This is a genomic window from Streptomyces sp. NPDC026672 (assembly GCF_040638185.1).
GTDB lineage: Bacteria > Actinomycetota > Actinomycetes > Streptomycetales > Streptomycetaceae > Streptomyces.
In genome coordinates this window covers 1-55946 of sequence record NZ_JBEZXS010000032.1, presented here as the reverse complement: position 1 = coordinate 55946, position 55946 = coordinate 1, and the positions used below count along the sequence as shown (strand labels likewise).

55 protein-coding genes and 2 pseudogenes (1 of these 57 running past the window's edge) are annotated in these 55946 nt (G+C 72.9%); 31 read left to right on the top strand and 26 right to left on the bottom strand.

What is annotated here, in order from left to right:
- From AB0F77_RS30770 to AB0F77_RS30745, 6 genes and pseudogenes are all read left to right on the top strand, one after another.
- Positions 1–559: the 3' portion of an ABC transporter permease gene (locus tag AB0F77_RS30770; protein ID WP_361954968.1), read on the top strand. Its footprint begins 470 nt before the window's first position; only the last 559 of its 1029 coding nucleotides appear in the window; its start codon lies beyond the left edge, outside the window; its stop codon occupies positions 557–559.
- Between the two features lie 3 nt (positions 560–562).
- Complete coding sequence (locus AB0F77_RS30765; RefSeq protein ID WP_361954967.1) at positions 563–1453, top strand: ABC transporter permease; 891 nt, start codon at positions 563–565, stop codon at positions 1451–1453.
- Entirely contained in the window at positions 1450–2316 is an 867-nt protein-coding gene (locus AB0F77_RS30760; RefSeq protein ID WP_361954966.1) for an ABC transporter ATP-binding protein, read from the top strand. Before AB0F77_RS30765 ends, AB0F77_RS30760 begins: the two co-directional genes overlap by 4 nt.
- Positions 2313–3146 (top strand): ABC transporter ATP-binding protein, encoded by an 834-nt coding sequence (locus AB0F77_RS30755; protein ID WP_361954965.1) that lies wholly within the window; start codon positions 2313–2315, stop codon positions 3144–3146. Before AB0F77_RS30760 ends, AB0F77_RS30755 begins: the two co-directional genes overlap by 4 nt.
- A gap of 17 nt (positions 3147–3163) precedes the next feature.
- Positions 3164–3490 (top strand): annotated as a pseudogene (locus AB0F77_RS30750) (LLM class flavin-dependent oxidoreductase); the annotation flags it as partial.
- 99 nt (positions 3491–3589) lie between these two features.
- Positions 3590–4000 (top strand): annotated as a pseudogene (locus tag AB0F77_RS30745) (alpha/beta hydrolase); the annotation flags it as partial.
- Positions 4001–4025: 25 nt separating this feature from the next.
- Here AB0F77_RS30745 and AB0F77_RS30740 read toward each other — a convergent pair.
- The 11 genes from AB0F77_RS30740 to AB0F77_RS30690 form a co-directional block, all read right to left on the bottom strand.
- Positions 4026–5222: an MFS transporter gene (locus tag AB0F77_RS30740; protein ID WP_361954964.1), complete on the bottom strand. Its 1197-nt coding sequence runs from the start codon at positions 5220–5222 to the stop codon at positions 4026–4028.
- Positions 5223–5448: 226 nt separating this feature from the next.
- On the bottom strand, positions 5449–6522 hold the full coding sequence (locus AB0F77_RS30735) for an MSMEG_0565 family glycosyltransferase (protein WP_361954963.1): 1074 nt from the start codon (positions 6520–6522) through the stop codon (positions 5449–5451).
- Positions 6519–7355 carry a carbon-nitrogen hydrolase family protein gene (locus AB0F77_RS30730; RefSeq protein WP_361954962.1) on the bottom strand — a complete coding sequence of 279 codons (837 nt, stop codon included), beginning with the start codon at positions 7353–7355 and terminating at the stop codon, positions 6519–6521. The genes AB0F77_RS30735 and AB0F77_RS30730 overlap by 4 nt, the downstream gene beginning before the upstream one ends.
- Entirely contained in the window at positions 7352–8203 is an 852-nt protein-coding gene (locus AB0F77_RS30725; RefSeq protein WP_361954961.1) for a carbon-nitrogen hydrolase family protein, read from the bottom strand. Before AB0F77_RS30725 ends, AB0F77_RS30730 begins: the two co-directional genes overlap by 4 nt.
- Positions 8200–9669: an MSMEG_0567/sll0787 family protein gene (locus AB0F77_RS30720; protein ID WP_361954960.1), complete on the bottom strand. Its 1470-nt coding sequence runs from the start codon at positions 9667–9669 to the stop codon at positions 8200–8202. Before AB0F77_RS30720 ends, AB0F77_RS30725 begins: the two co-directional genes overlap by 4 nt.
- Positions 9639–10724 (bottom strand): MSMEG_0568 family radical SAM protein, encoded by a 1086-nt coding sequence (locus AB0F77_RS30715; protein ID WP_361954959.1) that lies wholly within the window; start codon positions 10722–10724, stop codon positions 9639–9641. The genes AB0F77_RS30720 and AB0F77_RS30715 overlap by 31 nt, the downstream gene beginning before the upstream one ends.
- 10 nt (positions 10725–10734) lie before the next feature.
- Positions 10735–11256 (bottom strand): MSMEG_0572/Sll0783 family nitrogen starvation response protein, encoded by a 522-nt coding sequence (locus tag AB0F77_RS30710; RefSeq protein ID WP_361954958.1) that lies wholly within the window; start codon positions 11254–11256, stop codon positions 10735–10737.
- A 38-nt stretch (positions 11257–11294) separates the two neighbouring features.
- Entirely contained in the window at positions 11295–12110 is an 816-nt protein-coding gene (locus AB0F77_RS30705) for an amidohydrolase family protein (RefSeq protein ID WP_361954957.1), read from the bottom strand.
- Positions 12111–12118: 8 nt separating this feature from the next.
- Positions 12119–13423 carry an MSMEG_0569 family flavin-dependent oxidoreductase gene (locus tag AB0F77_RS30700; RefSeq protein WP_361954956.1) on the bottom strand — a complete coding sequence of 435 codons (1305 nt, stop codon included), beginning with the start codon at positions 13421–13423 and terminating at the stop codon, positions 12119–12121.
- Complete coding sequence (locus tag AB0F77_RS30695; protein ID WP_361954955.1) at positions 13420–13725, bottom strand: MSMEG_0570 family nitrogen starvation response protein; 306 nt, start codon at positions 13723–13725, stop codon at positions 13420–13422. The genes AB0F77_RS30700 and AB0F77_RS30695 overlap by 4 nt, the downstream gene beginning before the upstream one ends.
- Positions 13726–13916: 191 nt before the next feature.
- Positions 13917–14675 carry a class II aldolase/adducin family protein gene (locus AB0F77_RS30690; RefSeq protein WP_361954954.1) on the bottom strand — a complete coding sequence of 253 codons (759 nt, stop codon included), beginning with the start codon at positions 14673–14675 and terminating at the stop codon, positions 13917–13919.
- A 112-nt stretch (positions 14676–14787) separates the two neighbouring features.
- Here AB0F77_RS30690 and AB0F77_RS30685 point away from each other — a divergent pair, with 112 nt between their 5' ends.
- Entirely contained in the window at positions 14788–15576 is a 789-nt protein-coding gene (locus AB0F77_RS30685) for a FadR/GntR family transcriptional regulator (RefSeq protein ID WP_361954953.1), read from the top strand.
- A 131-nt stretch (positions 15577–15707) separates the two neighbouring features.
- Entirely contained in the window at positions 15708–16715 is a 1008-nt protein-coding gene (locus AB0F77_RS30680) for a cupin domain-containing protein (RefSeq protein WP_361954952.1), read from the top strand.
- A 104-nt stretch (positions 16716–16819) separates the two neighbouring features.
- Here AB0F77_RS30680 and AB0F77_RS30675 read toward each other — a convergent pair whose 3' ends face one another.
- The 10 genes from AB0F77_RS30675 to AB0F77_RS30630 form a co-directional block, all read right to left on the bottom strand.
- On the bottom strand, positions 16820–17719 hold the full coding sequence (locus AB0F77_RS30675; protein ID WP_361954951.1) for an AAA family ATPase: 900 nt from the start codon (positions 17717–17719) through the stop codon (positions 16820–16822).
- 16 nt (positions 17720–17735) lie between these two features.
- Positions 17736–18806 (bottom strand): cupin domain-containing protein, encoded by a 1071-nt coding sequence (locus AB0F77_RS30670; protein ID WP_361954950.1) that lies wholly within the window; start codon positions 18804–18806, stop codon positions 17736–17738.
- 49 nt (positions 18807–18855) lie between these two features.
- A complete protein-coding gene (locus AB0F77_RS30665) occupies positions 18856–20088 on the bottom strand; it encodes an MFS transporter (protein WP_361954949.1) in 1233 nt (410 codons plus the stop codon).
- Between the two features lie 3 nt (positions 20089–20091).
- A complete protein-coding gene (locus AB0F77_RS30660; RefSeq protein WP_361954948.1) occupies positions 20092–21225 on the bottom strand; it encodes an ABC transporter ATP-binding protein in 1134 nt (377 codons plus the stop codon).
- An 18-nt stretch (positions 21226–21243) separates the two neighbouring features.
- Complete coding sequence (locus AB0F77_RS30655; RefSeq protein ID WP_361954947.1) at positions 21244–23040, bottom strand: iron ABC transporter permease; 1797 nt, start codon at positions 23038–23040, stop codon at positions 21244–21246.
- Between the two features lie 15 nt (positions 23041–23055).
- Complete coding sequence (locus AB0F77_RS30650; protein WP_361954946.1) at positions 23056–24171, bottom strand: extracellular solute-binding protein; 1116 nt, start codon at positions 24169–24171, stop codon at positions 23056–23058.
- Between the two features lie 41 nt (positions 24172–24212).
- Positions 24213–25319, bottom strand: coding sequence for an extracellular solute-binding protein (locus AB0F77_RS30645; RefSeq protein ID WP_361954945.1), 1107 nt, complete (start codon positions 25317–25319; stop codon positions 24213–24215).
- 232 nt (positions 25320–25551) lie between these two features.
- Complete coding sequence (locus AB0F77_RS30640; protein WP_361954944.1) at positions 25552–27171, bottom strand: ethanolamine ammonia-lyase reactivating factor EutA; 1620 nt, start codon at positions 27169–27171, stop codon at positions 25552–25554.
- A 30-nt stretch (positions 27172–27201) separates the two neighbouring features.
- Positions 27202–28335, bottom strand: coding sequence for an ethanolamine ammonia lyase-activating protein (locus tag AB0F77_RS30635; protein WP_361954943.1), 1134 nt, complete (start codon positions 28333–28335; stop codon positions 27202–27204).
- Between the two features lie 97 nt (positions 28336–28432).
- Positions 28433–29206 carry a 2,3-bisphosphoglycerate-dependent phosphoglycerate mutase gene (locus AB0F77_RS30630; protein WP_361954942.1) on the bottom strand — a complete coding sequence of 258 codons (774 nt, stop codon included), beginning with the start codon at positions 29204–29206 and terminating at the stop codon, positions 28433–28435.
- A 149-nt stretch (positions 29207–29355) separates the two neighbouring features.
- Between AB0F77_RS30630 and AB0F77_RS30625 the strand changes: the two genes are divergently transcribed.
- The 5 genes from AB0F77_RS30625 (at position 29356) to AB0F77_RS30605 (ending at position 33713) form a co-directional block, all read left to right on the top strand.
- The gene (locus AB0F77_RS30625) at positions 29356–29670 is read left to right on the top strand and encodes a 2Fe-2S iron-sulfur cluster-binding protein (RefSeq protein WP_361954997.1); all 315 of its coding nucleotides are present in this window, start codon (positions 29356–29358) and stop codon (positions 29668–29670) included.
- Between the two features lie 77 nt (positions 29671–29747).
- Entirely contained in the window at positions 29748–31034 is a 1287-nt protein-coding gene (locus AB0F77_RS30620; protein WP_361954941.1) for a Rieske 2Fe-2S domain-containing protein, read from the top strand.
- A gap of 1 nt (position 31035) precedes the next feature.
- Positions 31036–31929: a hypothetical protein gene (locus AB0F77_RS30615; protein ID WP_361954940.1), complete on the top strand. Its 894-nt coding sequence runs from the start codon at positions 31036–31038 to the stop codon at positions 31927–31929.
- 16 nt (positions 31930–31945) lie between these two features.
- Positions 31946–32779 (top strand): 3-methyl-2-oxobutanoate hydroxymethyltransferase, encoded by an 834-nt coding sequence (locus tag AB0F77_RS30610; protein ID WP_361954939.1) that lies wholly within the window; start codon positions 31946–31948, stop codon positions 32777–32779.
- Between the two features lie 82 nt (positions 32780–32861).
- Complete coding sequence (locus AB0F77_RS30605) at positions 32862–33713, top strand: alpha/beta hydrolase (protein WP_361954938.1); 852 nt, start codon at positions 32862–32864, stop codon at positions 33711–33713.
- 96 nt (positions 33714–33809) lie between these two features.
- Here the strand turns inward: AB0F77_RS30605 and AB0F77_RS30600 are convergent, their stop codons facing one another.
- Positions 33810–34262: an RpiB/LacA/LacB family sugar-phosphate isomerase gene (locus AB0F77_RS30600; RefSeq protein ID WP_361954937.1), complete on the bottom strand. Its 453-nt coding sequence runs from the start codon at positions 34260–34262 to the stop codon at positions 33810–33812.
- 29 nt (positions 34263–34291) lie between these two features.
- On the bottom strand, positions 34292–35215 hold the full coding sequence (locus AB0F77_RS30595) for an ABC transporter substrate-binding protein (protein ID WP_361954936.1): 924 nt from the start codon (positions 35213–35215) through the stop codon (positions 34292–34294).
- 104 nt (positions 35216–35319) lie between these two features.
- Between AB0F77_RS30595 and AB0F77_RS30590 the strand changes: the two genes are divergently transcribed.
- The 4 genes from AB0F77_RS30590 to AB0F77_RS30575 are packed head-to-tail and all read left to right on the top strand — an operon-like array spanning position 35320 to position 39132.
- Positions 35320–36435: a zinc-binding dehydrogenase gene (locus AB0F77_RS30590; protein WP_361954935.1), complete on the top strand. Its 1116-nt coding sequence runs from the start codon at positions 35320–35322 to the stop codon at positions 36433–36435.
- Entirely contained in the window at positions 36432–37127 is a 696-nt protein-coding gene (locus tag AB0F77_RS30585) for a 4-carboxy-4-hydroxy-2-oxoadipate aldolase/oxaloacetate decarboxylase (protein ID WP_361954934.1), read from the top strand. Before AB0F77_RS30590 ends, AB0F77_RS30585 begins: the two co-directional genes overlap by 4 nt.
- On the top strand, positions 37117–38139 hold the full coding sequence (locus AB0F77_RS30580) for an amidohydrolase family protein (protein ID WP_361954933.1): 1023 nt from the start codon (positions 37117–37119) through the stop codon (positions 38137–38139). Before AB0F77_RS30585 ends, AB0F77_RS30580 begins: the two co-directional genes overlap by 11 nt.
- A gap of 3 nt (positions 38140–38142) precedes the next feature.
- On the top strand, positions 38143–39132 hold the full coding sequence (locus tag AB0F77_RS30575) for an ABC transporter substrate-binding protein (RefSeq protein ID WP_361954932.1): 990 nt from the start codon (positions 38143–38145) through the stop codon (positions 39130–39132).
- Between the two features lie 73 nt (positions 39133–39205).
- Here AB0F77_RS30575 and AB0F77_RS30570 read toward each other — a convergent pair whose 3' ends face one another.
- The gene (locus AB0F77_RS30570) at positions 39206–40468 is read right to left on the bottom strand and encodes an FAD-dependent oxidoreductase (protein WP_361954931.1); all 1263 of its coding nucleotides are present in this window, start codon (positions 40466–40468) and stop codon (positions 39206–39208) included.
- A 246-nt stretch (positions 40469–40714) separates the two neighbouring features.
- On the opposite strand from AB0F77_RS30570, the gene AB0F77_RS30565 reads away from it, so the two are divergent.
- The 10 genes from AB0F77_RS30565 to AB0F77_RS30520 are packed head-to-tail and all read left to right on the top strand — an operon-like array spanning position 40715 to position 51367.
- Complete coding sequence (locus tag AB0F77_RS30565) at positions 40715–41554, top strand: ABC transporter ATP-binding protein (protein WP_361954930.1); 840 nt, start codon at positions 40715–40717, stop codon at positions 41552–41554.
- A complete protein-coding gene (locus AB0F77_RS30560; RefSeq protein WP_361954929.1) occupies positions 41526–42359 on the top strand; it encodes an ABC transporter permease in 834 nt (277 codons plus the stop codon). Before AB0F77_RS30565 ends, AB0F77_RS30560 begins: the two co-directional genes overlap by 29 nt.
- Before the next feature lie 25 nt (positions 42360–42384).
- Positions 42385–43395: an ABC transporter substrate-binding protein gene (locus tag AB0F77_RS30555; protein WP_361954928.1), complete on the top strand. Its 1011-nt coding sequence runs from the start codon at positions 42385–42387 to the stop codon at positions 43393–43395.
- 49 nt (positions 43396–43444) lie between these two features.
- On the top strand, positions 43445–44902 hold the full coding sequence (locus tag AB0F77_RS30550) for a UbiD family decarboxylase (protein WP_361954927.1): 1458 nt from the start codon (positions 43445–43447) through the stop codon (positions 44900–44902).
- Entirely contained in the window at positions 44896–45669 is a 774-nt protein-coding gene (locus tag AB0F77_RS30545; protein ID WP_361954926.1) for a GntR family transcriptional regulator, read from the top strand. The genes AB0F77_RS30550 and AB0F77_RS30545 overlap by 7 nt, the downstream gene beginning before the upstream one ends.
- On the top strand, positions 45666–46232 hold the full coding sequence (locus AB0F77_RS30540) for a (2Fe-2S)-binding protein (protein WP_361954925.1): 567 nt from the start codon (positions 45666–45668) through the stop codon (positions 46230–46232). The genes AB0F77_RS30545 and AB0F77_RS30540 overlap by 4 nt, the downstream gene beginning before the upstream one ends.
- On the top strand, positions 46232–48559 hold the full coding sequence (locus AB0F77_RS30535) for a molybdopterin cofactor-binding domain-containing protein (protein ID WP_361954924.1): 2328 nt from the start codon (positions 46232–46234) through the stop codon (positions 48557–48559). The genes AB0F77_RS30540 and AB0F77_RS30535 overlap by 1 nt, the downstream gene beginning before the upstream one ends.
- Complete coding sequence (locus AB0F77_RS30530; RefSeq protein ID WP_361954923.1) at positions 48556–49452, top strand: FAD binding domain-containing protein; 897 nt, start codon at positions 48556–48558, stop codon at positions 49450–49452. The genes AB0F77_RS30535 and AB0F77_RS30530 overlap by 4 nt, the downstream gene beginning before the upstream one ends.
- On the top strand, positions 49449–50291 hold the full coding sequence (locus AB0F77_RS30525) for an alpha/beta fold hydrolase (RefSeq protein WP_361954922.1): 843 nt from the start codon (positions 49449–49451) through the stop codon (positions 50289–50291). Before AB0F77_RS30530 ends, AB0F77_RS30525 begins: the two co-directional genes overlap by 4 nt.
- Entirely contained in the window at positions 50288–51367 is a 1080-nt protein-coding gene (locus AB0F77_RS30520; RefSeq protein ID WP_361954921.1) for an amidohydrolase family protein, read from the top strand. The genes AB0F77_RS30525 and AB0F77_RS30520 overlap by 4 nt, the downstream gene beginning before the upstream one ends.
- On the opposite strand, the gene AB0F77_RS30515 is transcribed toward AB0F77_RS30520, so the two are convergent.
- Positions 51297–52043 (bottom strand): GntR family transcriptional regulator, encoded by a 747-nt coding sequence (locus AB0F77_RS30515; RefSeq protein ID WP_361954920.1) that lies wholly within the window; start codon positions 52041–52043, stop codon positions 51297–51299. The genes AB0F77_RS30520 and AB0F77_RS30515 overlap by 71 nt on opposite strands.
- Positions 52044–52100: 57 nt before the next feature.
- Here AB0F77_RS30515 and AB0F77_RS30510 point away from each other — a divergent pair, with 57 nt between their 5' ends.
- Both AB0F77_RS30510 and AB0F77_RS30505 read left to right on the top strand, forming a co-directional pair.
- Positions 52101–52757: a UbiX family flavin prenyltransferase gene (locus AB0F77_RS30510; protein WP_361954919.1), complete on the top strand. Its 657-nt coding sequence runs from the start codon at positions 52101–52103 to the stop codon at positions 52755–52757.
- Positions 52750–53892 (top strand): XdhC/CoxI family protein, encoded by a 1143-nt coding sequence (locus AB0F77_RS30505; RefSeq protein WP_361954918.1) that lies wholly within the window; start codon positions 52750–52752, stop codon positions 53890–53892. Before AB0F77_RS30510 ends, AB0F77_RS30505 begins: the two co-directional genes overlap by 8 nt.
- Here the strand turns inward: AB0F77_RS30505 and AB0F77_RS30500 are convergent.
- The gene (locus AB0F77_RS30500) at positions 53856–54542 is read right to left on the bottom strand and encodes a DUF2848 domain-containing protein (protein ID WP_361954917.1); all 687 of its coding nucleotides are present in this window, start codon (positions 54540–54542) and stop codon (positions 53856–53858) included. The genes AB0F77_RS30505 and AB0F77_RS30500 overlap by 37 nt on opposite strands.
- A 186-nt stretch (positions 54543–54728) precedes the next feature.
- Here AB0F77_RS30500 and AB0F77_RS30495 point away from each other — a divergent pair, with 186 nt between their 5' ends.
- Together AB0F77_RS30495 and AB0F77_RS30490 are read left to right on the top strand one after the other, a co-directional pair.
- Positions 54729–55520 carry a carbon-nitrogen hydrolase family protein gene (locus tag AB0F77_RS30495; protein ID WP_361954916.1) on the top strand — a complete coding sequence of 264 codons (792 nt, stop codon included), beginning with the start codon at positions 54729–54731 and terminating at the stop codon, positions 55518–55520.
- The gene (locus tag AB0F77_RS30490) at positions 55517–55855 is read left to right on the top strand and encodes a cupin domain-containing protein (RefSeq protein WP_361954915.1); all 339 of its coding nucleotides are present in this window, start codon (positions 55517–55519) and stop codon (positions 55853–55855) included. Before AB0F77_RS30495 ends, AB0F77_RS30490 begins: the two co-directional genes overlap by 4 nt.
- Positions 55856–55946: the final 91 nt, after the last annotated feature.

Genomic DNA, 55946 nt, shown 5'->3' with positions numbered 1-55946 from the left:
CGCGATCACCGGATTCGTCACCGTGATCTCGGTGATGCCCGCCTTCGTCGTCGGCATCGTCCTCGTCGCCGTCCTCGCCGTCGGACTGCGCCTCTTCCCCTCCGCCGGATACGTCCCGCCGGAGCAGGGCCTCGGCCCCTGGCTCGCGCACATCACCCTGCCCGCGCTCGCGCTCAGCTTCGACGTCGTCGCCGACGTCGCCCGCCAGCTCCGTACCAGCCTGGTCGCCGCCTACCGAGAGAACTACGTGACCGGGGCCGTGGTCAGGGGACTCGGACCCCGCCGGATCTTCTTCGGGCACGTCCTGCGCAACGGCATCGGACCCGCCCTCGCCACCCTCGGCCTCAAGTTCCCCTCGCTCGTGGGCGCCTCCGTCGTCACCGAGTGGATCTTCGGGCTCCAGGGCTTCGGACGGTTCGCCAACGACTCCGCGCAGGCCGGCGACGTACCCGCCGTCCAGGGTGTGCTCGTCGTGTCCATCGTCCTCGTCGTCGCCTTCAACCTGGTCGTCAACCTCGTGCTGGCCCGTGTGACGCCGGCCGCCCGGCGGGGGGTGTGAACCGTGCTGCGCCGTGTCCTCTCCCTGACCGGCGGGCGGATCGCCGTCGGCATCCTCGCCGCGATCGCCCTGCTCGCCGTCCTCGGCCCGCTGCTCGCCCCGCACGACCCCCTCGCCACCGGCGACGACACCCTCGCCGCCGCCTCCGGCGCACACTGGCTGGGCACCGACCACCTCGGCCGTGACGTGCTCAGCCGCCTCCTCGACGGCTCCCGCGTCAGCGTCCTCGGCTCCCTGGAGGTCGCCCTCACGGCCCTCGTCGTCGGCACGGTCCCCGGCATCCTGTCCGTGTACCTCGGCCGGACCTTCGAATGGATCACCCTGCGCCTGGCCGACACCCTCGTCGCCCTGCCGTTCCTGCTGTTCGCCGTCGCCGTCGTCGCCCTGCTCGGCAACGGCATCACCCAGGCCATGCTGGTCACCGGCGCCCTCGTCTCCCCGCTCTTCTACCGGGTCTCCCGCGCCGCGACCCTCGCCGTCGCCCGCTCCCCGTACGTCGAGGCGGCGCTCGTCGCGGGCGCCTCCGTCGGCTGGATCGTCCGCCGGCACGTCTGGGTCAAGGTGCTCCCACCCGTCGCCGTCGCCCTCGCCCAGACCGTCGGCACCGGCTTCGTCATCGTCTCCAGCCTCACCTTCCTCGGCATCGGCGTACAGCCCCCCGCACCCACCTGGGGCGGACTGCTCGCCTCCGACCTCGGCTACCTCGGCCAACGGCCGTGGGCGCCACTGGCCCCCGCCCTGCTGATCATGGTGACCGTCTGGGCCTGCAACCTGCTCGCCGACGCGATCCGCGACGTCTCCGGCGAGGCGGGCCGCGCACTCGTCAACTCCCGCAGGGCACGCGCCCGCCGCCCCGACCCGACCGACCCCGTCGCCGCCGGAGGTGCGCGATGACCACCGTCTCCCCGGACACCGCCCCCGCCCCCACGGCCCCCACGGACGGCGAGCCCGTGCTCGCCCTGCGCGACGTGCGGATCACCGACCGCGCCACCGGCCGCGAGATCGTCCACGGCGTCACCTTCGCGCTCACCCCCGGCCGGGTCGTCGGCGTCGTCGGCGAGTCCGGCAGCGGCAAGACCCTCACCTGCCGGGCCGCGCTCGGCATCCTGCCCCCGCACTTCGAGGTGTCCGCGGGCACCGTCGAGATCGCCGGCACCGACATCGCCACGCTCACCCCCGCACAGTGGACCGCCCTGCGCGGCACCACCGTCGCCGCCGTCTTCCAGGACCCGGCGTCCTACCTCAACCCCTCCGTCCGCGTCGGCCCCCAGATCGCCGAGGTCGTCCGCGTCAAGAAGGGACTGAAACGCCGCGAGGCCCGCCACCGCGCCCTCGAACTCCTCGACGCCGTCCGGCTGCGCGAGCCCGCGCTCGTCTACGGGCAGTACCCCCACGAACTCTCCGGCGGCATGCTCCAGCGCGTCCTGATCGCCGCAGCCGTCGCCGCCGACCCACGGGTCCTCATCGCCGACGAGGCCACCACCGCACTCGACGTCACCGTGCAGGCCGAGATCCTCGACCTCCTCGCCGACCTGCGGGAACGCACCGGACTCGCGCTGGTCGTCGTCTCCCACGACCTCGCCGTCGTCGCCCAGCTGTGCGACGAGGTCCTGGTCATGCGGCAGGGCGAGGTCGTCGAACAGGGCCCCACCCGGGCGGTCCTGCACGACCCGCGCCACGCGTACACCCGGCTCCTCGTCGCCGAGCACGAACAGTACGGCCTGGAGAAGTACCTGACGTCCCAGGAGACACCATGACCAGCACACCCCCGGTCCTGGAGGTCGACGGCCTCGACGTGCACTACGGCCCCCGCCGTCGGCGCCGCCGCGCCCTGCACGGTGTCGGCCTCACGGTCGCGCCCGGCGAGACCGTCGGCCTCATCGGCGAGACCGGCTCCGGCAAGTCCACCTTCGCCCGCGCCGTCCTCGGCCTGGTCCCCGTCTCGGCCGGCACCGTCCGCGTCGCCGGCGAGGACGTGCACGGCCACGGCCGCAGGCAGTGGCGGGACCTGCGCCGGCGCGGTGTCGTCCAGTACGTCTTCCAGGACCCGCTGCGCAGCCTCGACCCCGATCTGACCGTCGCCGACTCCCTCGCCGAACCGCTGCTCGTCCAGGGCGTCCCGCGCGCCGAGGCCACCGCCCGCGCCCGCGCCTTCCTCGACCGCGTCCGGCTCACCGAGGACCTGCTCGACCGGCTCCCCGGCGAACTCTCCGGCGGCCAGCGCCAGCGTGTCGCCGTCGCCCGCGCCCTGGTCACCGAACCCCGCCTGGTCCTCCTGGACGAGCCGGTCAGCGCCCTGGACGCCGCCAACCGCGTCCACGTCCTCGACATCCTCAAGGAGCTGCGCGCCTCCGGCGTCGCCCTCGTCCTCATCTCCCACGACCTCGGCTCCGTCGCCGGCACCGCCGACCGCATCGCCGTGCTGCACCGCGGCGAACTCGTCGAGACCGGCACCGCGGCCGACGTCGTCCGGCGCCCCCGGCACCCCTACACCCGACTGCTCGTCGGCTCCGCGCCCACCCTGCGCGCGGCACCCGCCGCCGACCGGGCCGAACGCGAGGCCCTGCGCGCCCTGCTGAACGCCTGAGCCCACCCCGGAGAGGCGCCGCGAGGATCGTCGAGCGGGCCCGGGAGCAGAACCTGACCCTCCGTCAGGTCGCCGAGTCCGTCGGCGAGTTCCGCCGCTCGCCGTTCGTGGGGGCGCCCGGGACCGTCGCGGACACCATCGAGCGGTGGTTCGACGCGGGCACCTTCGACGGCATCAACCTGGCCTTCCGCACCGACGACGACCTCGACCTGTTCGTCGACGGGGTCGTGCCGATCCTCCAGAAGCGCGGGCTGTTCCGGACGGAGTACCGGGCCGACACCCTGCGCGGCAATCTCGGCCTGCCGGTCCCGGAGAACCGCCACGTCCGCGCTGCGCTCCGCTGAGGCCGTGGCATTGTCGTCCGCCGTCTTCGTCTCACCGGCGCCGTCGAGGGGGAGGCGTCGCCCGTCGTGCTCGTGGGTGCCGACAGCGGGGCCACCGCCCTCGCGGGGCTTCCGGGCCGTACGGCCGCCACGGCGACCTGGGACGACGAACTCGACGTCCGCACCCGCTGCCCCGTGCACCGCGGCACCCTCACCGACGACCCCCGGGTCGGGCGCGGCGGCCTCGGCACCCCCGTCCCCGAGGCCCTGACGGAGGCGGCGCGCACCGCCGTGTCGGACCTGCCGGCGCTGTTCCTGGTCGGGGACGCCGATCCGCTCGCGGACCGCGACGCCCTCGCCCGCACCGCCACGTCCTGGCCGCGCGCCCGGCTCTCGGTGGTGCGGGGCGCCCACCACGACGTCGTCGACGACCTCCAGCACCGCTCGGTCGCCGCCGAGACCGTCGCCTTCCTGGAGACGCTCCGCGAGGACCTGGTGCCGGTGATCGCCGTGGAGTCCAGCGCCTGGTGAGCCCGCCCGGCGACCGGAGGACCGGTCAGTGTCTGCGGGCGAGGGTCGCCACGGCCCCGAGGAGGACGAGGACCACACCCGTGAACCAGGTCAGCGCGCCCGCCGTGCCCGTGAACCGGGTGGCCACGCCGAGGCCGACGGGCAGCAGGGCCAGGCCCAGGTAGGAGATCAGGAACAGACCCGCCAGGGCCTCGCCGCGCCGGGCCGGCGCGGCCGCCGCGGCCACCGCGGCGACGGCGGACTTGAACAGCACGCCCGCACCGGCCCCGGCCACGACCCCCGCCACCAGGAACACCGGCAGGCTCGCCGTGTGCACGCCCACCGCCAGGACGAGCACCCCGGCGGCCTGCGCGGCCAGTCCCGTCGTCCGGCGGGCCCGGTCGGACAGCCGGTCCGACAGCGTCTGGGCGACGGCCGCCGCGGCGAACACCGCGAACACGATCAGCCCGGCCAGGGCACGCGACGGATGGTGCAGGGTGTCGCCGACGAAACCCGGGACCAGGGAGCTGAACAGCCCGAACACGGCCAGCGAGGCGAATCCGGCCGCCGCCGCGGCCACGTACCCGGCGCGGTCGCCGTGGTCGGCGCTCACCCGCTGCGGCCGGTACGCCGGCCGGACCTCGGGCCGGCGCACCGTCTCCGGCGTCAGCGCGACCGCAGCGATCCCGAGGACCAGCAGGGCGCCGACCACGGCGTACGGCAGCCGCAGCGGGGCGCCGAGGTACTGGGCGAGCAGCCCCGCCACCAGCGGGCCCACGCCCAGACCGCCGATGTTGGCGGCCGTCGAGACGATCTCGAACCGCTGTGCCGGGCCGCCCGGCCGCTCGGCCGTGTGCAGGTCGTGCAGATACGCGGTCGCCGTCGCCGTGAGCATGCCGACGCCCAGGCCGGTCACCAGCCGCGCCACGATCAGTCCGGGCAGCGACGGCGTGGCCAGGAACAGGCCGGCCGCGACGACCTCCAGGAACAGCGCCGCGCCCAGCACCCTCTTGCGGCCCACCCAGTCCGAGACGTGCCCCGCGAGCACCAGGCTGACCAGCACGCCCACGGCGTACACCGCGAACACGACCGTCACCGTGAACGTGGAGAACCCGTCGTGGGCCTGGTACAGCGGGTACAGCGGCGTCGGCACGGTGGAGAACGCCATGGCGGTGACGAACACCGCCGCGATGGTCCAGAACCCGGTGGCGGCGGCGTCGCGTGCGATCGGGGAACTGGACATGAGGGGCACTCCGCATCCCGGTGGGGGCTCGGACGCTGCGGCCTCTTCGCCGCACACGAACGTCAACACCGCGCCGCCCGCCCCGCTTCCCCGCCCCGCTTCCCCGTCCCGCTTCCCCTCCCCGATGAGCGGGAGGGGCACCGCGGACCGGGGAAACCGGTGTGAACCGACTTCACAGGGCGATGGCGCGGACCGGCCATGGCACGGGATCGTCTGTGAACCCGGTTCACAGGGAGCGGTAGAACTCCAGGTGTGCACGCGCCGCCGACTCCCAGGTGTGCCCGGCCGCGAGGGAACGGCCCGCCGCCCGCCGCACCGGATCGTCCGCGCCGATCGCCGCCGCCAGCTCCTCGGCCAGGCCCTCCGGCGTGGACGCGAAGCGGGCCGCCGGGCCGAACACCTCGCGCAGCACCGGCAGGTCCCGCACGACCAGCGGCACACCCGCCGCCAGCGCCTCCATCGCCGCGAGCCCGAACCCCTCCTTCAGCGACGGGAACGCGAACACCGAGGCCCCCGCCACCAGCGCCGGCAGCACGTCGTCCGCCACCGCGCCCAGCACCACCGGCTCCACCCCCAGCTCCACCGCCCGCGCCTCCCACCGCGCCCGGTAGTCGCGGTAGTCGAACAGCGTCTCCCCGCCCGCGACCACCAGCCGCACCCCGGGCCGCGCCGCCCGCAGCGGCGCGAACGCCTCCAGCAGGTCGAGCGACCCCTTCCGCGGCTCGATCCCGCCGACCGTGAGGACGTAACGGCCCAGCCGCGCACGCCACTCGGCGGCCCCGGCCGGATCGGCGCCGGCGAACCGGTCGTAAGCCACCCCGTTGGGGATCACCCGCGCCTCCAGCCCCCAGCCCGCGCGGAGTTCGTCCGCCACCGACCGCGAGACACAGACGTGCGCGTACGGCTCGACGATCGCCCGCTCGTGGCAGGCGGCGAGTTCGGGCGTCGTGAAGCGGTCGAGGTGGTGCACCGTGCGCACGCAGCGGCCCACCGCGTTGGCACTGATGCAGTCCTGCGCGTGGACGACGTCGTACGGCGCCGGGTCGAAGGCCGCGCGCAGGGTCTCGATCGAGCGCAGCACCCGCTCGCCCACCGTCTCCCGCTCCGGACCGTCGGGAAAGGGCACGATCCGCAGCCGTACCGCGGGATCGACCGGGCGGTGGAAGCCCGTGTCGCCGCCCCGGCCGAGCGTCCACACCGTGACGTCCTCGCCGAGCGCCGCGAGCGCCTCGGCCAGCGCGAGGGTGTGGACGACCCCGCCGCGCGGCTTGGTGGAGTAGCTGAGCAGGGCGATCTTCATGCGAGGGTCTCCCGGTAGGCGGCGGGCCGGCGCTCGTCCAGATGGCGCAGGACCCGGCGGGCGCGGTCCAGTTCGGCGGCGACGTCGACCTCGGCGACGGCGAGCCCGGCCTTGGACCAGGTGCGGGCGAGCACGTCACCGCCCGGCCCGACCACCTTCGCCTGGCCGAGGAAGCGCATGCCGCCCATCGCGCCGGTCTGGTTGGAGGAGGCCAGCACGACCTGGTTCTCGGCGGCGCGCGCCTGGTCGTACAGGTCGAACAGCCGGGCCTGCCGGTCCTGCGCCATGCGCGGGGCGCGGTTGGTGATGCTGGTCGGCCACGCGGACAGACAGGCCAGGATCTCCGCGCCGTCCAGGGCGAGCGAACGCGCCGACTCGGGAAAGGTCTTGTCGTAGTCGATGAGCATGCCGAGCCGCCCGACCGGGGTGTCGAAGGCGTCGAAGCGGTCGCCCGGCGCGTACGCGGCGACCTCCCCGGCCGGCAGGTGCACCTTGCGGTGCCTGCCGAGGACCCCGTCGCCGCTGACGCAGACGGCCGCGTTGTAGCGGTCGGTGCCGCCGTCCTCGCAGTAGCCGACGCACACCACCATCTCGGCGGCCAGCCGGGCGACCCGGAGGATCACCGGGTCGTCGGGCTTGAGCGCCGGGGGCAGCGCCTCGGGGTCGGGGCGGCGCAGGTCGGCGAGGTAGCCGCCGAGCGCCGCGTCGGGCAGGACCAGCAGGCCGGCGCCCGCCGCGCGGGCGTCGTCGACGAGTTTGGCGATCCTCGCCAGGTCGAATTCCAGGTCGCGGCCGAAGTGGGCGGCCGCGGCCGCGATCCTGACGGTGGTCATGCGGTGAGTGCTCCTGCGAACGTGTAGGTGTCGGGGCGCCGGTCGCGCAGGTGCCCCATGGACCGGCGGGCGGTCTCCAGGGCCTCGGCGACGTCGAGTTCGGCGACGGCGAGGCCGGCCGTCACCCCGGTGTCGGCGAGCACGTCGCCGCCCGGGTCGACGACCTTGGCGCTGCCGACGAAGCGTAGCGACCCGAACGAACCGGCCTGGTTGGCCGACAGCCACACGATCTGGTTCTCCAGCGCCCGCGCCCGGTCGAACAGGTCGAACCGGCGCTTCCAGCGGTCCTCCGCCAAGTCCGCGGCGGCGTTGGTGCGGGACCCCGGCCACGCGGACACGCACACCCCGATCTCGGCGCCGTCCAGGGCCAGGGCCCGCGCCGACTCCGGGAACGCCTTGTCGTAGCAGATCATCATGCCGAGCCGCCCGACCGGGGTGTCGAAGGCGCGGAAGCGGTCCCCGGAGGAGTAACTGGCGTCCTCGCTCAGCGGCTGGTGCACCTTGCGGTGGTTGCCGAGGACCCCGTCCCCGGTGACGCACACGACGCTGTTGAACCGGCGCCCGTCACCGGCGGCCTCGCAGTAGCCGGCCACGACCGTCAACTCCCCGGCGAGCGCCGCCAGCCGGCGTATCTCCGGGCCGTCCACGGACAGCGCGGGCGGGCCCGCGTCGAGCGCGCCGGGGTCGTCCAGGCTCAGCAGGTAGCCGCCGAGGCACGCCTCCGGCAGCGCCAGCAGCCGTACGCCCCCGGCCCGGGCCTCCTCGATCAGCCGCTCGGCGATCGCGAAGTCCTCCTCCAGGTCGCGGCCGAACCCGGCGGCCGCGGCCGCCATGCGCAGGGTGGTCATGCGGTCCCCATTCCGGTCACGGTGGCGGTGACCGCCTCGGTGATGTCTCCGTCGGGCCAGCGCAGCCCGACGCCTTCTCCTGTGGTGAGTTCGCCGCACACGGCGCCCGTGGCCGGTCCGGCGGGCAGCGGCGGCGCGTCGGGGACGTCGGCGGTGAGCATCGCGAACCCCGGGAAGCACGTCAGCCAGTCGCCCATCGCCGCTCCCGCCGGGCGCGGTACGGCGGCCATGTCCAGCAGGGCGCGGCAGCCGCTCGCCTCGGCGAGCATGCCGAGGGTGCCGACCGTCCCGGCCATGGACACGTCCTTGGCGGCGGCGGGCCGCCCGGCGGCCACCGCGCCCGTCATCGCCCGCAGTTCGTCCGTACGGCGGCCGCTGGTCGAGTCCCACTGACGGCCCCCGTACCCGGGGCGCCAGCCGCCGCCGAGGTCCGCCGTGAGCCGCACCCGGTGCCCGGGACGGCCGCCGCCGCCCGGCACCGGACGGCCGGCGCGGCCGAGGGCGGTCACCGACAGGGCGGCGGGGACACCGAGTTGGGTGTGCCCGCCGAGCACCGGCACCCCGTACGCGCGGGCCGCGCGCCCCAGTCCGGCGAGGACCCGGGAGGCGTGCGCCGCGTCCCTGGCACCCACCGCGTCCAGCAGGCCGAGCGGCGAAGCGCCCATCGCGGCCAGGTCGTTGACGTTGACCAGGACCGAGCACCAGCCCGCCCACTCGGGGTCGCGCTCCACCATCGACGGCACGATCGCGTCGCACGCGGCGATCAGGTCGGAGTCCGGGACGGGCGCCCCGTCGTCCCCGACGAAACCGGCGCCGCCCGGCGCGAGCGCCGAAAGCAGCGGTCCCAGCGCGGACTTGGCGGCCGCGGCATGGGCGGCGAGCCGGCCGATCGGCCAGCGCATCAGCACGTGCGGTGCGCCCGCCACCGTGGTAGCGCGCACCGGACGCCAGCCGAGCCGCCGGAACAGGACCTCGTTGCGGGCCTGCACGGTCGCGTCGAAGCGGAGAGCGCCCTCGGCCTCCGCCCGCGCGCAGGCCGCCCGGACCAGGGCCGCGCCGACGCCCTGCACCCCGCGGGCGCCCGGCGCGACGACCAGGCGCCCGCCCTGCCACCAGCCGATGTCGGGCCCGTCGGACACCGGGCCGAGCCGCACGCCCCCGATCACCGTGCCGTCCGGGGCGAGCGCGACCAGCACGACCGTGCGCGGATCGAGGTCCCGGTCGTCGGCGTCGTCGTGGGCGAACAGCCGCTGCTCGTCCACGAACGTCTCCCGGCGCAGCCGGCGGTAGGCAGTCGACTCCCGCCCGCCGTCGGCCTGTTCGACGCGGAAGGCGGGCCTGCGGGCCAGGGTGCTGCGGTCGCCCAGCAGGGCCAGCACGTCGAACGGCTCGTCCCGCACCCGGGCCGGCGCGTCCCCGTCGAGGAACACGCCGCTCACCCGCCGGCCGCGGGCAGCACGCTGCACGCCCCGCACGCCGCGCATCCGGCCCGCTGGTCCGCGCCGCGCATCCCGGCGGCGCGCAGCCTGCGCGCGACCCCCTCGGTGACGTACCGCAGCAGCGCGGCGTCCGGGGCCGGGACCCCGTCGCGGGCGGCGAGCGTGCCGCCCATCGGGCGGAAGGGCACCACGAACGGGTAGACGCCCCGCTCGATCAACCCGCCCGCGCCCTCGATGAGTTCGTCGGGGTCCTCGCCGAGCCCGACGAGCAGGTACGTGGAGACGCGGTTGGCGCCGAAGACCCGCACCGCCTCGTCCCACGCGGCCCGGTACTCGCTCAGCGGGACCGTGGACTTGCCGGGCATCCAGCGCCGCCGCACCTCCTCGTCGAGGGACTCGACGTGGATGCCGACGGCGGTGGCGCCCGCGTCGTGCAGGGCGCGGAGCCAGGACAGGTCGCCGGGCGGCTCGCACTGCACCTGGACCGGCAGACCGGGCACGGCCCGCCGCACGGCGCGCACGCACCGCACGAGATGGCGGGCGCCCCGGTCGGGGCCCGTGGTGGTGCCCGTGGTCATCACCATCTGCCGCACCCCGTCGAGCCGTACGGCCGCCTCGGCGACCTCGGCGAGCTGCTCCGGGGTCTTCGCGGCGACCGTGGCGCCGGCGCGCAGGGACTCCTCGATGGTGCAGAAGCGGCAGCGGTCGGCCTCGGCGTAGCGGACACAGGTCTGGACGACGGTGGTGGCGAGGACGTCGGCGCCGTGCAGCCGGGCGATGTGCTCGTAGGGGGTGCCGTCGGCGGTGGTCAGGTCGTAGAACCGGGGCCGGTCCACGGTCCGCAGGGTGAGGCCGGTGTCCTCGTCGCCGAGCCAGACCCGGCCGTCGCGGACGTGATAGGGGCTGTCGGGGTTGCGGGGGAGCGCGGCACCGGCCCCGTCGACGAGGACATGGCCGTCGTCGCTGGGTCCCGCGCCGTCCGGCCTGCACACAGGGGCGTCCAACGCCACCCCGCGCAGGGCGAGTTCGGCACGCGTCGTGATCCGCACATCCACCGCCGCAGAGCCGGTGCGCACGCTCATTCCGGCCTCCTCACAGCTGGTACGTGGAGTTGATGACGGCGCCCTTGCGCGCGTAGTGGATCAGCGCGTCCTGGACGTCGAGGGGGTGGGTGGGGATGACGCCCTCGATGAGGTCCTCCTCGCGGGCGCCGTGCAGGGAGAGGCCGAACCGGCAGCAGTAGACCTTGCCGCCCTCGGCGATGAACGTCTTCAGCTGGTTGTTGATGTTGTGCTCGCCGGGGAAGGCGGAGTTGCCGGTGGTCGGGAAGCCGCGCGTGGCCAGGCAGTTGAGGGAGCCGGGGCCGTAGAAGTAGATCGCGGTCTCGAAGCCCTTGCGCAGCGCGCGGGTCGCCTGGAGGACGGCGACGAAGGACACCGACGACTCGTGGGCGATGCCGTGGACGAGGGTGAAGTAGGTCTCGCCGTCCTCGGCCTGGTAGTCGGGGAAGACCTTCGTGGAGCCGTAGATGCTGGAGCCCTCGGGCAGCGAGGGGTGGGGGATCTCGGCGAGCGACTTCTGCTCGACCTCGGTCAGCTCGACGGTGTCGGCCATGGCTGTCTCCTTGCAGAGGGGGAAGGGCGGTTGCGTGGTCAGTCGTAGAGCGCGGCGAACGTGTCGCGGAAGACGAGTTCGCCCAGTTCGCCGCCCCCGGTCGCGGCGGCCATCCGGGCGTACTCGCCCGTGAAGTCGCCCCACGGCTGGTCGCTGGCGAAGAGCACCCGGTCGTGTCCGATGCCGCGGTGCTCGATCTCCCGGGCCAGCCAGTACGGTGCGAAGCCGATGGCCCAGGAGAGGTCGGTGTAGACGCGCTTGCCGGCCTCGATCCAGTCGAAGAACCGGGAGCCGACGAGCTTGATGTGCCCGCTCATCCCGCCCCCGAAGTGGACGAGGTGCACGGCGGTGTCGTCGGCGTACCGGTCGACCAGGAGGCCGACCTCGTCGATGTCGGAGGCCGCGCCGGGCGAGGTGTGCACATGGACGACGAGTCCGAGGCGGGCCGCCTCGCCGAAGATCCGGTCGAGCAGCGGCCGGCACGCCGGGTCCGTGGGGCGCCCGCCGAGCAGGAAGCTCAGCTTCAGCGCCCGGACGCCGTCCTCGTGGGCCAGGGCCAGCGCGCGTTCGGTGCGGTGCTCGTCCTCGGGGCGCGGGGAGACCCACAGCCCGGCCCGGATGCGGTCGTCGCTCTGGGCGGCCTCCAGCGCCAGGTCGTTGAGGCCGAAGGCGACGTCGGGGTCGGGGACGCCGTAGTTCGGGATGACCAGGGCGCGTTCGGTGCCCTCGGCGTCGAGGTCGGCGATCAGCTGTTTGACGGTGGCGCGGGCCGTGGTGTCGGGGTGGACGGGGGGTCCGCCGTAGAAGGGGAAGGCGGGCAGGACACCGATGTGGCGGTGTGCGTCGAAGACCATGGGTGCTCTCAGCCGACGGGAAGGGCGGCGGACAGGCCGGCGGGCGCACCGGTGAGGGTGCCGCACACGTCGGCGAGACGGCGGGAGGCGTCGATGTGACCGGCCAGGAACTCGGCGTCCCTGCCCACCGCCTCGAAGCGGCCGGAGCCCCAGGTGTGCTGCCAGGGCAGGCCCAGGAAGTACAGACCGGGGACGCCGGTCACCCCGCGCCAGTGCATGGGGTAGCCGCGTCCGTCGAAGGCGGGTGCCTCGATCCAGCGGTGGTCGCGGGCGAAGCCGGTCGCCCAGACGACGGTGGTGACGCCGGCCTCGTCGAGGTCGAGCGAGCGGGGCTGCTCGCGCGGCTCCCACACGGGCACGTACCGCGCCTCCTCGGGCGCGTCGACGCCGCGCGCGGCGATGTGGGCGTCGATGGCGTCCTTGATGCCCTCGGCGACCGCGTCCGCGCGATCCAGGTTCGCCCGGAGGTCGTCGGCGAACTCCAGCGCGGCCCCGGCGACACCGGTCAGCCGCCCGTACAGCCGCATCCCGTCGCGGGCGAAGGCGCGCAGGTCGATGTCGCGGCCGCCGTCGCGCCCGGTGACGTAGTGGTTGACGCGCATGCGCACCGCGTCGGCGTCGCCGAACTCGTCGACGGACCTGCCGTAGTGGCCCATCTCGTCCAGCCAGGCCACGCAGTCGCGGCCCCGGTAGCGGCGGGCGACCCGCGGCGCGCTGCCCACGGCGAGGTGCACCTCGCGGCCGGCCAGGTGCAGGTCCTCGGCGATCTGGCAGCCGGACTGCCCGGTGCCCACCACGAGCACCGCGCCCGCGGGCAGGGCGTCCGGGCTGCGGTAGTCGCGGGAGTGGACCTGCCGCACGCCGGCGGGCAGCCGCTCGGCGCTGCGCGGGATCCTCGGCGCGTGGTACGGGCCGGTCGCGACCACCACCTGATCGGCGGTGAACTCGCCCGCGGTGGTGGTGAGTTCGAAGACCCCGGTGACCGACCTGCGCAGCCGGGTCACCGAGACGCCCTCCACCAGCGGGGGCCGGAAGTGGGCGACGTACTCCTCCAGGTAGCGCACGATCTCGTCGCGGACCATGAAGCCGTCCGGGGCGTCGCCCCGGTAGGGGAAGCCGGGCAGTCTGCACTGCCAGTTGGGGGTGACCAGGCAGAACGAGTCCCAGCGGTGCCTGCGCCACTCGTGGCCGACCCGGTGGGCCTCCAGCACCACGTGGTCGACGCCGCGTTCGGCGAGGCAGTGGCTGACGGAGAGGCCGGCCTGGCCGCCGCCGACGACGGCGACCGTGCGGTGGGTTCCGGCGAGGTTCATCGCACCGTCCCGTCGGCGTCGAGCAGCGCCACCACGGTGACCCGCGCGCCGGTGTCGGACGCGTGGGCGCGGGCGGTCTCCTCGATCCGGGCGAGCTGGCCCGCGGCCCCGGTGCAGAAGAAGCCGTACTTCTCCTTCACCCGTTCCCCCGCGATGCCGAGCGCGGTGCGGCTACGCTGGACGAAGTCCGCCAGTTCGTAGGTGCCGCCCGCGGTGAACCAGTCCTCGACCACGGTGGAGGGGGAGTAGCAGCGCTCGGTCGCACCGTCGGGCCAGCGCACGTCGAAATACATCTCGGGCATGACATCCTCCATGCCGGGCGCCGAGGTTCCTGCCACCTCGCCGCTGCGTGTGGGCATTACTTCAGCCAGCGGCGATTACCGGACCAAGTCATCCGGAATAAAGCGGAGTTACGTCGTCCTCACACAGGGCGAGAATATGGGCACGCGGAGTTGCCCCGGAGGCAAAACGGCCACCGGGGCGTATGGGCCGGTCAGGGACGCAGCGGCGTGCCAGGCCCCTCGTGCTCGGCGCGGGCGGCGAGGTGGCGCCACATCGACGCGACGTTGAACGCCGGGCCCAGGTCGGGCAGCTCGGCGATGTCCTCGTCGGGAATCGGCCGCAGCGCGGCGCCGGTGGCCGCGGCGGCGAGGGTGATCCGGGCGAGCGAGTCGACCGCGAGGGCCCGGGTGACCGCCTCGGCGACCGCGTGCGCGGGCTCGCCGGTGCCGACGGAGACCAGTCCGTGCCCGCGCAGCACCACGACGGGGCGGTCCCCGAGCGCGTCGGTCATCTCCTCGGCCAGGTCGCGACGCCGGATCAGCGCGGAGCGCGGCCACACGGGGATGCCGTCCTGGGCGAGCCGGGCGGCCGGGATGTCGTACGAGCCCACCAGGGGGAGCCAGGGGAGGTCGGCGACGGACGCGGCGACCACCGCCGGCGGGTGTGCGTGCACCACGGCCGTGACCTCCGGGCGGGCGCGCAGGACCTCGGTGTGGATGGGCAGTTCCGTGGGCGCACGCCATTCTTCCGGGTGGTCCCCGGCGCCGTCGAGGCCGACCTCCCGGACGTCGTCCACGACGGTGAAGGCGAGTCCGCGCTCCTCGGGCCCGCGCCCGCGCACCAGGAGCGAGTCCGCCCCGGTGCGGGCGCTGACATGGCCGAGGATGTGCTCGACGAGACCGGTGACCGCCAGTACGCGACAGGCCAGGGCGACCCGTTCGCGCAGCGTCTCGACGTCCGGGTTTCCCACCGTGCGGACCTCCTCGGCGAGCCGACTTGCGTGCTAATGGTCTGTTGGTATGACTTTAAGCCATTGCGCAAGCGCACGTCAACGAAGCCCTTGACCATGGGACAATGCGTTCATGCCATCGCGACCCACTCGGCCCCAGCGTGCCGAGACCGCAGACGAGACCTCCGCCAAGCGTCCCGCCGCGCCCGAGGGCCTGTTCAAGACCGTCTCCTCGAGCCGCGTCTCCCAGTTGATCGTCGATCAGATCCGGCTGCTGCTGAAGGAGGAACGGCTCCAGCCCGGCGACCGGTTGCCGAGCGAACGGGAACTGTGCGTGCAGTTCGGCGTGAGCCGGGTCACCGTGCGCGAGGCGCTGCGCAGCCTGGAGGCCAGCGGTCTGGTCGAGATCCGGGTCGGCGCCCGGGGCGGCGCGTTCGTGACGGCGCCCTCCTCCCGCCGGGTCGGCGAGGGGCTCGCCGACCTGCTGTCGCTCTCGCCCGTGACCGCCGCCGAGGTCACCGAGGCGCGGCTGGTGTTCGAGCTGGGCATCGTGCCGCTCATCGTCGAGCGCGCCACCGAGGAGGACCTCGACGCGCTGCGCGCCCTGTGCGACGAGCACGCGGAGGCGGTGAAGAAGGGCACCTACGACATGGAGATGTCCGCCGACTTCCACACCCGGGTCGCCGCCTGCACCCACAACGCGGCCGTCGAGATGCTCGTCCAGTCCTTCCACGGCCCCCTGCTGATGAGCCTGCGCGAGGCGCAGAGCGTCGAGCCGCAGATGGGGCAGCGCGGCTCCAAGGAGCACCGCAGGTTCGTCGAGGCGATCGCGGAACGCGACTCCGTGGCCGCCACGGAGATCATGCGTACGCATCTGCGGCGCACGGCGTCCCGGGTGAAGGCGGACGGCAGCGCCACATGAGTCCGCCGTGCCGGCGGTGAGGGCGGTCCCGGGTCCGGTGGGCCCGGGACTCTTTTGTGCCTCAGCCGAAGGCATTATGGTTAGACCATCAGGTCAGTGATCGGAAGGCTTCGGCCAGCACAGGAGGCACCATGGGCAAGAAGGGGCGAGTCTTCGTCCGCGGGCTGACCTCGGAGACGTACGGACTCGGTGAGTTCCGCCGCAGGCAACTGGCGGTGCAGCGGGTCCGGGACGACTCCGTGGTCGTCGACGACGCGAAGGTGGCCCACTCCGGCGACAGCGAGAAGTCCCGGACGTGGTGGCGGGTGGGCCCCGGGGACGAGGACTTCCTCACCCAGACCATCCAGGTCCACTTCGTGGAACTGCCACCGCAGTCCAGCAACCACGGCCACGGCCACCAGAACGAGGCGGCCTTCTACATCCTCGAGGGCCGCGGTTACGAGATCCACGACGACCAGCGCTACGACTGGACCAAGGACGACCTGGTCTTCGTCCACACCGACTCCGTGCACCGCCACTTCAACCCCTACGACGAGACCGCCACCGCCCTCGTCGTGAAGGCCAAGAGCACCTGGATGTTCATGGGCCTGTGGCAGCAGGGCCGCAGCGGCCCGATCGAGCGCGAGGAGGAGTTCGGGCCCCGCGAGGACTGGTCGCGGATCTGGACGCCCGGTGTCCTCGACCGCAAGAAGGTCATCGGTGTCGCCGACACCACCTGGGAGAACACCCCGCTCGGCCGCGTCCGTGTGATGTCCTCCCCGGAGCGCACCGACGCCCGCATCTTCTCCGTCGACGCCTTCGAGCTGGACATCCCGGCCGGCAGCCGCTCCGGCAAGTACTGGAAGATGGCCGACGAGGTGTACTACGTCCTCGAAGGCAGCGGTTACGCCCTCCAGTGGGAGGTCGAGGCGGAGATCGCCGAGAAGTACTACGCCCGGGTGGCGGTGGAGCCCACCCGGTACGAGATCACCAAGGGCGACACCCTGTACGTGCCGCAGAACCACGTCTGCCAGCTGTTCTCCTACGACGGCACGCCGCTGCGGCTGCTGTCCGCGCAGAACCGCGTCTTCAAGCACCTCGGTTACGACACGGTGCACTTCATGGAGGACGCGCCGGAGTACGAGGCGCCGACCGCCTGACGCATGAGCCGCTTCGGCCCCCACACCGGACCGAGGGTGTGGGGGCCGAAGCCTGTGCGGCGGCTGTGGGGGCCGAAGCCTGTGCGCGGGTACGGCCGCGAAGGTCAGGAACGGGCCCGCGCCACCTCGGCCGCCGCTTCCTCCGCGGCCGTCACCAGGTCGTCCGCGCCCAGCAGACCCGGCTCGCGCGCCGTCTCCAGGCGCAGGGCCAGGGCGCCGTGCACGGTCTTGCGGATGCGCCGCCCGTCCAGCCCGGCCAGCAGCTTGCCGAGCCGCCGGTGCAGCCCGGTGTCGTCCGCCAGCACGGTCAGTTCGGGCCACTGGGCGGCCAGGGAGCCCAGCGAGTCGGCGACGATCCGCGGCACCACCGACTCGTCGGGCAGCTCCGTGCGCACCACGAGGTCGGCCCGGGACAGGAACGCGTCGTCCACGGCCTCCGCGAAGTTCGTCGTGACGACCAGCAGCGTGCCCGGGCGCTCGGCCCGCAGCACGTCGAGACCGCTGAGCACCGCGTCCGTCGCCCGGTGCACGTCCACCGGGTTGGTGTCGAAGGACGCCGAGTGCCGCCGTACGGCCAGTGCCTCCACCTCGTCCACCAGGACCAGGGTGTGCGGGCGGCGCGCGGCCAGCTCCGGCAGGGTCTCCCGGAACAGCCGGGACACCGACCGCTGGCTCTCGCCGAGCAGTTCGCTGGGGAACGCGTGCGGGTCGACCTCGACGAGCGTGGTCGATCCGTGCGGGGCCAGGGTGCGCGCCACGGCCTGCGCGAGCCCCTGGGCCAGGGTGGTCTTGCCCGTGCCGGGCGGCCCCGCGAGCACCACCAGACCGTGCGGGGCCACGGGCGAGCCCGCGAGCCGCCGCCCGTGCCGGAGCACGAGGACGGCGGTCGCGAGCAGTCGCTCCTTGACACGCAGATCGACGATCACCGAGTCCCACGGGCCGTCGTGGTGGTCGGCGGGCAGGACGTGGATCCCGGCCACGCCGTGCGGCAGTGCGCTGCTCACCGCGTACGTCCTCCGCTCACGGCCAGGTGGGGCGCGTCAGCGCCGGCCACTCGATGGTCGACGGGTCACCGGCCTGCGCGTCACGGATGTGGTCCGGCGGCTCCTCGAACAGCACCAGCGGATCGCACAGCGCCCGCATCGTCTCCAGCAGGCTGTCGAACATGTGGATGCGGACCACCTTGGCGGTCTGCTCCGGGTGCGAGTTGATGTGCTGGTGCCACAGGAAGTGGTCGACGACGATGATGTCGCCCTTCTTCCACGGGTGCCGCTCGCCGCCCTCCGGCTCGGTGCCCAGATAGCTCTCGCCGCTGCCCTCGACGACGTACAGCCACGCCTCGCCGGGGTGCCGGTGCATCGACTGGGCGCGGCCGGGGCCGATCTCGAACATGGCCATGGTGATGCCGGACGCCTGGTAGCCGATCGCGCGGTCCAGCAGGAACGTGGTGCGGGTGCCGCGCGGGGTGTTGCGCAGCTCCAGCTCGTCCCAGCTGGTGTGCAGCCGGCCCGAACGGCGGCCCTCCTGGTCGCGGGCCAGCCGCCGCAGCCGGGTCGCGTACGGGTCGGCGCCGTCGCGGCCCGGCGAGAACGCGGGCCGGGGCGCGAGCTGCGCGACCGGAGTGTGCCCGGCGTCCTCCAGCACCGCCATGCCCATGGTCTCCAGCAGCGGCGAGCTGGAGAAGGTGAGGTAACGCGCCGTCTCCGTGCCCTCGTTGCCGCTGCGGTGCCAGGCCCAGGCCGGCAGGTGCAGGGAGTCGCCGGGACCCCAGTCGATCCGCTTGCCGTCGATCTCGGTCCAGCCCCAGCCGGCCACGACGAACACCATGGCGTCCCAGGAGTGCCGGTGGACGGTCGTCGTCACGCCCGGGTCGATCTCGTGGGCGAGCGCGTCCATGGTGCGGGTCGGGCGGTCGCCGTCGGCGCCGACGTAGACGCCGACCCGGCTGCCGCGTTCGGTCGGGTGCATGACGACGTCCTCCAGCGCCGCCACCGTGCGGTGGTTGCCCCGCCACTCCTCGATGAAGGCGGCGCGTCGTCGTTTCTGCACGTGGTAGTGGGTGACCCCGGTCGTGGTGTGTGTACTCAACATGTCTCCCGACAGCAGGACGTACCTGGAAGTACCGGCGGAGTTCGGAGGTTCAGGACGAGGGGGCGGGCTCGGGTCCCGGGACGCTGTACTCGCGCACCGTGCGGCTGCGCAGCGCGCTCACCGCGGACACGGCGGACGGCACGAGACCGCCCAGGGTGAGCGCCGCGACGGGGCCGAGGGCGCCGGCCGCGACACCCATCAGGGAGTCGCCGATCGCGGGCCCGCCGCGCGAACACATCTGGTAGATGGCCGAGACCCGGCCGCGCAGCTCGTCGGGTGTCTCGACCTGGACGGCGGCGTGCCGCACGGTGGTGGCCACCGCGTCCGCGGCGCCCAGCGCGAGGGCCGCGACGACCGCCACGGGGAACGTCCGCGACTGTGCGAGCCCGACCACCGCGAGCCCGTACGCGGCCGTGCCCCACAGCACGATCCGTCCGGCGCGCGCGGTGCGCACCAGCCGGAACACCCACACCGACCCGATCAGCGCGCCCGCCGAGGGAGTGGCGGACAGCAGACCGTAGCCGGTCGGGCCCACGTGCAGGACGTGGGCCGCGAAGGCGGGCAGCAGCACCCGGTAGGCGCCGAACACCGTGGCGGTCATGTCCAGCGCCATCAGCTGCCAGACCACGGGCCGTTCGGCGACGTACCGCACGCCCTGGCGCATGCTGTGCCACAGCGAGCGCCGCTCCGTGTCGGCGTTGAGCGGCGGTACCCGCACCAGGGCCAGCACGAGGACGAGCGCGGCATAGGTGACCGCGTCGAAGACGTAGACCGCGCCGGGGCCGCCGACGGCGATCAGGACGCCCGCGAACGCCGGGCCTGCCAGCACGGCCAGTTCACGCGACGGATTGAGCAGCGCGAAGGCGTCGACGAGCCGTTCGCGCGGCACCATCGCCGGGATGAGCGCCTGCCGCGCGGGCTGGTCGAAGGTGGCCGCCGCCGTCGCGAGCAGCGAGGAGACGACGACCGCCCACACGGTGGCGGCGCCCGCCAGCGTGATCACGGCGAGCGCCGCCGACACCAGCAGGGCCACGCACTGGGTGACCTGGAGCAGCCGGCGCCGGTCCAGCCGGTCGGCGTAGATCCCGCCGACCGGGGAGAGCACCAGCAGGGCCACCGCCTGGGCGAGGCCCACCAGTCCCACCTGGGCGGTGGAACCGGTGAGCTGGTAGACCTGGTAGAGGTTGGCGGCGACGGCGCCCCTGGTCCCGATCTGGGAGAGGACGACACCGCCCCAGTAGAGGGCGAAGTCCCGGTTGCGCAGTACCTGGGGAAGCGCCATCGATCAGTCGACCGGGACCAGGGTCACCTTGTCCGGGGCGACGGAGAAGTGCACCTCGGTCCCGGGCGGGATCGACAGCGTGGGGTTGGACCGGTTGTGGATCTCCAGGCTGCCCACGCCCACGATGTGGTCGACGACGTCGCCCATGAACGCGCGGGTCAGGACCGTGCCCGACCACTCGTTGGGCACGTTGCCGCGCCGCTCGCGGGTGAGGTCCACGCACTCCGGGCGGATCGAGATGAGCACGGTGTCCCCGACGACCGGCACCTTCTCGACCTGCTGCGCGATCAGCCGGCCCTGCGCGGTGTCGACCTCCACCTCGTCGCCGCGCACCGCGGTCACCTTGGCCTCCACGAAGTTGGAGGTGCCGATGAACTCGGCGACGAACCGGGTGGCCGGCTTGGTGTAGATCTCGCGGGGCTTGCCGATCTGCTCGATGCGGCCCTGGTTCATCACCGCGATCCGGCTCGACATCACCAGTGCCTCGGCCTGGTCGTGCGTCACGTAGATCGCCGTGAGGTTCAGCTCCCGCTGGAGCCGCTTGAGTTCGAACCGCATGTTCTCGCGGAGCTTGGCGTCCAGGTTGGACAGCGGCTCGTCGAGCAGCATCAGCTCGGGCCGGGTCACCAGGGCGCGGGCCAGGGCGAGGCGCTGCTGCTGGCCGCCGGAGAGCTTGGTGGCGGGCCGGGAGGCGTAGGCGCCCAGCTCGATGACCTCCAGGACCTCGTTGACCCGGTCCTCGATCTCCTTGCGTCCGGGCCGCTTGGCGCGGGGCATCACGTCCAGCGGGAACGACACGTTCTTGAACACCGACATGTGCGGCCAGATCGCGTACGACTGGAACACCATGCCGAGCCCGCGCCGGTTGGCCCCGACGTTGATGCCCTCCTTGTCGTCGAACAGCACCCGGCCGCCCAGGGTGACCCGCCCCGCGCTGGGGCGCTCCAGACCGGCGACCGAGCGCAGGGTGGTGGTCTTGCCGCAGCCCGACGGGCCGAGCAGCGTGAACAGCTCGCCGTCGTGGACCTCGAAGTCGACCCCGCCGACCGCGTACGTCCGGGTGCCTTCGTCGGCGCGCTTCGACCTGCGGGAGGAGGTGTCGTCGTAGCTCTTCTTGAGGGATTCGACCGTCAACATCGCTGAAGGTCCCTTCGATCAGTTCGCGGAGTCGTTCTGCAGCCCGAAGCGGGCGCCGAAGCGGTAGGCAATGGAGACGAGCAGGAAGAGCAGGACGACCATGCAGACGCCCAGGGCGGCGAGGGTGGTGAACTGCCCGTTCTCGAACTGCTCCCAGATCAGGACCGACAGCACCTCCTTGCCGGGGCTGTAGAGCAGGATCGTGCTGGACAGTTCGCGGAAGGACACGACGAGGATGTAGACCCAGCCGGCCAGGATGCCGCCGCTCATCAGGGGCAGCAGGACCCGCCGGAAGGTCTGGAACCACGAGGCGCCGTTGACCGCGGCGGACTCCTCCAGCTCCGGGGACATCTGTGCCATCGCCGACGACGCGTAGCGCATGCCGTAGGGGAGGTAGCGGGTGCAGTAGGAGATCAGCAGGATCAGCAGCGTGCCGTAGATCGGCAGCGGGGTGCGCAGATAGACGAACGACAGCGCGAGGCCGAGGACCAGGCCGGGGATGACGATGGGCGTGAACGCGAGCATGTCGAGCAGCCGGCGGCCCGGCGCCCTGGTGCGCAGCACCACCCAGGAGACGATCGAGGTCAGGATCATCACCGCGGTCGCCGCGCCGATGCCCACGATGAGCGAGTTCTTCAGCGCGGTGAACGCCAGCGGCTGGTTCCACACCGCGCGGTAGTTGGCGAACGTCATCTGGCTGAAGGTCTTGCGGGTCGGCGCCGCGTAGTACTTCAGCAGGGAGGCGTAGACCAGGACGGCGACCGGCAGCACCACGGTGACCAGGAAGTAGAGGATCACGCCGGCGCCGATGAACGGCCGGGCCCGGCCGAGTTCGACCGGGCGGGGCCGGAACGCCTTGCCCGTGACCGTCTGGAAGTTGCGCGAGGAGCGCTGGAGCCAGCTGGAGAACAGCACGCCCGCGGCGGCGATCACCAGCAGCCCGATGGCGTAGGCGCCGGCGGCGCCGTAGTCGACGGGGTAGGCGCGCAGCACGAAGTAGATGCGGCTGGTGAAGACGTAGATGCCGTTCTGGAGCCCGAGCAGTCCGGGGACCTCGAAGCTCTCCAGGGACTGCACGAACATCAGCAGTGCGCCGGAGATCATCGCGGGGCGCAGCAGCGGGACGGTCACCCGGCGCAGCACGGTCAGCCGGGAGGCGCCGGACATGGCCGCGGACTCCTCCAGGGAGGGGTCCATGGCGCGGAACGCGGCCACCATGAGCAGGAAGGCGACCGGCGCCAGATGCAGGCCCTGCACCCAGATCATGCCCCACACGCTGTAGATGTTGATCGGGCTGGACCCGAACAGGGGCTTGAACACGAGGGAGTTGAGGATGCCGCTGGACGGGTCGCCGAGGAAGATCCACGAGGTGGCGTAGAGGATGCCGGGCACGATCAGCGGGACCAGGGAGGCCGCGAAGAACAGGCCCTTGAACGGGGTGTCGGTGCGCACCTGGATGTAGGCCAGGGCGGTGCCGAGGACCAGTGCGAGGGCGGCCGAACCGAGGGCGAACCAGAGGGAGTTGAGCAGCATCTCGCCGGACTGCGAGTTGCCCCCGTAGGCCCGGGAGAACGCCCCGAAGGAGACGCCCTGCCCGTCGGAGCTGAGGAACGTGTCGTGGATCAGGTAGCCGAGGGGCACCACGGCGAGGTACCCCACGACGATGACGGCGCCGCCGACGAGCAGGCCCTGGAGGGACAGCGGACGGCGCAGCAGCCGCACGAGCCGGCCGGTGGCCGCCCCGCCGCGCGGCGGGGGCGAGACGCCGTGCCCCGGGTCGGGGCCGTCGTCACGGGAGGTGGTCGGTGCGGGCATGACGGACATCGGCGCTCACTTCCCCACGCTGGCGACACCGCGCAGCAGTGCGTCGTACTTCTTGTCCCAGGCGTCGCCGTTCTTGCTGAGGCCCTCGACGTCGAAGGGGACCAGGGTGATGCCCTTGAGGCTCTTGTCGCCGGGGACCTTGGTGACCGGGGTGAGCCCGAGCTTGACCAGTTCCTTCTGGCCGTCGGTCAGCAGCCAGTCGTAGAACAGCCAGGAGGAGGCCGGGTGCTTGGCGTCCTTGATCATGCCGACGCCGTTGGGGCGCGGGAAGGCGGGGATCTTGGAGACGCCGCTCGCGGGCAGATGGGTGACGGGGGCGCCCTGCTCGGCGGCCCGGTCGGTGATGTACGTGTAGTTCATCGCCTCCATCGGCGTCTGGCCGGCGGTGAGGAACTGCATCATCGTCGTGTGGCCCTTGGCGACCTTGGAGTTGGCGACGATGCCCTTCCACAGCTGGTCGACCTCGGCCTGGCTCTTGCCGTGGTCCAGCCAGTACTTGGTGACGTTCTCGAACCAGTCGCTGTCGCTGACCTCCAGCGTCACCTTGCCCTTGTACTTGGGCAGCGCCAGGTCCTCCCAGCTCTGCGGCTCGTCGCCCGGCTTGATGAGGTCGGTGTTCCAGGCGGGCTGGAACACGTTGAGGCGGCTGGCCGTCCAGTCCTGGAACTTGGCGGAGGGCTCGACCGCGTCGAGCGCGGAGCCGTTGAAGGGCGTCAGGTAGTGGTTGTCGGTCAGGGCGGTCATCTCGAGGAAGTTGGTCTCGACGACGTCGGCGCCCGGCTTGCCGGCCTTCTCCTCCTGGAGGGTGCGCTGGAGCACCGTCTCGGAGTTGCCGCGGAAGACGCTGACGTGGATGCCGTACTTCTTCTCGAACGCCTGGGCGACCGGGGTCGCGATGTCCGCGGTCATCGAGGTGTACAGGGAGAGCGTTCTGCCCTCCTTCTTCGCCAGCTCCTCGGCCTTCGCGCGCTGCTGGTCCTTGGGGAGGTCGGCGATCTGCTGGTAGACGTCCGACGCCTTGCCGCCGGAGGAGGAGTTGGTGGTGACCGCGCCTCCGCAGCCGGCGACGAGGGCCGATGCCAGCAGTCCGGACAGGGCGAGGGTGGTGTGACGGGTCCTCATGCGGTGCTCTCCTGGAAGAGATGCGAAAAGGGGGGCGGTGCTCAGCCCGCAGCCGGGACGCCGCGCAACAGGGCGTCGTAGGCGGCGTTCCACTTCTTGGTGTCGGTCTCGGCCGACTTCGACAGGGCGTAGGTGGTGGTGCCGGCCGGGATCGGGTCCTTGTAGCCGGGCACGTTCTTCGCCGCCGGGATGCGCAGCGACTCGGCGATGATCTTCTGCCCCGCGGTGAGGACCCAGTCGGTCCACAGCAGCGCCGCCGCGGGGTGCCGCGGCCGGGCCATCAGGGCGATGCCGTTGGGGCGCAGGATCACCGGTTCGACGACGGGCCGCCAGGCCACGGGGGCGCCCTTCTTGGCGGCCTTGTCGATGGTGTGGCTGTAGACCGACAGGGCCACGGCGAAGTTGCCCGCGCTCAGCAGTTCGCCCTGCACGGTGTGGCCCTTGGTGACCTTGACGTTGCGGGCGATCTTCGTGAACAGCGCGTCGACGTCGGCCGTGCTCATGCCCTTCACGTCGGTGAGGTACGTGTGCATCGACGCGTACCAGTCCCAGTCGCCGACCTCGACGGCGAGCTTGCCCTTCCACTTGGGGTCGGCGAAGTCCGCGAAGTCCTTGGGCTCCTGGCCCTTCTTGACCTCGTTGGTGTTCCAGCCGACGACGAAGGCGTTGAAACGTTCCGCCGTCCAGCCGCCGAGGCCCTTGGCCGCGTCCTTCAGGTCCGCGAGCGCGGCGCCCTGGTAGGCGTGCAGCAGGTGCTGGGAGTCGAGGGCGCGCAGTTCGAGGTCGTTGGTGTCCATGACGTCGTTCTGCGGCTTGTTGGCCTCGTTCTCCTGGAGCGCCCGCTGGAGGACCGTCTCCGAGTTGGCCCGGAAGGCGTGCACCTTGATGCCCGGGTACGCCTTCTGGAAGCCGTCGACGAGGTCCTGGATGTCGGTGTTCGAGGTGTAGAGGTCGAGTGTTCCGCCCTCCTTCTTGGCGTCGGCGAGCAGTTTGTCGGTGCGCGCCTTGCCGCTCAGGGACTCGTAGGCGGCGTACGGGTTCTTGTCGGGGGCGGAACCGGCCGAGCCCGCCGTGGTGGGCGAGCCGCCGCAGGCGGTGAGGAGGAGGCCTGCGGCCAGCAGGCCGGCGGGAAGAGCACCGTTACGCATCGCACACTCCATTGGACGAGGCGGTTGGCTCGTGGGGGCGGACGGAAGGGCACGACGCGTGGGGGAGGGTGCGACCGCGCCGACGCGGGGAGAGGGGGAGCCTGTCGGCGATCGGCCGCGATGCGCGTCCGTCCGTGTGCCGGGTTCCTGCATGAAACAGCAGGAACGGTCTTATGGTCTAACCACGGGACGAGAGATTTACCCTATCGTTACGGGGTGGGGTCGCCCGGGTTCACAGTTGTGGTGCGTGTGCCGACTCCGGCGGGGCCGCGTCCCCGTCGGGATCGAGCCCGAAGACGAGCGACTTGATCGTCACCGGCACGGTGTTCGACGGATGCCGCAGCCGGCCGATGTCGACGTAGTCGAAGTCCCGCAGCCCGATCCCGTCGATGACGAGGAGCTCCACGCCGACGTCCAGCTCCTCGCGCAGGAGCCGGCCGAGCGTGAGCGCCACGTCGCCGTCGAGCACCACGTACAGGGGTCTGCCGAGCGCGGTCCGTTCGGCCACGGCGTCGCGCACGCCGCGGGCGAACGGCAGCAGCCGCTCGTGACTCGGCAGACCGCTCCACGTGAGCGCCAGGACCACGTCCTCCTCCGGCCGCGTGGCCACGTCCAGCGCGACCAGCCGCCCGCGCACCGCCCGTTCGACCGCCTCCGCGTCGACCGCCTCGCCGAGTTCGTAGAGGGGGCGGACGACCTGGAGGCTGCGCCGCGGCAGCAGCGCGCCCGGATCGGTGATGAAGCCCGTGTTCCCGCTGAGCTGCACGCTGTACTCCGAGGCGCCCAGCGCGGTCGCCCGGATGCACTCGCCGGCCGGCAGCAGCCGGAAGGGCAGCGCGCCCCCGTCCACGCGCCGCCGCAGCGCGTGGCCGAGCCGGCGGCCGAGGTCGCCGAAGTCCCGCTCCTCGCGGCCGTACACGTACTCCGCGACCCCGCCCGAGAACATCACCCCGTCGATCCCGTCGAGGCCGGGCAGCGGGTCGGTGAGGTACAGGGAGCGGACGTCCTCGGGCGGCGGCCCGGCGGTGACCGCGGCCACCAGGGCGTCGGCCATCGCCTCCGCCACCCGGTCCAGTTCGGCGCCGTGCGCGGTGTCCCCGGTCTTCCAGGCGAACCCGGCGCGGGCCGCGTGCGCGGCGCCCGCCGGGTCGAGCCGGACGATGCGGCCCGCGCCGTCCACCACCTGGAGCCGGCCGCCGACGTGCACCGCGGCGGTCGCCGTCACCCGGCCCTCGTCCAGCACGGCGAGCTTGGTGGTGCCGCCGCCGATGTCCACGTTGAGGATGCGGCGCCCGGTGTCGTACGAGGTCTTCGCCGCACCCGATCCGTACGCCGCGAGCATCGCCTCCATGTGGTGCCCGGCGCTCGCGTTGACCAGCTCGCCGCCGCGCTCGGCGAGGACGCCGGCGATCGCCTCGGCGTTGCGGCGGCGCAGCGCCTCACCGGTGAGGATGACGACACCGGTGTCCACGTCGGCCGGGTCCACGGCCGCCGCGTGGTAGGCGGTGTCGACGATCGTGCCGAGCGCCGCCGCGTCGATGTACTCGTCGTCGGTGTACGGCGTGAGCTCGACGGGCGAGCGGTGCAGCGTCTCGCGGCGCACCACGATGTAGCGGCTCGTCAGGTCCTCGCCGATGCGCCGCAGGTGCAGGCGAGAGAAGACGACCTGGGTGCCGGAGGAACCGATGTCCATCCCGACGCTGCGCAGCGTGACGTTGTCCTGCCGCCAGATCGGGTTGTCCTCCAGCGCCTCGGGCGCCTCGTCGTCGTGGATGTGGTCGTGGTCGGGGACGTACGCCGAGTACACCGTGCGCACCCCGTGGTCATGGCTGTCTCCGTCGGCGTGCCGCACGGTCCCGCTCCTTACGGACGTCGACTGGGGTCAGGCGGTGGCGGACTGGTCCGGCTTCGGCGGGAGCGTGGCCAGCTCCGCCTCGTAGACCGCGTCCATCCGGGGTTCCATCCCGTGCTTGGCCAGGGCGTCACGGAACGTCTCGCGCACGTACGGCGACTCGTCGGCGTAGTCGATCTGGTCGCCGCCGATGCGCCGGCTGATCCACGCCTTGGGCACGCCCTGGGCGTTGCGCACCGACACCACCTCGTGCTTGAAGGCGAGGTAGCGCCCCGGCTCCGCACCGGTGTTGAAGTGCTGGTGGAACCACATGTTGGGCGGCACGATCAGGGTGCCGGGGCCCCACTCGTAGCGGCGCGGCTCCTCGCCCTCCGGCCACATCAGGCTGTAGCCCTCGCCGGAGAGGATGATCACGTGGGCGCCCGGTCCGTGCCGGTGGCCCTTCTTGTACGTGGCCGTCGGGAACTGGGAGATGTGGCTGTTCATCGAGCCCTTGGCCATCGCGAAGCGGATGTGGCCGCCGCCCGCGCCGCGCTCCTTCGCCTCGATCAGCGGCAGGTTGACCGCGTCCGCCACGAAGTTGGTGTCGAGCAGCAGACCCTTCTGCTCACCCCTGGGGGCGAAGTAGTCGGGCTCGCCGTCGAAGCGGTCCGGGAAGTCGTGCGGGGTGTTGAACACGAACTCCGGGTCGTCGTAGAGGTTGATGACCGGCGGCATGTTCGTCGAGGAGACGAACCGCGCGGCCTTCTTGCCCGAGCCGTTGAAGTGCTGGTGGTGGGCGTTGAGCGGGATCGCGAACATGGAGCCCGCCTGCCACTCGAAGGTGACCGAGGCACCGGCGTCGTTCCACACCCGCGTGGAGCCCTGGCCTTCGAGGATCAGCACCATCTCCTCGAACAGCTGCCGCTGCGGGGCGAGTTTACCGCCCGCCGGGATCTCGCACACGTAGCAGTCGTTGGAGGTGCGGGTGGCCTCGTGGTTGATGAACACCCCGCGGCCGCCTCGCCGTTCCCACGGCTTCAGCTCCACGGTGCGCAGATCGGGCACGTAGTGGGCGGCGATGATGTCCAGCCCTTCCGCGGCGACCCAGCGGGTGTACGGGGATTCCTTCTCCGTGGCGAACTTCGCCGCCAGGGAGTCGTTGACAATCGCGTCCTTGGCCATTCGGTGGCCCTTCCTGGTCGGCTCGGGTGACACGACCTGCGCTGACAGGTGTCGGGGTGGTGGATTGGTAGAACCATAAGTCCACCACCATGGGGCGTCAACGAGTCGTACGTGAGGATCGATGACCTTCGTCCGCGACCTCGGCCGCCGCCGCCCGGGCCGCCTTCGGGTCGAGGTAGCGCCCGCCCCGCACCCGCGGCACGAGGCGGTCGTCGAGGTCGTACACGAGGGGCATGGCCGTGGGGATGTCCAGGTGGAGCAGTTCGTCCCGCCCGAGTCCGTCCAGGTGGGCCACCAGGGCCCGCAGCGAGTTGCTGTGCGCCACGACCAGCACGGTGTTGCCCGCGCGCAGACCGGGGGCGATCCGGTCGTGCCAGTACGGCAGCAGCCGCGCCGTCACGTCCGCCAGCGACTCGGTGCGGGGCAGCAGTGCGCGCGGCACGCCCGCGTACGCCGCCCCGTCCGCGGCGACGCCCGCGACGTCGTCCGGGGCGTCCTCGGCCGGCGGCGGGGCCGCGTCGTACGAACGCCGCCACAGCCGGAACCGCTCCTCGCCGTACTCCCGCAGCACCTCGCTCTTCTCCCGGCCCGTGAGGGCGCCGTAGTGCCGCTCGTTCAGCCGCCAGTCCGCCGTCACGGGGACGCCGGTGAGGCCGGCCGCCTCCAGGGCGAGGGCGCAGCTGCGCACGGCCCGGGTGAGGGCCGAGGTGTGCGCCGCGACGGGCGTGAGGCCGGCGGCGCGCAGCAGCTGGCCGCCGCGGCGGGCCTGCTGCTCGCCCCAGGGGGTCAGGCCGACGTCCGTCCAGCCGGTGAACAGGTTGCGGGCGTTCCACGCGCTCTCGCCGTGGCGCAACAGGATCAACGTTCGCATGCGGCCGATTGTGACCCCGTGTCCCGTCTCTTGTTCAGTGTTCGAAGATTCTGGTCTAATGGACAGACCACCGAACGGACGGTGCCTGACGGCGTACCCGTTCGCAGTGGATTCCGCCGATCGCGAGAGGAACAGGGACCTTGCCCAAGGTGATCTTCGTCGGCAGTGACGGTCCCGAATACACCGTCGATGCGACGGTCGGGGACTCGGTCATGGCGGCCGCCGTGAAGAACGGCGTGCCCGGGATCGTCGCGGAGTGCGGCGGCAACCAGTCCTGCGCCACCTGCCACGTGTGGGTGCGCGAGGAGTTCGCGCCGCTCGTCGGACCGCCCGGCGACATGGAGGACGACCTGCTCGACCTGGCCGTGGCCGAGCGGCGCGACACCAGTCGGCTGTCCTGCCAGATCCGCGTCACGCAGGAACTCGGCGGGCTCACCGTCGACATTCCCCCGGACCAGCCCTGACCGTCCCCCTCCGCACCCCCGCTCAGCAGCGAAGCGCACGACCCGCCGGAGGGTCAGTACCTGAAAGGGAAACGGCTGTGCTCAGAAAAGACATCAACGAGCTGCTCACCCAGACCGGGCCGGGGACGCCGATGGGCGAACTGTTCCGGCAGTACTGGGTCCCGGCGCTGCTCGCCGAGGAACTCCCCGAGAACGACTGCCCGCCCGTCCGCGTGAAACTCCTGTCCGAACGCATGGTCGCCTTCCGCGACAGCGAGGGACGCTACGGACTGGTCGACGAGTTCTGCGCCCACCGCGGTGCCTCCCTCTGGTTCGGCCGCAACGAGGGCTCCGGCCTGCGCTGCCCGTACCACGGCTGGAAGTACGACGTCACCGGCCAGTGCATCGAGGTCCCCTCGGAGTCCGACAACAGCAGCTTCTGCCAGAACGTCCAGCTCACCTCGTACCCGCTGGTGCGCATCGGTGACGTGCTGTGGACCTACATGGGCGACAAGGCCACCCAGCCGCCGCTGCCCGAGTTCGAGTGGGTCCACGTCGCGCCGGAGCAGACCTACACCTCCAAGCGCTGGCAGCAGTGCAACTGGCTCCAGGCGTTCGAGGGCGGCATCGACTCCAGCCACGTCACCTTCCTGCACTCGGGCGGCCTCAAGACCGACCCGCTGTTCAAGGGTGCCAAGGGCAACGAGTACAACCTCAACGACACCAAGCCCTTCTTCGAGGTCGCCGACAGCGACGGCGGGCTGTTCGTCGGGGCCCGGCGCAACGCCGAGGAGGGCAACTACTACTGGCGGATCACGCCGTGGGTGATGCCCGCGTTCACCATGGTCCCGCCGCGCGGCGACCACCCGGTGCACGGACACTTCTGGGTGCCGATCGACGACGAGAACTGCTGGACGTACTCCTTCGACTACCACCCGGTGCGCGCGCTCACCGAGACCGAGCGGCAGGCCATGATCGACGGTCACGGCGTGCACAGCAAGAACATCCCGGGCACCTTCCGGCCGATGGCCAACATGGACAACGACTACCTGATCGACCGTGAGGCGCAGAAGCGCGGCGAGACCTACTCCGGCGTGGCCGGCATCGCCATGCAGGACGCCTCGCTCCAGGAGAGCATGGGTCCGATCGTCGACCGCAGCAAGGAACGGCTGGTGCCCGCCGACAGCGGGATCATCAAGGCCCGCCAGAAGCTGCGCAAGGCCGCGATCGCGCTGCGGGACGAGGGGGCCACGCCCCCCGGTGTGGACCCGGTGCACCACCGGGTGCGGTCCGCGGCCGTGGTGCTGCCGCAGGCCGAGTCGTTCCTCGACTCCTGCCGCGACGCGGTCAAGGTGACCCCCGGCGTCCCGCAGTCCTCGGTGTGACATGACGACAGTGATCAGACAGCTCAGCGAGAGCGCCCGCGCGGCCTCGGCGAGCGAGTCCCGGTTCCGCATCGACGTCCCGATCGTCCCGGCCCGCGCGGCCGGGGTCGTCGCCCTGGACGACCGGGCGGCGGCGGTCGCCCGCCGGCTCGCCGAACGCCCGTGGGCCCACGCCCGGTTCTTCACCAGCGGCCCCGACGGCCGCCTGCACCGCCTGGCGGGCGCGGCGGCCCCCCTGCCCGAGACACTGCGGGTACCCCCCGACGTGTCCTCGGCCCTGCCCCCGGGCGAGGGGCCGCACGTGCCGGAGGCCGGGGCGCCCGCCGGGTCCACGGACCCGGCGCGGGGCCGTCCCACCGGGGCGCCTCCGGGCGCCGGGGCGGGCACGGCCGACGAGGGCGCGCCGGGCCGGGAGGCGGCCGGGGCGGTCGGCCTGCCGGACGGGTCCCCGGACACGGCGCCGGGGCGGACCGGGACGGGGACGGACCGGCGCACGGTCGCGGCCGACGGCGGGGTGCCGGCCGGGGCCACGGCCGACGTGTCCGGCGCGGAGTCCGCGGTGGCTCCGGGCCGGGGGCCGGGACCGGCCCCCGGCGGGAACCCGGTGCCCGGCGAAGGGGGCGGAGCCGCCGGTGGCCCCGGTGTCCCGCTCGACGACGCCCTCTCCGGCAGTGACGTGGTGGTCGTCCTGGCCACCGAGGACGGCGGGCGCGAAGCGGCCGCCGCCATCGGGCGGTTCTGCGGCCGGCGGGGGATCACCACCGCGGGCGTGGTCCTCGGCGACGGCTTCGAGGCGGACGACGCGGTGGCCGCCCTGCGGCCCTACGCCCGTGTCCTGCTGCTGTCGGCCGACGAGAGCGACGCCTTCGAACTGCTCACCGCGCTCAGGGTCTAGGAGGAACAGGAACCCCATGTCCGAGAAGGTCACACTGCGCGGGCTGCGGCGCATGAAGGACGAGGGACGCAAGATCGCCGGCGTCGTCGCCTGGGACTACCAGATGGCCCGCATCGCGGACCGCGCCGGCGTCGACCTCGTCTCCGTCGGCGACACCGTGGGCGTCAACCTCTGGGGCCACGCCAATCCGTTCGAGGTCACGATGGACCAGATGGTCGTCGTGGCCCAGGCGGTACGGCGGGGCGTCCGGCGGGCCCTGGTCAGCGTCGACTTCCCGTTCGGCCCGCTCCAGGAGGGCACCGACAGCGCGGTGCGCGCCGCGATCCGTTTCGTCAAGGAGTCGGGCGCCGACCTGGTCAAGCTGGACGCGGCCGCCGACTTCCCCGAGGCCGTCGAGGCGATCACCCGCGCGGGCATCCCGGTGTTCGCGCAGTTCGGGATCACCCCGCAGACGGCGCTGCGCTACGGCGTGGAGTACAACGCCGTGCCCACCGCCGCCGACCAGGTGCCGGTGGAGATGCGGGACGCCATGGTCGCCGAGGCCAAGCGTCTGGAGGAGGCCGGCGCCGCGCTGCTGAACTTCACCAACTCCGGTCCGGTGGTGGGTGCGGCCGTCGCCGCGGCGGTCTCCGTCCCGGTGGTCGGCGGCTTCGGCGGCGGCCCCTGGCTGGACGGCCGGATGCGCATGGCCCACGCGGCCATCGGCTACGCGGCGAGCGCGATCGACAACCCGCCGGACACCTACGCCAACGTCGCCCGCACCACCCTCGACGCCCTCACGGCGTACACCGAGGACGTCCGGGCGGCCCGCCAGATAGCCGGCGGCGTCCCGGTCCCTCCCACGCCCTGACCCCGGGCCGGCCCCGGCCCGGTCCCGCCCGTCGTACCGCGCGCCCGCGCGCGCCACCGTGACAGAGAAAGGGGTACGCATCGTGCCCACCGCCGTCGTCGACGGAATCCCGACCCGGTACGAGGTCGCCGGGTCGGGTCCGCCGCTGCTGATGTTCTCGCCCGGCGGGTTCGACTCCAGCCTGGAGAGCTGGCGGACGGTGGGCGTCTACCGGCGTCTGCGCCTGCTGGACCACCTCACCCGGCACTTCACCTGCGTCACCTTCGACCGGCGCGAGTCCGGCCGGTCCGGGGGGCGCCTGGAGCGGATCTCCTGGGCGGACTACGTCCGGCAGGGCGTCGGACTGCTCGACCACCTCGGCATGGAGCGCGCCCATCTGATGGGCGGCTGCGTCGGCTGCTCCACGGTGGCCGCCATGGCCGTCGCCCACCCCGAGCGGGTGCTGAGCATGGTCCTGTACTCGCCCGCGGGCGGCGTCCGCTACCGGGTGAAGCAGCACGAACGGTTCCGCCACCACCTGGTGTACGCCGACGAGCACGGCCTCGGGCAGGTCGTCGAGCTCGCCCGCGGCACCGACGCCGGCTTCACCAAGGACCCCCGCGTCGGACCCTGGGCCCCGCTCCTGCGCACGGACGCCGATTTCGCCGACGCCTACGCCCGCACCGACCCCGACCGCTACCGCGCCCTGGTCACCGGCACGGCACGCCTGCTGTTCGACCGGGACACGGTGCCGGGTCCCGAACCGGAGGACCTGCTCGCTCTCGACGTACCCGCGCTGATCGTGCCCGGACAGGACACCTCGCACGCCCCGTCGGCCGCGCGCTACCTCCAGGAGTGCCTGCCGCGCACCGAGTACTGGGACGTACCGGTGGCCGAGCAGACGGAGGAGACCGCTCCGGCGAGGATCCTCGACTTCCTCACCCGGGCGGTGTGACGGCCGGGAGAGACGGGGACATGACGCGGGGCGCGGCCGTGAGGGGAGACACGGCCGCGCCCCTGCTTTCCTTACGGGAGCGGCCCCCCGCGGGGTTCACGCCCGTGCCGCGTTCCGCTCCAACTCCTCGATCTGGCGCAGCCGCCGGGCGTGCACCCCGCCCTTGAACGGAGTGGTGAGCCAGGTCCCGAGGATCTCCTCGGCCCGCTCGGGCGCGAGCACCTTCGCCGCCAGCACGAGCACGTTGGAGTCGTTGTTGCCCCGGGAGATCTCCGTGCTCCAGACGTCGTGGCAGAGCCCGGCGCGGATGCCGGGCACCTTGTTGCAGGCGATGGTCTCGCCGAGTCCGCTGCCGCCGAGCACGATCCCCCGGTCGGCCGTCCCCCCGACCACCCGCCGGCACACGTCCGCGCACAGCGGCGGGTAGTCGACCGTCTCGTCGGTGTGGGCGCCCAGGTCCTCCACGGTGTGCCCGCGCTCGGTCAGCCAGCCGGTGAGCCGGGCCTTGAGGGCGAAGCCGTTGTGGTCGGCGGCGATGACGATGCGCATACGGGCTCCTTCGGTCGGGTCGGGGCGCGTCAGGCGGTGAGCGAGCGGGTGGCCGGGGCGAACAACTCGTCCACGGACGGCGCCCGTTCGACGATCCGCTGGTCGACGGCGTGCCGCAGCAGCCGTTCCAGGACGGCACGGTTCGGCTCGATGCCGTACGGCAGCGGATCGGCGCCCGTGACCTCCATGACCCGCCGGTACATCTCGTCGGTGGCGGTGGGGTTCTCGATGCTCCCGGCGCGCAGCCGGTCCACGTACAGCTGCTTGGCGCGGGCGAAGGCGTCGAACACGTCGGCCGCCAGCTCGGGCCGCTCGTCCAGGAGTTCGTCGCGGACCACGACGAGGTGGTTGATCGGGTAGAGGCCGCTGTCGCGCAGCGCGGCGAAGCCGGCGGCCACCGGGTCCGGGATCAGTGGGGCGAGCGCCGCGGACTTGGGCGGCGGCCCGATCGTCGCGGCCAGTTCGCCCGAGGCGACCATGTCCTCCAGCGACGCGCCGGGCGGCGCGGACTCGACGCCCGCGGGCGGCCGGAACGCGGCGACGTGCTCGTCGCCGGACAGCACCCAGGTGACCTTGCCGAGGTCGACGCCGTACTCCTCCTGGAGCACGGCGCGTGCCCAGACGCCCGTGGTCACCGTGTAGCCGCGGCTCACGCCCACCCGGCGTCCTTCGAGGTCCTTGGGCTCGCGCACGTCGGACGACGGGTCGTGGAAGACCGCGCCGTGGTGGAAGCCGCGCACCAGGAAGGCCGGTACGGCGGTGAACCGCACGCCGTGGGCCCTGGCGACCACGTAGGTGGTCAGGGCCATCTCGCTGACGTCGAACTCCAGCCCTCGCACCATGCGCCGGAACGCCTGGACGAGGACGGGCACTTCCTCGAACGCGAAGCGGAAGCCGTGGGGAGTCACCTCCCCGGTCTTCAGGGCCTCGTTGTCGCCCTGGGTGCGGGTCACTGTCCGGAGTCGAGGTATGACCATGCTCGAAAGGTAGCATGGTCAGTCCATAAGTCCATACACTGCGCTACGGCCGACTGACCCCAACGTGAGGAGACGACGTCATGGCGGAGCACGTGCTGGCGGCGGTGCGTACGGCACCCGGCCGGACCGAGCTGCGGGAGTTCCCGATGCCGGACATACCCGACGACGGAGCCCTGCTGAAGGTCGAGGTCGCCGGGATCTGCGGCACGGACGTGAAGATGTACGGCAAACCCCCCTTCGCCGATCCGGTGATCATGGGACACGAGAACGTCGGCGTCATCGCGAAGGCCGGCCGCACCTTCACCGAGCGCAAGGGCCTCGCCGAGGGTGACCGGATCTTCGTCGAGCACTACGTCGGCTGCTACCGCTGCGAGTGGTGCCACCGGGGCGAGTACCGCCACTGCGAGGCCACCGACTGGCGCACCAACCCCGACGCCCGGCGCTACGGCTACACCTCGGCGGAGAACCCGTACCACCTGTGGGGCGGCTTCGCGCAGTACCTCTACCTCCCCTGGAACTCCGTGACCCACCGGGTGCCCGACGGCGTCTCGGCCGAACTCGCCGGCCTGGTCACCCCGTTGTCGAACGGCATCGAGTGGGCGCTGGTCACGGCCGGGGTCGGCTACGCCTCCACGGTCCTGATCCAGGGCCCCGGACAGCAGGGCCTGTCCCAGGTCGTCGCCTGCAAGCAGGCCGGCGCCTCCCTGATCATCGTCACCGGCACCACCAAGGACGCCGCCCGGCTGTCCCTGGCGAAGGAACTGGGCGCCGACCACGTCGTCGACGTGACCCAGGAGGACGCCCTCACCCGCGTCCTGGACCTCACCGGCGGACGCGGCGTGGACGTCGTCCTCGACTGCACGGCCGGCGCCGGGACCGCACCGGTGCTGCTCGGCATCGACGCCCTCAAGCGACGCGAGGGCACCATGGTCGTCCAGGGCGAACTCGCCGCCTTCCCCGACTTCCCGCTGAAGAAGCTCACCGAGAAGTCCATCGCCCTCAAGAGCGCCCGCGGCCACAGCTACCGCGCCTGCGAACTCGCCCTCGAACAGCTCGCGTCGGGCCGCTTCCCGCTGGAGAAGCTCAGCACCCACAGCTTCCCGCTCGCCGAGGCCGACCGTGCCATCCGCACCGTCGGCGGCGAGAGCGGCGAGGACGCCGTCCACGTCTCCCTGCTGCCCTGGGCGGCGGCATGAGCATCGTCGTCCGCAACCCCCGCCGCGCCGACCGCGCGCTCGTCGACGGCCTCGCCGCGTTCGGCGTCGCCACCGTCCACGAGGCCCAGGGCCGCACCGGGCTCGTCGACCCCGCGCTGCGCCCCGTCTGGTCCGGCGCCCGCATCGCCGGCACCGCCGTCACCGTGAGCGTGCCGCCCGGCGACAACTGGATGCTGCACGTCGCCGTCGAGCAGTGCCGCGACGGGGACGTCCTCGTGGTCGCCCCCACCTCCCCGTCCGAGGCCGGGTACTTCGGCGACCTGATCGCCACCGCCGTCGCCGCGCGCGGTGTGCGCGGATTGATCATCGACGCCGGCTGCCGCGACGTCGCCGACCTGCGCCGCATGGGCTTCCCCGTGTGGGCGCGGCACATCAGCGCCTTCGGCACCGTCAAGGAGACGCTGGGCGACGTCAACGTGCCCCTCGTGTGCGGCGGTCAGCACGTCGTCCCGGGCGACGTGATCGTGGCCGACGACGACGGCGCCGTGGTCGTGCCGCGCGCCGACGCCGCCACGGTGCTCGCCGCGGCCCGCGCCCGCGAGGAGAAGGAGGCCGCGAGCCGCAAGCGCTACGCGAGCGGCGAACTCAGCCTCGACGTCAACACGATGCGCGAGCGCCTCGCACGCAAGGGGCTCACCTACGTCGACCAGGAGCCGGCCGATGATCATTGACATCCACGGCCACTACACCACCACCCCGCCCCCGCACCAGGCGTACCGGGACGCCCAGTTGGCCCGTCTGACGGACCCCTCGAAGCCGGCGCCGCCGCCCGCGGACATCGGTGACGACGCGATCCGCGAGAGCGTCGAGAACAACCAGCTCAAGCTGTTGCGCGAGCGCGGCGGCGACCTGATGCTCTTCTCCCCGAAGGCGTCCGGCATGGAGCACCACGTGCCCGACCCCGCCACCGCCCGCGACTGGGCCCGCGCGAGCAACGACCTCGTGCACCGCGTCGTCGGACTGTTCCCCGAGCACTTCGCCGCGGTCTGCCAGCTCCCGCAGACCCCGGGCGGGTCCCTGGACGACAGCGTCGCCGAACTGCGCCGCTGCGTGGGGGAGCTGGGCTTCGTCGGCTGCAACCTCAACCCGGACCCCTCGGGCGGCCACTGGACCTCGCCGCCGCTGACCGACCCGTACTGGTTCCCGCTGTACGAGGCGATGACCGAGCTGGACGTCCCGGCCATGGTGCACGTCTCGACGTCCTGCAACCCGAACTTCCACACCCTCGGCGCCCACTACCTCAACGCCGACACCTCGGTGTTCATGCAGTTCGTCCAGTCCGACCTCTTCGACCGCTTCCCGGACCTGCGCCTCGTGATCCCGCACGGCGGCGGCGCCGTCCCCTACCACTGGGGCCGCTACCGGGGCCTCGCCGTGCGCATGGGCCGCCCCGACCCGGGCCGGCTCCTCGGGCGCAACGTCTTCTTCGACACTTGTGTGTACCACCAGCCCGGCATCGACCTGCTCCACCGGGTCGCCGGCGCCGACACCCTCCTGTTCGCCTCCGAGATGCTGGGTGCCGTCCGCGGCGTGGACCCGGACACCGGCATCGCCTGGGACGACACCAAGCAGTACCTCGACCGGGCCGGACTCACCGACACGGAGCGGCAGAAGGTCTTCGAGGCCAACGCCCGCCGTGTCTACCCCCGTCTGGACGCCCGGCTGACCGCGGAAGGCAGGTAGCCCATGGCCCGACTGCACCTCACGTTCGCCTGCGGCGACTACGACCGCACCCGCGCCCTCGCGGAGGAGACCGTCCGCCCCGACGGCATCGACCTCACCTATCTGCGGCTGCCCGTCGAGGAGACCTTCTTCCGGATGATGCGCCACCAGGAGTTCGAGGTGGCGGAGATGTCGCTGTCCTCGTACGTCCTGTCGCTGCGCGCCGATCCCGCGCCCTTCGTGGCGCTGCCCGTGTTCACCTCGCGCATGTTCCGGCACGGCTCGCTCTACTGCCACGCCGACTCCGGGATCACGAGGCCCGAGGACCTGCGCGGCAAACGGATCGGCACCCCCGAGTTCCAGCTCACCGCGTGCGTGTGGATGCGCGGCATCCTCGCCGACCGGCACGACGTGCCCGTGGACTCCGTCAGTTACCTCACCGGCGGGCAGGAGACCCCCGGGCGGATCGAGAAGGCGGGCGTCGACCTGCCCGGCCTGAGCGTCACCCGCATCCCGGAGGACCGCACCCTCGCCGAGATGCTGGCCGAGGGCGAGATCGACGCCCTGTGCACCCCCCGGGTGCCCAGCCCGTTCGCCGCCGGCGACCCGCGGGTGCGCCGGGTGTTCCCGGACGTCGTGGCCGCCGAGAAGGAGTACTACGCGGCGACCGGCATCTTCCCGATGATGCACGTCGTGGTGATCCGCCGGGACGTCTACGACCGCCACCCCTGGGTCGCGCAGTCCCTCTACAAGGCCCTGGTCACCGCCCGGGACCTCGCCTACGACAACCTGTACGACACCTCGGCCCTGCGCTTCATGCTGCCCTGGCTCACCCCCCAGCTGGAGGAGGCCCGCGCCCTGCTGGGCCGCGACTACTGGTCCTACGGCGTCGAGGGCAACCGCGACGCGCTCACCACGTTCCTGCGCTACCACCACGAACAGGGCCTGTCCGGGAAGCTGCGGCAGCCCGAGGAACTGTTCGCGCCCGAGTCCCTGGAGTCGGCCGTCATCTGACGGTGCCCCGATGTGCCGGTGGCCCGGTGGACGATCGTCCACCGGGCCACCGGCACATCGGCGGGCCCGTACGTCAGCCGGAGGTCACCGCGTTCGGGCGGGCGGCCAGCAGGGACTTCAGCGGGACGGCGGGATCGGCGGCCGCGTCGGCCGGGAGGTCCGCCCCGTCGGTGAGGGCCTTGCGCACGGCCATGTAGTCGGCGGGGCTGTTCACGGCGTCGACCGCCAGCAGCCGTCCCTCGCGGTAGTAGAGGACGGAGAACCGCTCGCCGTCCGGGTCGCCGCGCAGCACATGGGTGTCGTAGCCGGTGGACAGGCCCGCGATCTGGAGCTTCAGATCGCCCTGGAAGGACCAGAACCAGGGCACGGCCGGTGCCGGTGCCGCCCTGCCGAGCAGGGCCGCCGCGGCGGCCGCGGCCTGGGCGACGGCGTTCTGCACGGACTCCAGCCGCACCCGCCCGAGCCCGGTCAGCGGATGCGGCTGGACGGTGCAGTCCCCGGCGGCGGTGACATGGGGATTGCTGGTGCGGGCCCGCGCGTCGACGACGATCCCGCCCTCGCACACGAGCCCGAGCTGTTCGGCGAGTTCGGTCCGCGGGACCACGCCGACGCCGACCAGGACGAGGTCGGCGGGCAGCGACGTGCCGTCGGCGAGCCGTACCGCCGTGACCCGGCCGCCCCGGCCGTCGAAGCCGGCGACGGCGGCCGACAGCAGCACGGTGGTGCCCCGGCGGCGGTGGGCCTGCCGGTAGAACTCGGAGACGACCGGCGCGACGGCCCGGGCGATGAGCCGGTCGGCCGCCTCCACCACGGTGACGTCCTTGCCGAGCGCGCGGGCGACCGCGGCGGCCTCCAGACCGATGAAACCGCCGCCCACCACCACGACCCGCGAGGCGGCACCGAGGCGGACCCGCAGGTCGAGGGCGTCGTCGCGGTCGCGCAGATAGCAGACGCCGTCCAGGTCGGCGCCTGGCACGGACAGCCGCCGGGCGCCCGCGCCGACGGTGAGCGCGAGGCGGTCGAACGGCAGCGCGCGCCCCGAGGCGGTCACCGCGGTGCCCTTTCCCGTTGCGGGGGAGAGCGACACGCCGGTGACACGCTCCCCGCTGACGAGGTCGATCCCCGCGTCGGCGTAGTAGGAGGGAGCGCGGAAGGCCAGGGAGTCGACGTCCGCCTCTCCGGCGAGGAACTCCTTGGACAGGGGAGGCCGCTGATACGGCGGATGGCTCTCCTCGCCCACCAGCGTGATCGGTTCCGTGTCCCCCAACTGTCGCAGGGAGACGGCCAGTTGGAGTCCGGCCTGGCTGGCGCCGACGATGAGCGTTCCGCTCGTCATGACGTGGCCCCTCTCGACCCTCATTAATGTCAGACCATTATACCAAAGCTCGGGGACGGTAATCGGTCACCTCGTGGCGCCGCCCCTTCCCGTGAAGTGTCGACACTTCTTGTGATCGGGTGCCCTGGAACTCGGCAGACTCATGGCTGTAACCATCTAGACATGACCGGAGGGCGCTGCTTGAATCCGAGTGTCGACACTTCGCGTCGACGGCGCTGATCGATCTCCGTTCCGGAGGAGGTATCCGTGCAACAACCACGACGAAAACTGGTCGTCGAAGACCTCAGGCTCGGCCACTGGTCACGCCGTTCCGGCTCGTTCTCGCTCGCCTGCGACGGGCTGGGCTTCGAGGTCGCGGAGAACGAGTTCGTGGCCATCGTCGGCCCCAGCGGCTGCGGCAAGACCACGTTCCTCACCGCGCTCGCCGGACTCACCCCGGTCGCCGGCGGGCGGCTGGAACTCAACGGCGAGCAGATCCAGGGCCCCGCGCCCGACCGCTCCCTCGTCTTCCAGCACGCCTCGCTGTTCCCCTGGCGCAATGTGAACGCCAACATCGCGTTCGGCCTCAAGGCCCAGAAACGCCTCGACGACAAGGGCCGCGCCCGGGTCGCCGAACTCATCGAGCTCGTCGGCCTCGCGGGCAAGGAGGACAAGTACCCCCGCGAGCTGTCCGGCGGCATGAGCCAGCGGGTCAACCTCGCCCGCGCCCTCGCCACCGACCCCGACCTGCTCCTCCTCGACGAGCCGTTCTCCGCGCTCGACGCGCAGACCCGCGAGCTGATGCAGGACGAACTGACCCGCATCTGGCAGGCCGACGGTGCCGGCACCGGGAAGACCGCCGTCTTCGTCACCCACGACGTGCCGGAGGCCGTCTTCCTCGCGGACCGCGTCGTCGTCTTCTCCAGCGGCCCCGCCCACCTGGTCGAGGTCGTCGACGTCGACCTGCCGCGCCCCCGGCGCTCGGAGATCAAGCGGACGCCCGAGTTCCAGGCGATCCACGACTACATCCTCCAGCTGGTGATGAGCCAGACCCAGAACGGCCGAAGGGCGATGGACCATGACAGCGACGCAACTGTCGTCGGATAGCCTCCGCACCCGCTCCGCCGCGGGCCCCGCCGTGCGCCGCGCGCTCGGCGGCCGCCACCTCAACCTGGTCCTCGGCGTCGTCGGCCTCGCCGTGGTCCTCGCCGCCTGGCAGGTCTGCGCCGCCACCGGCATCGTCGACGAGAACTTCAGCAGCTCCCCGGCCGGCGCGTTCACCGCCCTGATCGACTCCATCCGCACCGGAGGCGTCTGGGACCCGCTGGGCTCCACCCTGGAGATCGTCGCCTGGGGCATGCTCATCTCGATCGTCGTCGGCATCCCCGCCGGCCTGCTGATCGGCCGCAACAAGGTCCTCTACGGCCTGACCGACCCGCTCATCAGCATCATGTACTCGGTTCCCTACGTCGTCTTCCTGCCGATGCTCATCTTCTGGTTCGGCATCGACACCAACGCCCGCATCGTCATCGTCGTGTGGAGCGCCCTGTTCCCGCTGCTCATCAACGTCATCGCCGGCGCCCGCAACCTGGAGACCAGCCACATGCAGGTGGCCCGCGTCTTCTGCGCCTCCCGGCTGACCACCCTGCGCTCCGTGGCCTTCCCCGCGACCCTCCCGTACATCCTCGCCGGCATCCGGCAGGCCGTCGGCCGCGCCCTGATCGGCGCCATCGTCGCCGAACTCTTCATGGGCTCCGCCGGCCTCGGCTACCAGGTCCAGCTCCAGACCTCCAACTTCGAGATGGACGACGCCATGGCGTCGATCGCGGTCATCGCCGTCGTCGCCATCGTGCTCTCCCGAGGTGTCGGCTGGCTCGAACGCCGCTTCACCTTCTGGTCGGGCACGGACTGAACGGACTGAGGGGACGACACCGCCCATGCGCATCGCCACACCGCTGTCCGCCGCCGTGGGAGCCGCGCTGATCCTGGCCGCCTCGGGCTGCGCCGTGACACCCACGGCGTCCGTCCAGAGATCCAGCATGAAGATGACCGTCGGCTACACCGCCATCGGCGCCGCCTACTCCGACCTCTACATCTGCCAGGACCGGGGGATCTTCAAGAAGAACGGCCTCGACGTCAAGCTCACCCTGCTCAACAGCTCCTCCCAGCTCGTCGCCGCCCTCGTCAGCAACAGCGTCCAGGTCGGCGTCGGCGCCACCACCTCGACGGCCGCCGGAGCCATGAACCTCAAGGGCGTCGACCTGCGCTACATCGCCCTCCCCATCAACCGCTACTACCTGGAGATGTGGGGCAAGAAGTCCGTCCGGCCCGGCGACGGGATCAAGGGCCTCAAGATCGGCCTCAGTTCGCCCGGCTCCCTCGGCGACGCCGCCGTCGACTCCCTGATCCGGCACAACGGCTGGAAGGAGGACGACGTCCACAAGGTCTTCCTCAAGAGCACCCCCGCCGAGGTCTCGGCGCTGGAGAACGGCGCGGTCGACGCGATCGTCACCCAGCCGCCCACGGGCACCAAGACCCGCGAGAAGGGCTTCAAGAAGGTCATGGACTTCACGGACCTGCCCGCCGCCGCGAACGCCTACACCGTCAAGTCCGACTACCTCGGCGTCAACCACAAGGCCGTGACCGCCTTCGTCAAGTCCGAGACCGAATGCCTCGCCCTGCTCCACAACGACAAGGCCGCCGCCATCAAGAGCATCGTCAAGCACAGCGGCGTCAGCAGCCCGGCCCTGGCCGAGTACTCGTACGACTTCTTCGACCCGCTGTGGGCGAAGACCCCCCGTGTCGACCCCGCCCTGGTCCACGACGCGTTCGCCGCGACCGTCGCCAAGGGCGTCGGGACCATGCCGAAGGACACCGGGGTCTTCATCGACAACTCCTACGTGGACGGCCTGCAGAAGTCCGGCTTCATCTCCTCGCTCTACCGGTGAGGCCACCGCGCGCCGCACACCGGCGCCCCGACAGAAGGAGGCGAGTGACATGACGTCGCTCGACGACATCAACGACCTCCGGGGCTGGCTGGAGCTCGCCGACAAGCTCGGCGAGGTCAGAAGGATCTCCGGCGCCCACTGGGACAAGGAGATCGGAGCCGCCTCCGAGGTCAACTACAAACGCCCCTCGCCCCCGGCGCTGCTCTTCGACGACATCGTGGACCACCGGCCCGGACAGCGCGTCCTGACCGCGTCCATGGCCAACGCCCGCCGTCTCGGCATGACCCTGCGCCTCGGCACCGACCTCGACGACCGCGCCCTGGTCGAGGCCCTGCGCAGCAAGCCGGGGGAGTGGGCCGAGAACGCCTCCCGCCACCCGGTGCGCGAGGTGGACACCGGGCCGGTGTGCGAGAACGTCGTGCGCGACGACGACGTGAACCTCCTCGACTTCCCCGTCCCGAAGTGGCACGAGGGCGACGGCGGCCGGTACATCGGCACCGGCTGCGCCGTCTTCACCACCGACCCCGACACCGGTGTCCTCAACGCTGGCGCCTACCGCATGCAGGTCCAGAACGACGGCCGCGCCGCCAGCGTCAACATCGAGGCCGGCAAGCACGGCGCCGCCCACGTCCGCGCCTGGTTCGCCCGCGAGGGCCGCGCCCCCGTCACCGTCTCGCTCGGACACGACCCGCTGCTCCTCGTCGTCGCTGGCACCGAGGTCCCCGGCGGGATCTCCGAACTGGAGTACGCGGGAGCGGTGCTCGGCCGCCCCGTCGACGTCGTGCGCGGCGAACTGACCGGACTGCCCGTCCCGGCCACGTCCGAACTCGCCGTCGAGGGCTGGCTCTACCCAGACCGGCGCGAGCAGGAGGGCCCGTTCGGCGAGTGGACCGGCTACTACAGCGGCGGCACCGAGGCCGTCCTCACCCTCGACGTCCGGCGCGTCTACCACCGCGACGACCCCATCCAGCTCGGCGCCCCGCCCGGCAAGCCCCCGCACGACTACTCGTACATGCGCAGCGTCATGAAGTCCGCGATGATCCAGGACGCCCTGGTGCGCACCGGACTGCCCGGCGTCGCGGGCGTCTGGGCCCACGAGGCGGGCGGCGGACGCCAGTTGCTCGCCGTCGCGATCGACCAGCAGTACGCAGGCCACGCCCGCCAGGCCGGCTACCTCGCCGCCCAGCTGCCCGCCGCCGCCTACATGAACAAGTTCGTGGTCGTCGTGGACGCCGACGTCGACCCGCGCAGCCTGAACGACGTCGTCTGGGCCATGTGCACCCGCACCGACCCGGCCGACGACATCGAGACCATGCGGCAGACCTGGGGCAGCCGCGTCGACCCGCTGCGCTCCCAGGGCGCCCCGCCCTTCAACACCCGCGCCGTCATCGATGCCTGCCGGCCCTGGACCCGCCTCGACTCCTTCCCCAAGGTCGCCGAGGCGAGCCGCGACCTGCTCGACCAGGTCACCCGGCGCTGGCCCGACGTCCTGGGCGGCGCATGGTGACGGCGGAAACAGCACCCCCCACGCCCGCCTCCGGCACCCGCCCCGCCGTCCCCCGCATACCGGCCGGGGAGACGGCCAGGCGGCTCGAACTCGGCCGCACCTTCGGCCGCGGCACCACCGTGCCCAGCATCGCCGACGAGATCGCCCTCGCCGTCGCCACCGAGATCATCGAGGGCCGGCTCTCCCCGGGAGACGACCTCAACTCCGTGGAACTCGCCCGCTCCTTCAACAGCAGCAGGACCCCCGTGCGCGAGGCCCTGCTCGTCCTCGAACGGGAGGGCTTCGTCGAGATCACCGCCCGGCGCAGGCCCCGCGTCGCCCGGCTGCTGCTGCGCGAGGTCCGCGAGCTGTACAACCTGCGCGCCGAGCTGTACGCCCTGGTCAGCCGGGCCGTCGTACAGAAGGCGACCGAGGCCGACCTGGAGACCCTGCGCGCCCACCAGCGTGCCCTGGAGGCCGCCGCCGCGGACGACGACGTCGACCGCTACTTCTGGATCAACGTGCAGTTCCGCAACACCGAGGCCGACATCGCCCGCGACGCCACCCTGCGCCGCGTGCTCGACTCGCTGGGGCTGCGCGCCCTGCAACTGCGCCACCTCAGCCTCGCCCAGCCCGGCCGGCTCGGCCCGTCCGTGCGCGACCACGCCCGCCTGCTCCAGGCGTACGAGGACCGGGACCCCGAACTCGCCTCCGCGCTCACCCAGTCCCTGGTGCGCGCCGGCTACGGGGCGATCGAACGCTCGGGCTGGACCGGAGAAGAACCGTGACCGACATCCGTACCCCCCGCACCCCCCGTGACACCCCGACCGCACCACCCGAGGCAAGGAAGGCCATGGCCGTACCGCTGCGATTCCGGCTCAACCAGGAGGACGTGGAGATCCACGTCCAGGACCCGACCGCGCCCCTGCTCGACGTGCTCCGCCACGACCTGGGCCTGACCGGCACCAAGTCCGGCTGCGCCATCGGTTACTGCGGGGCCTGCACGGTCGTCGTCGACGGTGAGGCCGTACCGTCGTGCATCCAGATGGCCGGCCTCGTCGAGGGCCGTGACGTGCGCACCGTCGAGGGGCTCGGCGGACCCGACGGCCTCGACCCCGTGCAGGACGCCTTCGTCAAGTGCTCGGGACTCCAGTGCGGGTTCTGCACCCCCGGTCACGTCATGGCCGTGCGCGCCCTGCTCGACGCGGACCCCGAGCCGGGCGAGGACCACATCCGCGAGACCGTCGACGGCAACTACTGCCGCTGCACCGGCTACGTCAAGATCCTCGACTCCGCCCGCGAGGCCGTCGCGCTGGACCGGGCGGCCCGCGCCGAAGGGGAGGCCCGCTGATGTCCACCGCCGAACTCCCCGTCACCGCCACCGAACTGGACCGGGCCGTCCTGCCGCCCCTCATCGGCAGCGCCGTCCAGCGCATCGACGCCGTCGAGAAGGTCACCGGACGCGCCGTGTACGCCGGCGACAACTGGGCGCCCCGCATGCTGCACGGCGCCGTCGTGCGCTCCCCGCACGCCGCGGCCCGCATCCTGCACGTCGACACCTCCCGCGCCGAACGGCTGCCCGGGGTGCACGCCGTCGTCACCGGCGCCGACACCGCCGGGGTGAAGTGGGGCGCCTTCCGCCCCGACCTCTACCCGCTCGCCGTCGACCACGTCCGCTACGTCGGCGACGAGGTCGCCGCGGTCGCCGCCCGCGACCCCGAGACCGCCCGCCGCGCCGCCGCGCTGATCCGCGTCGAGTACGAGGTGCTGCCCGCCGTCCTCTCCCTGGACGAGGCCCTCGCCGAGGGCGCGCCCCTGGTCCACGACGACGCGCCCGGCAACGTCGCCCACGAGTTCGGCTTCGACCGGGGCGGCGCCGACGCCTGGTTCGACCGCAGCGACGTGATCGTGGAGGGCACCTGGCAGAGCACCCGCCAGTGGCACGGCTCGATCGAGACCATCGGCTGCACCGCCGAGTGGTCCCAGGACCGGGTCAGCCTGTGGGTCAACACCCAGACCCCGTTCCTCGCCCGCCAGCGCTACGCCACCGCGCTCGGACTGCCGCTGCGCGCCGTCCGGGTCGTGCAGACCGAGATCGGCGGCGGCTTCGGCGGCAAGTCCGGCGACGACAACACCTCCGTGATCTGCGCCCTGCTCGCCCGCCGCGCCGGGCGGCCGGTGCAGCTGGTCAACACCCGCGAGGAGGAGTTCCTCGCCAGCCGCCCCCGCATCCCGATGCGGTACGCCGTGCGGCTCGGCTTCACCAAGGACGGACTGGTCACCGCCAAGGACATCGAGGTGATCGCCGACAACGGCGCCTACACCGGCAAGGCCCAGGCCGTGCTCGGCGCCGCCACCGTCCGCCACGACGCCCTGTTCAACTACCGCGCCGTACGCGCCCGTTCGCGGCTCGTCTACACCAACCTCGAACCCACCGGCGCCTTCCGCGGCTTCGGCAACCCGTCCGCGGACTGGGCCGTCGGGCAGGCGTGGGACCTGGCCGCCACGAAGCTCGGCATCGAGGTGCCGGACCTGTTCCTGCTCAACGCCGTCGAGTCCGGCAGCGTCTCCCCGCACAACCACCGCATCAACAGCTGCGAGCTGAAGCAGTGCATCAGCAAGGCGGCCAAGGCCATCGACTGGGAGGCCAAGCGCGCCGCCCGCACCCCCAACCGGGGCCTCGCGATGGGCGTCAGCGTGCACGTCTCCGGGCGGCGCAGCTTCGGCGACTACGACGGCAGCTCCGCGATCGTACGGCTCACCGAGGACGGCCGGGCCACGGTGATCGTCGGCGAGGGCGAGATCGGCACCGGCGCGCGCACCACGCTGGCGCAGATCGCCGCCGCCGAACTCGGGCTGCCCGTCGCGGACGTCTCCGTGACCCGCCCGGACACCGACCTCGCCACCCACGCCCTCGGCGCCCTCGCCAGCCGGGTCACCTATGTCGCCGGCAACGCGGTCAAGCGCGCCGCGGAGCAGGCGTGCCAGGGGCTGCTGGAGTCGGCGGCCCGGCAACTCGACCGCCCCGCGGCCCAGTTGTGGGTGGAGGACGGCACCGTGCACGCCCCCGCAGGGACCGACGGGCAGGGGCCGGTGAGCGCGCCGGTCGGCCGGATCGTCCGCGCCGAGCTGTACCGGCCGAACGGGCAGCCCATCGTCGGCATCGGCTCCTTCGACAACCCCTCCGAGTTCCCCGACGGGAACCGGTACGGCAACGAGTCCGGCGCGTACAACTTCGTCGCCGAGGCCGCCGAGGTGGAGGTCGACCCGGCGACCGGCGCGGTGACCGTGCTGGAACTGGCGGCGGTCGTCGACTGCGGGACCGTGCTCAACCCGCCGCTCGCCGAGGGGCAGGTCGAGGGCGCGATCGCCCAGGGCCTCGGGATGGCGCTGACGGAGCGCTTCGACTGGAAGGACGGGGCACCGACCCGCCCCAACTTCTCCGACTACAAACTCCCCACGGCGGGCGTCATGCCCACCCTGCACGTCGAGTTCGCCGACTCCTACGAACCCACCGGCCCGTTCGGCGCGAAGGGCGTCGGGGAGATCGCCCTAGACCCGGTCCCCTCGATCATCGCCAGCGCGGTGGCCGACGCGGTGGGCGTCCGCGTCCACGAACTCCCCATCACGGCGGAGAAGATCTACTGGGGCATGCGGCAGGAAGGCCAGACCCGATGACCACCCTCGAATCCGGGGCCCCGCCCGTCGACGCGGCGGCGCCCCCCGCGCTCCTCACCCCCCGCACCCTGGACGAGGCGCTGCGGATGCTGGCCGGCGGCGACGCCGTGCCCGTGGGGGGCGGGGTGGCGCACGCGCTGCGCCGGCACGACCGGCGCCCGCCCGCCGCGGCCCGGCTGGTTTCCGTCGCCGGACTGCCCGGCCTCGCCGACGTCACCGTGCACGCCGACCACGTCACCGTCGGCGCCGGCGTCCGCCTCGACGCCCTCGCCGCCGACGCACGGCTCGCCCGGCTCTGGCCCGTGGTGACCGACGCCGCCCGCTCCGTCGCCACCGGCCGCATCCGCCGCCTGGTCACCCTCGGCGGCAACATCGCGGCCCGCGACGCGGACCACGACCCGCCCGTCGCCCTCACCGCCGTCGGCGCCACGCTCGCCGTGCGCCACGCGGACGGCACCCGCACCCTCGCCCTCTCCGACCTCGGCCCGCTGCGGCCCGGCGAGCTGATCGAGCACGTCCGGCTCCCGCTGCCCACCGCCCGCACGGGCTCGGCGTACGAGAAGTTCCTGGTGCGCGGCGTCTGGGAGTACGCCTGCGTCAACGTCGCCGCCGTCGTCGCCCTCGACGGCGACGGCACCGTGGACCGGCTCGCGCTCGCCGTCGGCTCGGTGGCCGGCGGGCCCGTCGCCGTCGACCTCACCGGGCTGACAGGCGCCCGCCCCGACCGCCGCCTCGTCGAGGAGGCCGCCGACCGGGCCGCCGCGGGCACCACCCCGTACAGCGACGTCAAGGGCTCCGCCGCCTACAAGACCCGCATGATCGCCGAGTTCGCGCGCCGCGCCCTGACCACTGCGATCCACCGCGCCGAGACCGCCGAGGGAGAAGACCGATGACCGCCACCGCAGGCGACGGGGAGGCCCGCACCCGGGACGGCGTCCCCCTGTCGTACACCCTGCACCCGGCCCCCGCGGGAGCCCCCCGCATCGCCTTCGTGCACAGCCTCGCCCTCGACCGCTCCCTGTGGTCCGGGGTCACGGCGGCGCTCGCGGGGCGCGCCGAGATGGTGACCTACGACTGCCGCGGCCACGGCCGCTCGGGACGCCCCGGCGGCCCCTACACCACCGGCCAGTTCGCCGACGACCTCGCCGACCTCCTGGACCACCTCGGCTGGACGGACACCGCCGTCGCCGGCTGTTCCATGGGCGGCTGCGTCGCCCAGGCGTTCGCCGCCGCCCACCCCGCCCGCACCCGCGCCGCCCTGTTCGTCGACACCACCGCCTGGTACGGCCCCACCGCCCCCGAGGACTGGGCCGCCCGCGCCGCCGCCGCCCGCGAGAAGGGCCTCGACTCACTGATCCCCTTCCAGCTCACCCGCTGGTTCGGCGACGCCTTCCGCACCGCGCACCCCGAGCTGATGGCCCGGCTCACCGAGGTGTTCACCGCCAACGACCTCGACTGCTACGAGGCCACCTGCACCATGCTCGGCTGGAGCGACCTGCGCGACTCGGCGCCCTCGATCCCGCACCCGGCGGCCGTCCTGGTCGGCGAGGACGACGGCGCGACCCCGCCCGAGATGGCCCACACGCTCGCCCGGCTCGTCGGCGACGGCCCCGCCACCGTCGTGCCCGGCACCCGCCACCTCACCCCCCTGGAGAACCCCGGCGTCGTGGTCGAGGCGCTCACCGCGCTGCTCGACCGCGCGGCGGACGAGACGGTCGGAGACCTCGCATGAGCGCACCGCGCGTCGTCGACACCCACGCCCACCACGTCGGCGCCCACGCCGTCGAACGCATCAGGGAGGAGGGCGCCGCCCACCACGTCCGGCTCGTCACGAGCGACGCGGGCGGCAGGCCGGTCACCCGCGTCGAGGTCGCCGGCCGCCCCAGCGGACTGCCCCTCCTGCCCCAACTGTCGGACGTCGGGGCCCGGTTGGCCTGGATGGACAAGGCCGGTGTCGACGTGCAGCTCGTCGCCCCCTGGATGGACCTCGCCGGCTACGAGCTCGACCCCGACGACGGCCTGTGGCTGGCCCGGGTCCAGAACGACTCGGCGGCCGAACTCCGCGCCACCCACGACCGGTTCCTCACCGCCGCCGCCGTCCCGCTCCAGCACCCCGGCCACGCGGTCGCCGAACTGCGCCGCGCCGTCACCGAACTCGGCCACCACGCCGTGCAGATCGGCGCCCGGGTGGGCGAACTCGGCCTCGACGACCCCTCGTTGGACCCCTTCTGGGACACGGCCGAGGAACTGGACGTCCCCGTGATCGTCCACCCCGCCGAACTCGACGTGCCCGAGCGGCACCGTCGGCTGTTCCTGCACATCCTGGTCGGCAACCCGGCCGAGACCACCTTCGCCGCCGCCGCCCTGCTGCTCGGCGGCGTCCTCGAACGGCGCCCCGGCCTGCGGGTGCTGCTCGTGCACGGCGGCGGCTGCGTGCCGTACCAGATCGGCCGGCTGGAGCGCGGCTTCACGGCGGCGCCGCCGCAGTTCCGCGCCAAGGGCGCCCGCAGCCCCCGCGAACTGCTCGGCCAGCTCTTCCACGACACCGTCCTGCACGACGACGACGCGCTGCGCCACCTGCTGCGCTTCGCGGGCCCCGGACAGGTCCTGCTCGGCAGCGACTACCCCTTCCCGATGCGGACCGACGCCCCGGTGGAGACCCTGGACGCGCTCGGACTCGACGGCGGGGAACGCGACGCCCTGCTCGCCGCCGGGCGCTTCCTCGGCGCGGGCGCCGTCAGTCGGGCAACCCCGTCCAGCCCGACCGCTCCACCGCGGCCAGACCCCGGCGCACGATCGACCGCGTGAGCGCCGACGCCAGCTCGGCGTCCCGGTCGGTGTACGCCTGCATCAGCCGGCGGTGGTCGGCGAGCGAGGTCTCCAGCCGGCCCGGCAGCGACAGGCTCAGGTGCCGCAGCTGGAGGGTCCGGATCCCGACCGAGTCGAGCACACCCCGCACGATCTCGTTCGCCGCGATCCGGGCCTCGGTGTTGCGGAAGCCGACGTTGTGCCAGAAGTACGCGTCGAGGTCGCCCGTCGCGCCCGCCTCCTCCAACCGCGCCTGCGCGGACGCCAGTTCACCGAGCTGCGCGTCCGTGCAGCGCTCGACGATCCGCCGGCTCACCAGTCCGTACAGCTCACCGCGCAGCTCGTATATGTCCCGGACCTCCTCGATGCCCAGGCGCCGCACCCGCGGCCGCTTGCGGGCGACGATCTCCACCAGGCCCTCGCGCTCCAGCACGGCGAGGGCCTCGCGGACCGGCGTACGGCTGCTGCGGAAGCGGCGGGCCAGCTCGACGGAGTTCAGGTCGTCGCCCGGCTTCAGCCGGCCCTCGATGATCGCGGCACCGATCGAGACCAGGATCTCGTCGCCCACGCTCCCGAGGTCCGCGGTGCGCCCGAGCACCCGCAGGATCTCCCGCTCGCCTGCCGTCAGCTCACCGTGCTCGTGCGTCGGCCCCGCCGCCGCTGAGTCCACCGTCACTCCCGAGCACCGCCTCGCCGTCGCCCCGCGCGGGACCCCGTCGTGAAAGGCCCCCTCATGGATCACCAGCCAACCACACCCCGCACCCCGTGGGTCCTCGGCATGACCGGGGCGAGCGGCACACCGTACGCGGCGGCCGTGCTGCGCGGCCTGCTCGACGCCGGCGAGCCGGTGGACCTCGTGGTGAGCAGGGCCGCCCGGCTCACCCTGCTCGACGAGACCGGACTCACCTTCCGCGAGGCGCACTGGCGCACCGACCTCAAGGAGTTCATCGGCCGCGACGTCGGCGACACCCGGGTCTGGAAGGAGAACGACTTCACCGCCGGGCCCGCCAGCGGCAGTTACCCCACCCGGGGCATGATCGTCGTCCCCGCCACCACGGCCGTCGTCGCGGGCATCGCCACCGGCATGAGCAAGGACCTGATCCAGCGCGCCGCCGACGTCACCCTCAAGGAGTGCCGCCGGCTCGTCCTCGTGCCCCGCGAGGCACCGCTGCGCCGGGTCACCCTCCAGCAGCTCGCCGACCTGGCGGGCGAGGGCGCCGTGGTGGTCCCGGCCTCGCCCGGTTTCTACGCCGGCGCGCGCGACGTGCAGCAGCTCGTCGACTTCGTCGCGGGCAAGGTCCTCGACGTCGCCGGGGTGCCCCACACCCTCTACACCCGCTGGCGCGGACAGCTCGGCGCCGCGCGGGCCGAGGAGGCCGCCGGTGCGTGAGATCCTGCCGCGCCTGCGTGAACTCGTCGACGCGGGTACGCCGTTCGCCCTCGCCACCGTCGTCGGGGTGCGTGGCAGCGCGCCCCGGCAGCCGGGCGCCGCGCTCGCGGTGACCCCCGACGGGCGGGTGATCGGCAGCGTCTCCGGCGGCTGTGTCGAGGGCGCCGTGTACGAGGCGGCCACCGAGGCCCTGACAACGGGCGAGGCCCGGCTGCACACCTACGGCATCGCCGACGAGGACGCGTTCGCGGTCGGCCTGACCTGTGGCGGAACCCTGGAGATCCTGGTGCGCGCACACGACCCGCGCGACCCCGCGCTCACCCGGCTGCTCGATCTGACCGCCCGGGACGAGCCCGTCGCCGTCGCCACGGTGACCGGCGGCGCGGCCCCCCTCGGCGCCCGGCTGGTCGCCACGGCCGAGGGCGCCTACGGCACGCTCGGCCACGCCGGGCTCGACCGCACCGCCGCCGACGAGGCGCGCGGACTGCTCGCCTCGGGCACCACCGCGGTACGGCACGTGGGGGCCGGGGGACAGCGGCGCATGGACGAGGTCACCCTGTTCGTGCAGTCGTTCCGGCCGCCCGCCCGCATGCTCGTCTTCGGCGCCATCGACCACGCGGCGGCCACCGCCCGGATGGGCGCCTTCCTCGGCTACCGCGTGACCGTGTGCGACGCCCGCCCGGTGTTCGCCACGCCCGAACGCTTCCCCGGCGCCGACGAGGTGGTGTGCGCCTGGCCGCACGACTATCTCGCGGGCACGGGGGTGGACGAGCGCACCGTGGTGTGCGTGCTCACCCACGACCCCAAGTTCGACGTCCCGCTGCTGCTGGCCGCGCTGCGCACCCCCGCCGGGTACATCGGCGTCATGGGCAGCCGCCGCACCCACGAGGACCGCACACGCCGGCTGCGCGAGGCGGGCGCCGACGACGCCGGCCTCGCCCGGCTGAGGTCGCCCATCGGCCTGGACCTCGGCGCCCGCACCCCCGAGGAGACGGCCGTCTCCATCGCGGCGGAGATCGTCGCCGCCCGCTGGGACGGCACCGGCCGTCCGCTCTCCCGCGTCGGCGGCGACATCCACCGCGCCGCCCGCGCGAGCGGTCAGCCGATGGGCGCGGGCAGCGGCCGTACGTCGTAGGAGAGCCCGATGACGTCCCCGGTGGCGGGGTCGCCCAGCTCCACCCGCCACCCGTCCGCGAACGGGTCGACGCCCGGGGCCATCGGGATCGTCCCCGAGACCAGGACCGTCCCGGGCACGAGTCCGTCCCGGGCGCGCAGGACGTCCACCCAGTAGGCGGGAGCGAGGAGTTCGGCGAGCGTGCCGGACTGGATCTCGCTCTCCTCGCCTTCGTGCCGCACCCAGGCGCGCAGCGTCAGGTCGTCGATCCGCGACGCGACGTCCGCGAGCCGCCACGCCCGCCGGGCGAGTACGTCCGGGCCGGCGTTCTTGCTCCACGCCACCCCGTACACCTCCAGGTCCCGGTCGGTGTGGTCGCACGCGGCCGTCAGCAGCAGCTCCCCGTCACCGGCGACGACCAGGGCCCACTCGGCCTCGCCCGAGGTCCGCGGGTGCTGCGCCGGGACCTGCTCCGTCTGCTGCGCGAGATAGGGCGCCACGGGATACAGCGCCGGCGTCACGGAGGGCGCCGGCACACCCAGTTCCGCGAGTTCGGCGACGTGCGCGGCGACGTCGTCCTGGCGGCGCCCGGCGTACCCGGCGTTGAGGACCTGGACGACGTCCACCTCGCGTATCGATCCGTCGGGCAGTTCGAAGGTGAGCACGGCCATCGGGGCACTCCCATGATCACACGGCGTACAGGGACACGCGTTTCCCCGGCCGACTTTCCCCGGGGGGCTTGCGCATACGACCTGTATACAAGAAGTATGCCAAAAGGTCGACGTCCCCGACGCGAGGATGGGAACGCCGAAGCACCGGATGCCGACCGTCCGTCCCGTCCAAGGAGAGATCCCACCGTGCGCATCGCCCTGAGCCAGCTCACCAGCGGCCCCGACCCGGCGAAGAACCTCACGCTCGTCGAGGAGTGGACCCGTCGCGCCGCAGACGCGGGGGCCCGGGTCGTCGTCTTCCCCGAGGCGACCATGGCCTGCTTCGGCACGCCCCTCGCTCCGCTCGCCGAACCCCTCGACGGGCCGTGGGCCGACGGCGTCCGCGAGATCGCCCGCGCCACCGGTACGCTCGTCGTCGCGGGCATGTTCACCCCGGCCCCCGACGGCCGGGTGACCAACACCCTGCTCGCCACGGGCGCGGGCACCGAGACCTCGTACGACAAGATCCATCTGTACGACGCCTTCGGCTTCCGCGAGTCCGACACCGTCGCCCCCGGCTCCACCGTCGTCACGCTCGACGTGGACGGTGTCCGGCTCGGCCTCGCCACCTGCTACGACGTGCGCTTCCCCGAGCTGTTCCGGGCCCACGCCGACGCCGGCGCGCACGCCACCCTGCTGCCCGCGTCCTGGGGCGCGGGGCCGGGCAAGCTCGACCAGTGGGAACTCCTCGTCCGGGCCCGCGCGCTGGACGCCACCCTGTGGGTCGCCGCCGTCGACCAGGCCGATCCCGGCACCCCGCCGGGCCCGGCGCCCACCGGCATCGGGCACAGCGGGATCGCGGGCCCCGACGGCACGGTGCGCCACCGGGCGGGCGCCGGGCCCGAGCTGCTGGTGGCCGACCTCGACCCGGACGAGGTCGCCGCCGTGCGCGAGCGGACGTCCGTCCTCGCCAACCGCCGCCCGGAGGTGTGGAAGTGAGCAAGCCCGAGCTGGAGTTCCACGTCCCCGACGGTCCCTGGACCCCCACCGGGCCCGGCGTCGAGGAGCGCGTCCTCGCCGACGACCCGGAGGGCGGGAGCCGCACGGCGCTCGTGCGCTGGGCGCCGGGCACCGACACCGCCGCGCAGGGCGTGTCCCGGCACGACGTCTGGGAGGAGGTCTACCTGGTCGAGGGCTCGATGCACGACCTGACCCTCGACCGCACCTTCACCGCCGGCATGTACGCCTCCCGCCCCCCGGGCATGCCCCACGGCCCCTGGCGAACACAGAACGGCGTCACGATGCTGGTCTTCACCTATCCGGAACGGGACTAGGGCGTGTTTCGAAAGTAGCGCCGTCCGCCCGGAGGGCGGGGCCCGCGGCGTCTGGTGCGTGCAATCGCAAGGCGGAGGATCGCCCTCGTAC

Coding starts and splice junctions, on each gene's coding strand:
- AB0F77_RS30760 (WP_361954966.1), top strand. CDS start 1,450: ATGACCACCGTCTCCCCGGACACCGCCCCCGCCCCCACGGCCCCCACG.
- AB0F77_RS30755 (WP_361954965.1), top strand. CDS start 2,313: ATGACCAGCACACCCCCGGTCCTGGAGGTCGACGGCCTCGACGTGCAC.
- AB0F77_RS30740 (WP_361954964.1), bottom strand. CDS start 5,222: ATGTCCAGTTCCCCGATCGCACGCGACGCCGCCGCCACCGGGTTCTGG.
- AB0F77_RS30735 (WP_361954963.1), bottom strand. CDS start 6,522: ATGAAGATCGCCCTGCTCAGCTACTCCACCAAGCCGCGCGGCGGGGTC.
- AB0F77_RS30730 (WP_361954962.1), bottom strand. CDS start 7,355: ATGACCACCGTCAGGATCGCGGCCGCGGCCGCCCACTTCGGCCGCGAC.
- AB0F77_RS30725 (WP_361954961.1), bottom strand. CDS start 8,203: ATGACCACCCTGCGCATGGCGGCCGCGGCCGCCGGGTTCGGCCGCGAC.
- AB0F77_RS30715 (WP_361954959.1), bottom strand. CDS start 10,724: ATGAGCGTGCGCACCGGCTCTGCGGCGGTGGATGTGCGGATCACGACG.
- AB0F77_RS30710 (WP_361954958.1), bottom strand. CDS start 11,256: ATGGCCGACACCGTCGAGCTGACCGAGGTCGAGCAGAAGTCGCTCGCC.
- AB0F77_RS30705 (WP_361954957.1), bottom strand. CDS start 12,110: ATGGTCTTCGACGCACACCGCCACATCGGTGTCCTGCCCGCCTTCCCC.
- AB0F77_RS30700 (WP_361954956.1), bottom strand. CDS start 13,423: ATGAACCTCGCCGGAACCCACCGCACGGTCGCCGTCGTCGGCGGCGGC.
- AB0F77_RS30695 (WP_361954955.1), bottom strand. CDS start 13,725: ATGCCCGAGATGTATTTCGACGTGCGCTGGCCCGACGGTGCGACCGAG.
- AB0F77_RS30685 (WP_361954953.1), top strand. CDS start 14,788: ATGCCATCGCGACCCACTCGGCCCCAGCGTGCCGAGACCGCAGACGAG.
- AB0F77_RS30680 (WP_361954952.1), top strand. CDS start 15,708: ATGGGCAAGAAGGGGCGAGTCTTCGTCCGCGGGCTGACCTCGGAGACG.
- AB0F77_RS30670 (WP_361954950.1), bottom strand. CDS start 18,806: ATGTTGAGTACACACACCACGACCGGGGTCACCCACTACCACGTGCAG.
- AB0F77_RS30665 (WP_361954949.1), bottom strand. CDS start 20,088: ATGGCGCTTCCCCAGGTACTGCGCAACCGGGACTTCGCCCTCTACTGG.
- AB0F77_RS30660 (WP_361954948.1), bottom strand. CDS start 21,225: ATGTTGACGGTCGAATCCCTCAAGAAGAGCTACGACGACACCTCCTCC.
- AB0F77_RS30655 (WP_361954947.1), bottom strand. CDS start 23,040: ATGCCCGCACCGACCACCTCCCGTGACGACGGCCCCGACCCGGGGCAC.
- AB0F77_RS30650 (WP_361954946.1), bottom strand. CDS start 24,171: ATGAGGACCCGTCACACCACCCTCGCCCTGTCCGGACTGCTGGCATCG.
- AB0F77_RS30645 (WP_361954945.1), bottom strand. CDS start 25,319: ATGCGTAACGGTGCTCTTCCCGCCGGCCTGCTGGCCGCAGGCCTCCTC.
- AB0F77_RS30635 (WP_361954943.1), bottom strand. CDS start 28,335: ATGGCCAAGGACGCGATTGTCAACGACTCCCTGGCGGCGAAGTTCGCC.
- AB0F77_RS30630 (WP_361954942.1), bottom strand. CDS start 29,206: ATGCGAACGTTGATCCTGTTGCGCCACGGCGAGAGCGCGTGGAACGCC.
- AB0F77_RS30615 (WP_361954940.1), top strand. CDS start 31,036: ATGACGACAGTGATCAGACAGCTCAGCGAGAGCGCCCGCGCGGCCTCG.
- AB0F77_RS30610 (WP_361954939.1), top strand. CDS start 31,946: ATGTCCGAGAAGGTCACACTGCGCGGGCTGCGGCGCATGAAGGACGAG.
- AB0F77_RS30600 (WP_361954937.1), bottom strand. CDS start 34,262: ATGCGCATCGTCATCGCCGCCGACCACAACGGCTTCGCCCTCAAGGCC.
- AB0F77_RS30590 (WP_361954935.1), top strand. CDS start 35,320: ATGGCGGAGCACGTGCTGGCGGCGGTGCGTACGGCACCCGGCCGGACC.
- AB0F77_RS30585 (WP_361954934.1), top strand. CDS start 36,432: ATGAGCATCGTCGTCCGCAACCCCCGCCGCGCCGACCGCGCGCTCGTC.
- AB0F77_RS30580 (WP_361954933.1), top strand. CDS start 37,117: ATGATCATTGACATCCACGGCCACTACACCACCACCCCGCCCCCGCAC.
- AB0F77_RS30575 (WP_361954932.1), top strand. CDS start 38,143: ATGGCCCGACTGCACCTCACGTTCGCCTGCGGCGACTACGACCGCACC.
- AB0F77_RS30570 (WP_361954931.1), bottom strand. CDS start 40,468: ATGACGAGCGGAACGCTCATCGTCGGCGCCAGCCAGGCCGGACTCCAA.
- AB0F77_RS30560 (WP_361954929.1), top strand. CDS start 41,526: ATGACAGCGACGCAACTGTCGTCGGATAGCCTCCGCACCCGCTCCGCC.
- AB0F77_RS30555 (WP_361954928.1), top strand. CDS start 42,385: ATGCGCATCGCCACACCGCTGTCCGCCGCCGTGGGAGCCGCGCTGATC.
- AB0F77_RS30550 (WP_361954927.1), top strand. CDS start 43,445: ATGACGTCGCTCGACGACATCAACGACCTCCGGGGCTGGCTGGAGCTC.
- AB0F77_RS30545 (WP_361954926.1), top strand. CDS start 44,896: ATGGTGACGGCGGAAACAGCACCCCCCACGCCCGCCTCCGGCACCCGC.
- AB0F77_RS30535 (WP_361954924.1), top strand. CDS start 46,232: ATGTCCACCGCCGAACTCCCCGTCACCGCCACCGAACTGGACCGGGCC.
- AB0F77_RS30530 (WP_361954923.1), top strand. CDS start 48,556: ATGACCACCCTCGAATCCGGGGCCCCGCCCGTCGACGCGGCGGCGCCC.
- AB0F77_RS30525 (WP_361954922.1), top strand. CDS start 49,449: ATGACCGCCACCGCAGGCGACGGGGAGGCCCGCACCCGGGACGGCGTC.
- AB0F77_RS30520 (WP_361954921.1), top strand. CDS start 50,288: ATGAGCGCACCGCGCGTCGTCGACACCCACGCCCACCACGTCGGCGCC.
- AB0F77_RS30510 (WP_361954919.1), top strand. CDS start 52,101: ATGGATCACCAGCCAACCACACCCCGCACCCCGTGGGTCCTCGGCATG.
- AB0F77_RS30500 (WP_361954917.1), bottom strand. CDS start 54,542: ATGGCCGTGCTCACCTTCGAACTGCCCGACGGATCGATACGCGAGGTG.